Origin of the sequence: Micromonospora palythoicola (genome assembly GCF_036689795.1) — a bacterium.
In the GTDB taxonomy this organism is placed as follows: Bacteria; Actinomycetota; Actinomycetes; order Mycobacteriales; family Micromonosporaceae; genus Micromonospora; species Micromonospora palythoicola.
Genome location: NZ_JBAGKI010000053.1, coordinates 1 through 41,605, shown reverse-complemented (window position 1 = coordinate 41,605; position 41,605 = coordinate 1). Strand labels below are relative to the sequence as shown.

Below are 41,605 nucleotides of genomic sequence, written 5' to 3'. Positions count from 1 at the left end.
CACTCCCCCGCACTCAACCCCACCACCCCCACAAACCCCCCCCCCGGGGTCCCCACCCCCCCCCGGCCCCCCCCCCCCGGGGGGCCCCCCCGGCGGGGTCTGCGGAGATTACCGGCTCATACTGTGGCGGCGGTCACGTCAGGGGTAGGAAGAAGCGGAGCGGGTAACCTGTTGACTCGGGTGTCGGTGTGTCAAGTGTCCCCGGGCCTCACCTAAATTGCCGTCGCGGAATACCGTTCGGCTGGAGCCGCGTCGCGCCACTCGCCGAGAGGCGACCTGCACACCGGCACCTTCGTCGCCCCCGGCCCTTCTCGGGCCGGGGGCGATGTCGTGTGTGGTTCCGGTAGGCGGGTCGCCGATCCCGGCCCGCTGTCCTAAGGTCGAGACCGGAGGTGTCGAGCGTGGGGCTGCGGGACAGGTTGCTGGGCTGGCCGGTCTACCGGCAGCTCACCGGCACTGACCCGTTGGGTCGGGGTGCCGCGGCGTGTTCGAGCCGCAGTGCCGAGTTGACCGCCCGCACGCAGGACGCCGACCGGATCGCCCGTTCCGTCTGCCCGTACTGTGCCGTCGGCTGCGGGCAGCGCGTCTTCGTCACCGACGAGCGGATCACGCAGATCGAGGGTGACCCGGACAGTCCCATCTCCCGGGGCCGGCTCTGCCCGAAGGGTGCCGCCAGCCGGAGCCTGGTCACCAGCCCGCTGCGCCAGACCACGGTGCGCTACCGGCGGCCGTACGGCACCGAGTGGGAGGACCTGGACCTCGACACCGCGCTCGACATGATCGCCGATCGGGTTCTCGCGGCGCGCGCCGACACGTGGGAGGACGTCGACGCCGAGGGTCGGCCGCTGAACCGCACGCTGGGGATCGCCAGTCTGGGCGGGGCCACCCTGGACAACGAGGAGAACTACCTCATCAAGAAGCTGTTCACCGCGATGGGGGCGCTTCAGATCGAGAACCAGGCCCGGATTTGACACTCCGCCACCGTCCCCGGTCTGGGGGCCAGCTTCGGTCGCGGTGGCGCGACGGATTTTCAGCAGGACGTGGCGAACGCCGACGTCATCGTCATCCAGGGTTCCAACATGGCCGAGGCCCATCCGGTGGGCTTCCAGTGGGTGATGGAGGCGAAACGGCGCGGGGCCAAGGTCTTCCACGTCGATCCGCGGTTCACCCGGACCAGTGCGGTCGCCGACGTGTACCTGCCGATCCGGGCGGGCACCGACATCGCGTTGCTGGGTGCGGTGGTGAACCACATCCTCAGCAACGAGTTGGATTTCCGGGAGTACGTGCTGGCGTACACCAACGCGGCGACGATCGTCAGTGACGACTTCGTCGACGCCGAGGACGCCGACGGGCTCTTCTCGGGATTCGACCCGGCGACCGCCAGCTACGTGCAGGACAGCTGGCAGTACGCGGGCCACGAGCGGGACTCCGGCAGCGGCCACACGGCCCGGGAGCGGGACACTGCGGCCGGGCTGCGTCACGAGTCGCACGGCGCTCCGGTCGCCCGGCAGGTGCAGCGGGACGAGACGCTGCAACACCCGCGCTGCGTGTACCAGATCCTCAAGCGGCACTTCGCCCGCTACACCCCGGAGATGGTGGAGCGGGTCTGTGGCGTACCTCGGGAGAAGTTCCTGGAGCTGGCCCGGGCCTGGACGGAGAACTCCGGGCGGGAGCGCACCGGCTGCCTGATCTACTCGGTCGGCTGGACCCAGCACACGGTCGGCGTGCAGTACATCCGCACCGGGGCGATCATCCAGCTGCTGCTGGGCAACGTGGGTCGGCCCGGCGGTGGGGTGCTGGCGCTGCGCGGGCATGCCAGCATCCAGGGATCCACCGACATCCCGACCCTGTTCAACCTGCTGCCGGGGTATCTGCCGATGCCGCATCACGCCCGGCATCCCGATTTCGACGCCTGGACGGACAGCATCCGGCACCCGGGTCAGAAGGGTTTCTGGGGCGGCGCCCGCGCCTACGCCGCGAGCCTGCTCAAGGCGTACTGGGGGGACGCGGCCACTGCGGAGAACGACTTCTGCTACGGGTACCTGCCCCGGTTGAGCGGTGATCACGGCACCTACCAGCAGGTGCTCAACATGATCGACGGCAAGGTGAAGGGCTACTTCCTGCTCGGCCAGAACCCGGCGGTCGGTTCGGCGCACGGTCGGGCCCAGCGGCTGGGCATGGCGAACCTGGACTGGCTCGTCGTCCGTGACCTGTTCATGATCGAGAGCGCGACGTTCTGGCAGCGCGGCCCGGAGGTCGCCACCGGTGAGATCGTGCCGGAGCAGTGCGGCACCGAGGTGTTCTTCCTGCCGGCCGCCTCGCACGTGGAGAAGGAGGGCACGTTCACCCAGACCCAGCGGCTGCTGCAGTGGCGGGAGAAGGCCGTCGACCCGCCCGGCGACGCCCGCTCCGAGCTGTGGTTCTTCTACCACCTGGGGCAGCGGATCCGGGCGAAGCTGGCCGGGTCGGCCCTGCCACGCGACCGGGCGCTGCTCGATCTGACCTGGGACTATCCCACCCACGGCCGGCACGCCGAGCCGGACGCCGAGGCGGTGCTGCGGGAGATCAACGGGTACGACACGGCGACCGGCCGTCCGCTGTCGGCGTTCACGCAGGCCCGTGCGGACGGGACGACCGCGATCGGCTGCTGGATCTACACCGGCGTGTACGCCGACGGGGTCAACCAGGCGGCCCGCCGCCGGCCGGGACACGAACAGGACTGGGTGGCCGCCGAGTGGGGGTGGGCGTGGCCGGCGAACCGCCGGCTGCTCTACAACCGGGCCTCCGCCGACCCGCAGGGCCGCCCGTGGAGCGAGCGGAAGCGGTACGTGTGGTGGGACGCCGAGGCCGGCCGGTGGACCGGCCGCGACGTGCCGGACTTCGAGGTGACGAAACCGCCGTCGTACCGGCCGCCGGAGGGCGCCACGGGATCGGCGGCGCTGGCCGGTGACGATCCGTTCATCATGCAGTCCGACGGTAAGGGCTGGCTGTACGCGCCCAGCGGGGTGCTGGACGGGCCGCTGCCGACGCACTACGAGCCGGCCGAGTCGCCGGTGCGCAACCCGCTCTACGGCCAGCAGGCCAACCCGACGCGCAAGCGGTACGCCCATCCGGTGAACTCGACGAACCCGAGTCCACCGCAGCAGCACGACCAGGTCTTCCCGTACGTGTTCACGGTCAGCCGGCTCACCGAGCACCACACGGCCGGTGGGATGAGCCGGACCGTCGCGCCGCTGGCGGAACTGCAGCCGGAGATGTTCGTGGAGGTCTCCCCGGAGTTGGCGGCGTTGGCCGGGCTGACCCATCTCGGCTGGGCGCACCTGATCACCGCCCGCGCGGCGATCGAGGCCCGGGTGCTGGTCACCGATCGGCTGGTGCCGCTGGCCGTCGACGGCCGGGTGATCCACCAGCTGTGGCTGCCGTACCACTTCGGCTTCGAGGGGCTGGTCACCGGGGATTCGGCCAACGACCTGTTCGGCATCACCCTGGACCCGAACGTGCTGATCCAGGAGAGCAAGATCGGCACCTGTGACGTGCGGCCGGGGCGTCGGCCCACCGGGGCGGCGCTGCGGGAGCTGGTGCAGGATTACCGCGCCAGGGCCGGCATCGTGCCGGGTGCCGCACCGCCGGCGGTCACCCCCGGCGTGCCGGTCGAGCCGCGCGGGCCCACCGGCGACGGAGAGGGGAACCACTGATGGCCGATCCGCCGCACCGGCCCGCCGGACCGCCACGGTCGCCGCTGCCGGCCGCCGATCCGGCGACCGCGGCCGGCTGGGTCGACGCGCCACCGCGGATGGGTTTCTTCACCGACACCAGCGTCTGCATCGGCTGCAAGGCCTGCGAGGTGGCCTGCAAGGAGTGGAACGGGGTACCGACCTCCGGGCTGGACCTGCTCGGCATGTCCTACGACAACACCGGCGCGCTGACGGCGAATTCGTGGCGGCACGTGGCCTTCGTCGAACAGCCCCGGCCCGCCGGTCACGGCACCGCGTCGTTCGCCGGGTGCCCGACGAGCGACGCGGCCAGTGCCACCTCCGCCGCCCGGTCGGCCGGCACCGCCACCCCCACCGGCACCGAGCCAGGTGTGCTGCCCGGTCAACCGCCGGCCGCCGCCCGGATGACCGAGTTCCTCGGCATGCCGGCGGCCGGGCCACCCGGGCGTACCGGCAGCGCCCAGGGGCGCAGCGACTTCCGCTGGCTGATGATGTCGGACGTGTGCAAGCACTGCACCCGGGCCGGCTGCCTCGACGTCTGCCCGACCGGGGCGTTGTTCCGCACCGAGTTCGGCACCGTGGTGGTGCAGGAGGACATCTGCAACGGCTGCGGCTACTGCGTGTCGGCCTGCCCGTACGGGGTGATCGACCGGCGGGTGGACGACGGTCGGGTGTGGAAGTGCACGCTCTGCTACGACCGGATCGGCGCGGGCCTGACCCCGGCCTGCGCGCAGGCCTGCCCGACCGAGTCCATCCAGTACGGTCCCCTCGACGAGTTGCGGGAACGGGCCGCCGCGCGGGTCGTCACGCTGCGGGAGCGGGGGGAGACGCAGGCACGGCTCTACGGCCACGACCCGGACGACGGAGTCGGCGGCGACGGCGCGTTCTTCCTGCTGCTCGACGAGCCGGAGGTGTACGGCCTGCCGCCGGATCCGCAGGTCACCACCCGGGACCTGCCGGCGATGTGGCGTCGGGCGGGGCTGGCCGCGCTGGCCATGACGGCGGCGGCCGTCGGCGCGTTCCTCGGCGGTCGACGGTGAACCCGCGCCGGCCGGCGGTCGGTGACACGTTCCGCCGTTTCCGGGCCGGCCGTCGCGGGGGTGAGGAACTGGCCGTGCCGCCGGCGGAGTTCACCTCCTACTACGGCCGGCCGATCCTGAAACCACCGGTGTGGACGTGGGAGATCGCCGCCTACCTGTTCACCGGTGGGCTGGCCGCCGGCTCGTCGCTGCTCGCGGCGGGTGGGCAGCTGACCGGGCGCGCCGAGCTGCGCCGGGCCGGCCGGTTCGCCGCGCTGGCCGCCGTCACCGCCAGCGCCGGCCTGCTGGTCAAGGACCTGGGCCGGCCGGATCGGTTCCACCACATGCTGCGGGTGGCGAAGCCGACCTCACCGATGTCGGTGGGCACCTGGATCCTCACCGGGTACGGTCCGGCCGCCGGACTCGCCGCGGTCGCCGAGGTGGCGCCGCTGCTGCCCGCCCGGGGTCCGCTTGGGTTGGTCCGGCGGGCGTTGCCGCCGGTCGGGCGGGTCGCCGGGCTGGCCGCCGCGGTGACCGCGCCGGCCCTGGGCACGTACACGGCGGTCCTGCTGGCCGACACGGCGGTGCCGTCCTGGCACGAGGCGTACCCGGACCTGCCGTTCGTCTTCGCGGGCAGCGCGTTGGCCAGCGGCGCGGGAGTGGGTCTGCTGGCCGTGCCGCCGGCGCAGGCCGGTCCGGCGCGACGGCTGGCGGTGGCCGGCGCCGGACTGGAACTGTTCGGCGCGCACCGGGTGGAGAATCGCCTCGGCCTGCTGGGGGAGCCGTACCGGACGGGTCGGGCCGGTCGGCTGCTGCGCGCCGGTCGGGCACTGACCGTCGCCGGGGTGGCCGGGGCGGTGCTGGGCCGCCGTAGCCGACTGGTCTCGGCCGTCTCCGGTGCCGCGCTGCTGGCCGCGTCGGTGGCCACCCGCTTCGGGGTGTTCCACGCCGGAGTCGCCTCGGCCCGCGATCCGAAGTACACGGTCCTGCCGCAGCGGGCTCGGCTCGATCGGCGGGCGGTCGAACCCGACCGGTAGCGTGGTGTCGGCGCGGCCGCACACCCGCCGCCGCGCTGTGATCCAATGGCCGGGTGGAGGCGTTCAGGCGGCTGGTGCCCCTCCCGGTCTTCAAAACCGGTGTGGTCCGGGATCCGGGCCAGGCGGGTTCGATTCCCGTCCGTCTCCGCCAGGCTGCGAGGGGATGAACCGATGAGCGACGGCGGCGCCGACCCGCGGCGCCGGGTGCCGCGTACCGACGTGTTGCTGGCCGAGCCGTCGCTGGTCGCGGCCGCCGTCGCGGTCGGCCGCGACCGGGTGCGCAGCGCGGTGCGGCAGGCCCAGGAGCGGGCCCGCCGGGGGGAGATCGACCCGACCGGGGTACGCGACGCCGCGTTGGCCGCGTTGCCGCCGCCGGTGCCCCGGGTCGTGCTCAACGCCACCGGGGTGGTGCTGCACACCAATCTCGGGCGGGCCGCTCTCTCCGAGGCCGCGCTGGCCGCGGTGACCGCCGCCGCCGGGTACACCGACGTGGAGTTGGACCTGGGCACCGGGCGGCGCGCCCGCCGGGGCCGGGACGCGTTGGCCGCGCTCGCCGCCGCCGTACCCGCCGCCGAGGCGGTGCACGTGGTCAACAACGGTGCCGCCGCGCTGGTGCTGGCGGCCACCGCGCTCGCCGCCGACGCCGAGATCGTGGTCAGCCGGGGCGAACTGGTGGAGATCGGCGACGGCTTCCGGCTGCCCGACCTGCTGACCAGCACCGGCGCCCGGCTGCGGGAGGTGGGCACCACCAACCGGACCACCCTCGCCGACTACGCCGCCGCCGTCGGGCCGCGTACCGGCTTCGTGTTGAAGGTGCACCCGTCCAATTTCCGGGTCACCGGTTTCACCTCGGCCGTGCCGGTACGGCGGCTGGCCGGGCTCGGTGTGCCGGTGGTCGCCGACATCGGCTCCGGGCTGCTGGTGCCCGACCCGCTGCTGCCGGACGAACCGGATGCCGCGAGCACCCTGCGGGCCGGGGCGGCGTTGGTCACCGCCAGCGGTGACAAGCTGCTGGGTGGTCCGCAGGCCGGGCTGCTGCTCGGCGCCGCCGACCTGGTCGAGCGGCTGCGCCGGCACCCCCTGGCACGGGCGGTGCGGGTGGACAAGCTGACCCTGGCCGCGCTCGCGGGCACCCTCGGTGACCCGGCCACCCCCACCCGCCGGGCGCTGCACGCCGACCCGGTGGCGCTGCCTCAGCGGACCGAACGGCTCCGCGACACGCTCGCCGCCGACGGCCGCACGGCGGAGGTGGTGCCGTCGGTGGCGGTGGTCGGCGGCGGCGGCGCACCCGGCGTCGAGCTGGACTCGTGGGCGCTCAGCCTGCCGGAGCGGTACGCGGCCCCGCTGCGGGTCGGCGACCCACCGGTGCTGGGTCGGGTGGTCCGTGGCCGGCTGCTGCTCGACCTGCGGTGCGTGCCCGAACGGGCCGACGGGTCGCTGCGCGCGGCGGTGCTGGCCGTGTCGGGAGACGACTGACCATGCTGGTGGTGGCCACCGCCGGGCACGTCGACCACGGCAAGTCGACGCTGGTGCGGGCGCTGACCGGAATGGAACCGGACCGCTGGGCGGAGGAACGCCGCCGGGGCATGACCATCGACCTCGGGTTCGCCTGGACGGCGCTGCCGTCGGGTCGTACCGTCGCGTTCGTCGACGTGCCGGGGCACGAGCGGTTCGTGCCGAACATGCTGGCCGGGGTGGGGCCGGTGCCGGCCGCCGTGGTGGTGGTCGCGGCCGACGAGGGTTGGATGCCGCAGTCCGCCGAGCACCTGGCCGCCCTGGACGCGCTCGGCGTCGGGTACGGCCTGCTGGTGGTGACCCGGGTGGACCTGGCCGATCCGGCGGCGGCCCTGGCCCGGGCCCGGTCGGAGCTGGCGGGGACCTCGCTCGCCGGGGTCGAGGCGGTGCCGGTCAGTGCCGTGACCGGCACCGGCCTGCCCGCGCTGCGGGCCGCGCTGGACCGGTTGGCCGACCGGATGCCGGCCCCGGTGCCCGACGGCCCGGTCCGGCTCTGGGTGGACCGCTGTTTCACGGTGCGGGGCAGCGGCACCGTGGTGACCGGAACCCTGGGCGCCGGGCGGCTGCGCGTCGGCGACCGACTGGAGTTGGCCGGCAGCGGCGAACCGGTGCGGATCCGGGGCCTGCACCGGCTCGGTGCCGCCTGCGACGAGGCGGTGCCGGTGGCCCGGGTGGCGGTGAACCTGCGGGGGGTGGCCCGCGACCGGATCAGCCGCGGCGACGCGCTGCTCACCCCAGGTCGGTTCCGCCCCACCGACCTGGTCGACGTACGCCTGGCCGGTGTCGCGGTGACCGAGCTGCCGGTGACGCTGACGCTGCACGTCGGTTCGGCCGCGGTGCCGGTGCGGATCCGTCCGCTGGGGTCGGACACGGCCCGGTTGCGGCTGAGTCGCCCGCTGCCGCTGCTGGTGGGGGACCGGGCGTTGCTGCGTGATCCGGGCCGCCGGTACGTCGCCGGCGCGGTCACCGTGCTCGACGTGCTACCGCCGCCGTTGGCGCGTCGGGGTGCCGCGGCGGCCCGGGCGGTGGTGCTGGCCACCCTGGACGGCCGTCCCGATCTTGCCGGTGAGCTGGGCCGCCGCGGCCTGGCCCGGGTCGGCGACCTGGTCCGGGCGGGGGTGCCGGTGACCCGGACGCCGGTGGCGGGCGACTGGCTGGCCGATCCGGTTCACTGGCGGCGGTTGGGCGATCGGCTCGCCGCGGCCGTGGCCGAGCACGCCACCGCGCATCCGCTGGCGGCGGGTGCGCCGGTCGAGCAGTTACGCCGGCAGCTCGACCTGCCCGACCGGTTGCTTGTCGAAGCGCTGGTCCGGCCGCCGCTGCGGCTGGTCGCCGGCCGGGTGGTGGCACCCGGCACGGCGGCGCTGCCCGAGCCGGTGGCCCGCGCGTTGGCCCTGGTGAGCGAGGACTACGCGGCCCACCCGTTTCGCGCCCCCGACGCCGCGCGACTCACCGCCGTCGGGTTGGGCGCCCGGGAGATCGGTGCGGCGGTGCGGGCCGGGGCGCTGCTGCGGCTGACCGGTAACGTGCTGCTGCCGCCCGGCGCGCCGCAGCAGGCGGTGCGGGTACTGACCGGGCTGCCGCAGCCGTTCACCCTCAGCGCCGCCCGGCAGGCGCTCGACACGACCCGCCGGGTGGCGGTGCCGTTGCTGGAGTTGCTGGACCGGCGGGGGCTGACCCGGCGACTGCCTGACGACGCCCGGGTGGTGGTGGATTGAGCGCATCGTCGCCCCGGGACCGGGGCCGGGCACCTACCGTGGCGGCATGGACCCCTCCGCGGTCTGGCGGGATCGGCAGCATCGGTGGCGGATCGAGGCGTACCGGGCGCCGGACCTGCGGTTCGCCGTCTACGCGACGAACGGCACCACCGAGTCCGCGCCGCTGTGGCTGTTCGGCATGTCGGCGCTGGCCCGGTGGTTGATGAGCCACAAGATCTCCCTCGACGATCTGGAGGTCGACTGAACGCTCCCTCCTCAGGGGGACATATAGCGCCAAAACGCCCGATCGCGTCTGGTGGCGCGTACGGTGCCGACTGTGAAGGACCGAGGCATCCGGAAGTTCCTCGCGGTGCTCGCCGGCCTCGCCGTGATCTACTTCGGCACCACCGGCCGGTCGCCGGAGGAGGGGCGTGGCCTCTCCGGCGGGTTGGTGGTGCTGGCGTTGCTGGCGTCGCTGCTGGTGTGGTACCTGACCAGGCCCGGCGGCGACGCGGCGAAGTGACGACGCTCAGCGGGTGGCGGCGGTGCGGGTAATCTGCCCGGCCGACTCCTCACCGAGGGCGACCCGGACCAGTGCCGAGGCGAGCCGACCGAAGTCGACGTCGTCGACGAGCCGGGCCAACCGGTCCGTGGTGGCCGGCAGACCGAGCCGTCGCGCCCCGGCCACCGCCCGCCGGTCGGCGTACGGGCGCAGCTCCGGCCAGACCGACTGCACCTCGCGCAGGAAGATGTCCGCCCCGGTGGGTCCGATGCCGGGGAACTCGGTGAGCAGCCGGCGAAGCTGCCTCGGCTCGCCGGCCGCCTCCCGGTGCAACCGCCGCAGGTCGCCGTGCCAGCGGTCCAGACAGAGCCGGGCGCCGGAGCCGAGCATCGTGGCGGTCCGCTCGTCGTAGCGGCGGTAGTGGCCGCGACCCAGTGCGTCGACCCGTTGCTGCCAGCCGGCGGCCTCCATGGCCTGCGGGGTGCGGTAGCCGGCCGCGAAGAGTTCCCGGGCCGCCGCCACCCCCACCTGCGCCCGGATCCGGGTGCTCAGCAGCGTGACCAGCACCAGCAGCTGGTACAGCGGCGCCGGTCGGTCGGCCAGCGCGATGCCGGCCTCCTCGGCGTACGTACGGCGGGTCAGCAGGGTCCGCGCCAGCGCCCGTTGGTCGCCCATCCGCGGGGTGTACCCACCGGCGGCGCGGTTAGCCCTCGCCGGGCTGACCGCGCCGGAATGCCACCGACGGGGACGGGTAAGCCGCGGGTGGACGCGGCAGCGCGCCGCGTACGGCGAAGGGAGAGCACCGTGACGAACCCGCAGCAGCAGGAACTGCGGCGCAACGCCCTCGGTGACACCAGCCAGGACAACAAGGGCCCCGATCCGGTGGGCCATCCCCGTAACCGTGGCTCGTCGCCGGGCGACACCGGCCGCAAGGTGCCGCACGGCCAGGTGTCGCCGTACGGTCCGAGCGGTCGACCCGTCGCCGAGGACGACAGCGACCACTAGCCGGCAAGTTCTACCTCGACGGCCGCAGCCGGTTCCAGGTGGCTGCGGCCGTCAGCCCGAAGGCGAGGTGCGGGCCGAGGTCGGCGAGCCAGTCGACGCGGCGCCAGGTGCGCGGATCGGTGACGCCGAGCAGGGTCAGCGAGCCGTCCGTCAGTGTCATCACGCCTCCGCCGAGCAGGACGGCAGCCCGCAGCAGCGGCTGTCGGCGCCCCCGGGTCAGCACGGCGAAGCCGGTGGCGGCGGCGGCACCGACGGCGTAGCCCATCAGCGCACCGAGGCCGCTGCGCCGGTTGTCCGCCTGTTGCGGTGAGCCCAGGGACAGATGGGTGAGGCGGGCGACCTTTCCGGCGCTGCGCTCCGGTGTCTGGCTGGCCGGCCGGGCCCGGGCCGTCATGTCCAGGTAGGTCGCGATGTTGAGCGCGGTGGTGCCGACGGCCCCGGCGATGAGGCCGTCGGTCAGGTCGGCCGCCCTCACTTCTTCGGATCTCCGGGCTCGCGGTTGCCCTTGGGCCCGTAGGTCCGCTCGCCCCGCACGACGCCGCGCCGGCCCCGGTCCTCCCGCAGGATCCGGTTCGCCGCCTCGTCGGCCTTCTGGTCCGGGGTGTGTCGGCCCGAGCCGTCGATGGCGTTGCGGAGGCGGGCACGCTGCTTGTCGTAGGCGTTGCTGCCGGGTCGCGGTCCGGGCATGACTGTCTCCTTTGTTCGGCGCCTCGTCGTCACGGCCTCGGTAGACCCCTTGGGTCGTGGCCGTGGCGTCGGCTCGCCGCCGGTGGCGGACGCGGCCCGTCTACCCGCCTGAACCGCCGTCAACCGTGCCGGCCGGTCATCGGGGCGGGCGTACCACCGCGACCGGACAGTGACTGTGGTGCAGCAGTGACTGGCTCACCGAACCCAGCAGCAGCCCGGTCACCTCACCCCGCCCCTGTCCACCGACCACCATCAGTTGCGCCTGGCGGGAGGCGTCGGTGAGGACCCGTGCGGCGCGACCCCGCACCGAGCTGCGGGTGATCCGCACCTCGGGGTACCGCTCGGTCAGCCCGGCGATGGACTCGGCCACCGCGCGGTCCTCGTCGGCCCGCAACTCGGACTCGTCGTACACCAGCGGCTGCATGTCACCCGGACCGGTGGACACCGGGTGCCGGTAGGCGTGCAGCGCGAGCACCGCGGCGCCGCGCAGCGCGGCCTCCTGGACGGCGAACTCCACGGCCCGGCGGGACAGCTCCGAACCGTCCACCCCGACCACGACGGCACCGTCGGCGTGGGAGGTCCCGCGCGCCACCAGCACCGGACAGTCGGCGTACGCGGCCAGCTTCACCGCGACCGAGCCGACCACCAGCGCCGCGAACCCACCGCCGCCGCGGTCACCGACCACCACCATCGTCGCGGTGGACGCCTCGGCCAGCAGCACGGCGGTGGCCTCGCCGTCGACCAGCTCGCCGGTGACCCGGAGCCCGGGAACGGTCGCCTCGGCCTCGTCGACGGCGGCGGCGACCAGTTGCTCCGCCCGGGCTCGCAGACCGCCGTCGGGGGCGCTCTGCGTGGCCGGACGGACGGGGGAGTGCAGCGTCGGCCAGATGAAGGCGTGCACCACCCGCAGCGGTCGGCCGCGGTGGGCGGCAGCCGTGGCGGCAAGCCGGAGCGCGGCGCGGGCGGACTCGGAGCCGTCCACACCGACCACCACCGCCGCGCCGCTGTCCGGGGTCACGTCGCCTCCCGTGCTCGGTCGTCATCGGGACCGGTCCCGGTCAGTATCGCCGTCTCCCGGTGGCCAGCGGGGCGATACCGCCGAGGCGGTCGGCCGGGTGACCATGCGTGGATCCACCTCCGTATGATGCTTGCCCCAGAGCAAGTATTTTCGGAGGATGGTCATGGCGGATGCGCCCACAGGGATCTCCCGCGCCCTGCGCGAGGCCCCGCCCGATCGCGTGGTCGAAGCCGCCGACCTGGCCATCCGGGCGGCGCTCGGCGCGTCGGGCACCGCCGTCTACATCGCCGACTACCGGATCAGCGGGTTGTGGCCGGTGCTCGACTCGCGCCAGGACGGCGCGGCCGGCCCGGGCGTCCAGGGTACGGTGCGGCGCTGCTTCAGCAGCCAGCAGCCGGTCCGGGAGTCCGGTGAGGACGGACGGTGCCGCATCCACCTGCCGCTGACGGTGTGGGGCGAGCGGCTCGGGGTGCTCATGGTCGAGCTGACCGGCGAACCGACGGAGACGGTGGTGCGCGCGGCGGTCGACATGGCCGGGGAGCTGGCCATGTCGCTGCGGGCGGCCGACCGGGAGACCGACCGCTACCGGCGGGTCCGGCGGCGGGAGCGGCTGAGCATGGCGGCGGAGCTGCAGTGGGAACTGCTGCCAGGGCGCAGCGTCAGCCACGACTCCTTCCACCTGGCGGGTCAGCTCGAACCGGCCTACACGGTGGGTGGTGACCACTTCGACTGGTCCCTGGACGAGGGGCGGCTCACCGTCACCGTGCTCAACGGCGACGGTATCGGCCTCGCCGCCGCGCTGTTGACGGCGGTGACGGTGAATGCGATGCGCAACGCCCGCCGCTCCGGTGGCGGCCTGGTGGAACAGGCCGAGCTGGCCTCCGACACGGTCTACTACCAGCATCGGGGCGATCGGCACGTGGCCACGCTGCTGCTCGAACTGGACTGTGCCAGCGGACGGGTACGGGCGGTGGACGCCGGCTCGCCGCATCTGGTGCGGGTGCGGGGCGGTGCGGTGTCCCGGGTCGCCCTGGAACAGCAGCTACCACTGGGCATGTTCGGCGAGACCCGGTACGACCTCCAGGAGTTCGACCTCGATCCCGGGGACCGGTTGTTCGTCGTCTCCGACGGGGTGTGGGCGGCGGATCCGAGCGGCCGGGAGACGTACGGCGAGCGGGCGATGGCCCGGGCGATGCGGGCCACACGGTTGCAGCCGCCGACCGAGGCGGTCGGTACGGTGATGCGCGAGTTGCAGAGTTTCCACGCGGACGCCGATCTACGGGACGACGCGGTTGTCGTCTGTCTGGACTGGCGTGGCTCGGCCGGCCGGGATCAGGGTTGACCTACCGTGAGGCGGGTCGGTGTGGACAGCGGAACATCGCAGGGGACATCGGGTGGAGCGACCGGATCTCAGCGCGGCGATGGACACGGCCGCCGAGGCGCTGGTGGGTGTGCTCGACTCGGCCGTGCACCGGCACCGGCTCGCGGTGTCGCCGACCCAGCTACGGGTGCTGTCCCTGCTCAGCGTCCGCCCGGAGACGAACGTGAACGGGCTGGCCGAGCTGCTGCACGTGGTGCCCTCCTCGGCCAGCCGGCTCTGTGACCGGCTGGAGGCGATCGGGCTGGTGCGCCGCACCGTCGACCCGCGGGATCGTCGGGAGGTGCGCCTCGCCCCGACCGCCGCCGCCGAAATGCTGCTGGCGGAGGTGCGCTCACGCCGGCACGAGGCGGTGCGAGCCGTCCTCGAACGGATGCCGGTCCGGGGACGGCAGGAGCTGCTGTGGGCGCTTGTGGCCTTCGGGCAGGCGGCGACGGCGCAGCGCGCGGCCACCCGCGGCACCTGACCCCAGTATCCTAGGACGCTTTACGCATGGTGACCCCGGTCACACCAGTATCGATCAGCGACCGGCACGGCACCGCTGGGCAGCGGAAGCATCACGACAGCCCGCTATAGTGGCAGCGCATCCGACCGGCCGGTGATCATCGACGATGGACGGCCGGGGCAGGAATCACAGGGGGCGCCGGCAGCAGCCGGCTGGATACGCGTACGACGCCGCGCGGCGGACCAGGGCCGCGGTGCCCGAGCGCGTCGCGGAGGAGGTTCGGTGTCGGGTCGGGCGGAGCGACCGCAGGCCCGCGGCGGCGATGGCCGGACACCCGACGACCGGGTGCTCACCTGGCCGAACCTGATCAGCTTCGTCCGCCTGCTGGGTGTGCCCCTGTTTCTCTTCCTGTTCCTGGTGGCTCGCGCCGACGTCGCCGCCATCGTGGTGCTGGCCGTCGGCGGCACCAGCGACTGGGTGGACGGCTGGATCGCCCGGCGGCTGGGACAGGTCAGCCGGCTCGGCGAACTGCTCGACCCGCTCGCCGACCGGCTCTACATCCTCGCCACCCTCATCGCGTTCACCGCCCGTGAGGTGGTGCCGTGGCAGTTCACCGCCGCGCTGCTGGCGCGGGAACTGCTGCTGCTGGGCTCGCTCGGCGTGCTGCGGCGGCACGGCTACGGGCCGCCGCCGGTGCACTACGTCGGTAAGACGGCCACCTTCCTGTTGCTGGCCGCCTTTCCGATCCTGCTGCTGGCTGCGGTGGTTCCGGCGGCCGCGGCGACCGCCGGCGCGATCGGCTGGGCGCTGGCGTGGTGGGGTCTGGTGCTCTACTGGATCGCCGGTGCGTTGTACGTGATCCAGGCCCGGCAGTTGGTGCGGGCGGTACGCGATCGGCAGGAAACGGTCGCATGAGCGCGCGGCGGCGAGGGGACGATCGACCCGGCGCCCTGCTGCCGCACGGGGGAGGGCCGTCATGAGCGACGATCCCGGTCAGAGCCGGCGTGGGCCGAGGGGCTTCACCCCGGACTTTCTCACCGAGTTGTTCCGTAATCCGTTGGATCCGGGCTACGCCGACGCGGCGGCCCGACGGGCGAAGACCGGCCGTCCGGCCCGGTCGGGCTGGTCGGTGGGGCCGATCGGCCTGGTGGTGGTCGTGCTGCTCGGGTTCCTGTTCGCGGTGGCCTACCGGCAGACGGTGGCCGAGGAGCCGGGTCGTGCGCGGGCCCGCTCCGGCCTGGTGGAGCAGATCAAGCAGCGGCAGGGCGAGACCGACGCGCTGTCGACGCGAGCCGAGGAGCTGCGCGAGGAGGTCAGCCGGCAGCGGGAGGCTGCGTTGGGTGGTTCCCGCGCGGCCCGGTTGCGGGAGCTGGAGGCGAGCACCGGCCTGGGGCGGGTGCGCGGTGACGGTGTGGTGGTCGAGTTGGCGGACGCGCCGGCTGGTCAGGACGCGATCAGCGGCACCGACGCCGGTCCGGCCCAGGTGATCTACCTGGATCTGCAGAGCGTGGCGAACGACCTGTGGGGGGCCGGTGCCGAGGCGATCGCGATCAACGGGCAGCGGTTGACGTCGACGTCGACGATCCGTTCCGCGGGTCAGGCGATCCTTGTCGACTTCCGTCCGGTGACCGGGCCGTACGAGGTGAGCGCGATCGGACCGGACGGCATGCGTGAGCGGTACGAGGCCAGCGGCAGCGCGTTGACGATGCGCCAGGTGGCGAAGGTGACGGGGGTCTCCTTCGCGGTGCGCGACGCCGACGACCTCACGCTGCCCGCTGCTCCGGAGCCGCGGCTACGCTACGCGGAGCCCGCGACGAGTCCGAGTGTGTCGTCGTCGGGTGCAGACGAGTCGTCCGGCTCGGGTACGTCCCCCAGTCCCTCCGGAGGTGGTCGATGATCGCGGTGCTGGCCCTGTTGGCCGGTGTGCTGCTCGGGCTGTGGCTTGATCCCACGGTGCCGGCGGCGTTGCAGCCGTACCTGCCGATCGCGGTGGTGGCCGCGTTGGACGCGGTGTTCGGTGGGGTTCGGGCGAAGCTTGACCGCATCTTCGACGACAAGCAGTTCGTGGTGTCGTTCATCTCGAACGTGCTGGTGGCCGCGCTGATCGTGTATCTGGGTGACCAGTTGGGGGTGGGCGGTCAGTTGTCCACCGGTGTGGTGGTCGTGTTGGGGGTTCGAATCTTCGGCAACGTGGCGGCGATCCGTCGGCACCTGTTCCGGGCGTAGGTTTGTGGCGTGAGTGACGAGCACACGCAGACGGGTACGGGGTGGCCGCAGCCGGCGGAGCCGGCGCGGCCGGACGGCCCGGCGGGGGAGCCGGATCCGCGTCCGGAGGCGCCGGATCCGGACGAGTTGAGTCCGTTGTCGCCGCAGGGTCACCCGGCGGGGGACGAGGAGCCGTCGGCCGCGCCGGACGGGTCGGTGTCGGCGGAGCCGGCCGACCCGGCCGCGGTGGTGCCGCCGTGGCGGCGGTTGAGTTCCGCCGCGGTGATGATCGTGGTGCTGCTGGGGCTGCTGGGGTTCACCCTGGCCGTGCAGTTGAAGATGACGACGACGGATTCGTCGTTGGCGGCGGCGCGGCAGGAGGACCTGGTCCGGATCCTGTACGACCTGGAGGCGCGGGAGATCCGGTTGCGGCAGGACATCGCCAAGTTGGAGGAGAGCCAGCGGCAGTTGCGTTCGGGTGAGCAGGGGCGTCAGGCCGCGTTGGAGGAGGCGACCCGGCGGGCGGACGAGTTGGGCATTCTGGCGGGCACGTTGCCGGCGCGGGGTCCGGGTCTGACGGTGCGGTTCCGGGCGGGGGCGAAACCGATCTCTGCGGCGCGGGTGCTGGACGCCGTGCAGGAGTTGCGGGGTGCCGGTGCGGAGGCGATGCAGATCTCCGGTGGTGACCGGGCGACGGTGCGGATCGTGGCGTCGACGTATTTCCTGAACGGGGAGGGCGGGTCGTTGATCGTGGACGGGCGTCCGTTGACGGGGCCGTTCACGATCACGGTGCTGGGTGACCCGGCGACGATGCGTACGGCGCTCAACATTCCTGGTGGGGTGGTCGCGTCGGTGGCCGGTGACGGCGGTAACGTGATCGTTGAGGAGCGTGAGGTTGCCGAGGTCTCGGCACTGCACGATCCCCGCCCGCTGGAACATGCCCGTCCGGTCTCCTGAAGATCGGCGGCCGGCACCGGTTGGTCCGGTGTCGCGATGGATGAGGACGCTGCTGGTGATTCCTGAGGATCTGCGTTACACCGCCGAGCACGAGTGGGTGGCTGCCGCGGACGGTGGGGCCGTTCGGGTGGGCATCACCCATTTCGCGCAGGATGCTCTTGGCGACATCGTGTATGTGCAGTTGCCGGAGGCGGGGGCGGCGGTGGCGGCCGGTCAGTCGTTGGGTGAGATCGAGTCGACCAAGAGTGTGTCGGAGCTCTACGCCCCGGTGGCTGGGACGGTGTCGGCGCGCAACGAGGCGTTGGTCGACACGCCCGAGGTGATCAACAGTGATCCGTACGGCGCGGGCTGGTTGGTGGAGATCGCGGTGTCGGATCCGGCGGCGGTGGACGCGCTGTTGAGCGCGGACGCGTATCGCGAGTTGACGGAGAGCTGAGCTTTTCTTGCTGTGCGGGCGGGGCGGTGTCTGCCGCGCGTCCGGTTGCCCTGTTTTTCGGCGCTGGCTAGGCTCGCCCAGTCGACCGAGAACCCATTAGTCGAGCGTCGCGGACAGCCTTTCGGGGCACGGAGAGCCAGCCGCCGGGTGGATGAGAGCCCGGCGGCCAGACCCGCCGTCTCCCGACGCCGACCGAAACAGATTCCGTGAGGTGGTCCCCATGACTCGCCCAGGCGACGAGTTCCCCCCGCTCGACGTCACGTCGACGCTCAATCTCGGTTCGCTCGAGGAAGCGCTGGAGGGGCCGGACACCGATGTGGTGCCGAGCCGGATGTCCGGTTCGCTGCCGCCGGGGATGGCACTGCTGGTGGTCCGGCGGGGGCCGAACGCGGGTGCCCGGTTCCTGTTGGACCATGACGTGACGACCAGTGGGCGGCATCCGGACAGTGACATCTTTCTCGACGACGTGACGGTGTCGCGTCGGCACGCGGAGTTCCACCGGGATGGTGGGACGTTCACGGTGCGGGACGTGGGCAGTTTGAACGGCACGTACGTGAACCGGGAGCGGGTCGAGGCGGCGACCTTGAGCAACGGTGACGAGGTGCAGATCGGCAAGTTCCGGGTGGTGTTCATCGCCGGTCCGCGCCCGGAGGGTGAGGCCGGCCGGGGGTGAACGAGCCTGCGGCCTCCAGGCCGTCCGGGGTGGGTGGCGCCCCGCCGTTGATGAGTATCGGCGAGGTGCTGGCCCAGTTGCGGGCGGATTTTCCGGACGTGACGATTTCGAAGTTGCGGTTTCTTGAGGCTGAGGGCCTGGTGGAGCCGCAGCGTACGGCGGCGGGTTACCGGAAGTACGGCTGGGACGATGTGGCGCGGTTGCGGTTCGTGTTGACCGCGCAGCGGGATCAGTATCTGCCGTTGCGGGTGATCCGTGAGCAGTTGGCGCGCTGGGACACCGACGGTGAGGTGCCGGAGGGTTCGCGTCCGGCGTTGGTGGCGGTGGGGCCTGACGGTGCGGTGCCGGGTCGTGGTGCGGCGTCGGCGGTCGAGTCGGCGCAGGTCCGGTTGGATCGTGCCGAGTTGGTGGCGCGTAGTGGGCTGGACGAGTCGACGTTGGGTGAGTTGGAGCGGCTCGGCCTGGTGGTGTCGGATCCGCCGGGGTGGTACGACGGCGATGCGTTGATCATCGCGCGGGCGGTGGCGGGTCTGGCCGCGTACGGGTTCCAGCCGCGGCATCTGCGGGGTTATCGGACGGCGGCCGATCGTGAGGTCGGTTTGTTCGCGCAGTTGGTGGCGCCGTTGGTGCGGCAGAGTGATCCGGCGGCGCGGGCACGGGCGGCGGAGACGGCGCGGGAGCTGGTGGCGTTGTCGCAGCAGTTGCATGCGGCGTTGGTGCGGGTGGGGTTGCGCTCGACGTTGGGGCGGTGAGGTGCGTGTGCGTGCTGATCGGCCGGTTCGTGAGTGGCGTAGGCTTGCGGGGGTAACCCCTCTTCTGGCGCGGGCGTGGGTGCGTGCAGCGCATCAGACGGCCGTGTCGCGGTCCGTGTACCGTGCAGGGAAGGGCGCGGTGCGGCGTAGGTGACAACGACACGGAGGCGGCGGTGCGCGAGCTGAGCGTGGTCGGGGTTCGGGTTGAGTTGCCCAGCAACCAGCCGATCGTCCTGCTCAGGGAGGTCGAGGGGGACCGCTATCTGCCGATCTGGATCGGCGCGGTCGAGGCGACGGCGATCGCTTACGAGCAGCAGGGTGTCAAGCCGGCGCGCCCGTTGACCCATGATCTTCTGCGGGATGTGTTGGCGGCGTTGAAGGCGCCGTTGCGGGCGGTGGAGATCACCGAGTTGAAGGAGAACGTGTTCTTCGCTGATCTGTTGATCGGTGATGGGGTGCGGGTCTCGGCTCGGCCGAGTGATTCGATCGCGTTGGCGTTGCGGGTGGGTGCGCCGATTCGTTGTGCCGAGCAGGTCCTCAGCGAGGCGGGGATCGTGATTCCCGACGAGCAGGAGGACGAGGTGGAGAAGTTCCGGGAGTTCCTGGATCAGGTGCGCCCGGAGGATTTCGCCGGTTGAGAGTTCGGCCCTGCCGGGTGTCGGTGGGAAGGCCGTGTGGGTGGTGACTGTCGGTTATGGTGATGGTCATCGCTGTCGATGCACGGCGTGTCGCGACGGTTTCTCCGTGGTAACTCCTGGCGGTCGCTATAGGGTTGCCGTGTCGAGGGGTGCGCGTCTCGGAAGCGGCGTGGCACCGCACTGACGGGGAGGTTGTCCGGATGTACGAGCCGCAGGATTCCGATCAGGGTGCGGTGTCGGGTGAGCCGGGTGGTGGGATGCCCGGGTCGGCAACTGACGGTGACGGTGCGGTGGGGTACCGGGGTGTGACGGCCTGCCACGCGGTGGGGATCAGTTACCGCCAGCTGGATTACTGGGCGCGTACGGCTCTGGTGGTGCCGAGTGTGCGCGACGCCTCGGGTTCCGGCACGCAGCGGTTGTACTCGTTCCGCGACCTGGTGGTGTTGAAGGTGGTGAAGCGGCTGCTGGACGCCGGGGTGTCGCTGCAGAACATCCGCAAGGCGATCGAGGCGTTGCGGTCGCGGGGCGTCGCGGATCTGGCCGGCATCACGTTGATCTCCGATGGGACGACGGTGTACGAGTGTCGTTCGCCGGAGGAGGTGGTCGACCTGTTGCAGGGCGGCCAGGGGGTGTTCGGCATCGCGATCGGTGGCGCGTTCAAGGAGATCCAGGGTTCGTTGTCGCACCTGCCGGCGGAGCCGGCGGCGGTCTCGGTGGAGCCGGGTCCGGCTGAGATTGCCGAGGGTGGCGCGGTGGGCGACGAGTTGGCCGCGCGGCGGGCCCGGCGGCGGGCGGGTTGAGTCGCTCCACTGTGGTGTCCCGCGGTCGCGCTGCCGCTGGTGACGCTGTCCCGTCGGTCCAGGTTGGGCACTCTCGGTAAGGACATCGGGTGATCCGGGTGACGACCCGGAGCGAGTTTTGTGACTCTTCGTGTCTGGTTGTTGTCGGGAATCCGATGGGTCGCCGGTGACGGGGCGGGCGGGGCACGCTATCGTCCGACACGGTCTGCCGGCTGTCGCCGCCGTGGGGTGGTGGAGACGTCGGCGGGTTGTCGTCGCGCGCTGACGCCGCGCGTCCCCTCACGACGGAAGGAACAACCGTGACGGTTACCGAAGAGACCGCTCCGGTCTCGCACTACGAGCGCATCGGCGGGGCGGCGGCGGTGAAGGCCGCTGTCGAGTTGTTCTACGACCGGGTGCTCGCCGATCCGGAGCTTGCCGGCTACTTCGCCGAGGTGGACATGGCGGGGCAGCGTCGGCACCTGGCGTTGATGCTGGCGGTGGTGCTCGGTGGTCCGAACGAGTACACCGGCCGGGACCTGGCGTCGGCGCACCAGCCGTTGAACATCCCGGTGGCGCACTACGTCAAGGTGGGTGAGCATCTGACGGCGACGTTGACGCAACTGGGTGTGCCGGGTGACATCATCGCCGACGTGCAGGCGGTGCTGGCGCAGGTGCAGGACCAGGTGGTGGCCGGCGGGGACCAGGCGGGCGCCTGAGCGTGGACGTGCCCCGGCTCAAGCAGAGCTGGTCGCTGGTCGCCGCGCACGGTGACCAGGTGCCGCTCTACTTCTATTCGACGCTGTTCCTGGCGTATCCGGAAACCCGGCAGATGTTCCCGACCAACATGGCGGGGCAGCGGGATCGGCTGGTGACCGCGCTCGGGCACATCGTGTCCCAGGTGGACCAGGTGGACCGGTTGGTGGGTTTCCTGCAGGATCTGGGCGTCGACCACCGTAAGTTCGCGGTGCGGGCGGAGCATTACCCGGCGGTGGGTGAGGCGTTGCTGGCGACGCTGCGGCACTTCCTCGCCGACCAGTGGACCGACGAGTTGGCGCAGGACTGGGCGGCGGCGTACGGACTGGTGGCGCAGGTGATGACCGAGGCGGCGCAGGCCGCTGAGGCGACGAGTCCACCGTGGTGGGCCGCGGAGGTGGTGGGGCACGAGCGGCGGGCGTTCGACGTGGCGGTGCTGACGTTGCGTCCGCAGTATCTGTTGCCGTTCACCGCGGGTCAGTCGATCGGGGTGTCGCATCCGGCGGTGCGGTCGTGGCGGTACTACTCCCCGGCGAACGCGCCACGTACGGACGGCACTGTCGAGTTGCATGTGCGGGCCGCGCCGGGCGGTGCGGTGTCGTCCCGGCTGGTGTACGGGTGTGCCGTGGGTGACCAGGTGCATCTGGCCGCTCCGGTGGGTGACGGGTTGACGTTGCGGGCGGCCGGTTCGGCGGATCTGCTGCTGTTGGCCGGTGGTACCGGTTGGGCGCCGTTGAAGGCGTTGGTGGAGCAGGTGGCCGCGGAGGGGTCCCGGCGTCGGGTCGACGTGTACGTGGGGGCACGGTCACGTAGTGAGTTCTACGACGGTGACGCGTTGGAGAAGTTGACCGCCTCGTACCCGTGGTTGTCGGTGACGCAGGTGGTCGGGTTGGACCTGAACCGGCCGGGGGAGTTCGTGTATCCGGTGGACCGGGCGCTGGCCGACGGTGACTGGCGGTCCCGGCATGTGTACGTGTGTGGTTCCGACGACATGGTGTCGCACACGGTGGCGATTCTGAACCGGTCCGGCTTTCATGCCGGGCAGGTGCATCACGAGGGTCTGGGTAGGCACTGGTACGGCCCCTCGTGGCGGACGGCGGTGGGAGGCCCCGCTGTCTCTGACGATTCCGGAGGTGCCCGGTGAGTGAGCCTCGTGGCCGCGAGTGGCGGGCCGGTGCGGTGAGTGGGGTCCCGGTCGGCAGGTACGACGGTGGGCAGGTCGCCACTGGTGCGCAGGTGCGGATGACCGCCGACCGGGTGCGCCGGTGGGAGTTCGGGTCGTCGTCGTTCGGGCGGCGTGGGTACGACCAGAACGACGTGGACCGGTTCCGGGTGCAGGTGGCCGATGAGTTGGATCTGCTGTCGACGCAGGTGGCGAACCTGCGGGCGGAGAACGAGCGGCTCAACGACCATGTGGAGCTGCATCGTCACGGGGTGATTCCGAGTTCGGAGCCGGCGTCGAAGGTGCCGGCGGCCAAGGAGGTGAATCTGCTCTCGGCGGCGCAGCGGGAGGCGGAGCAGATCATCGCGCAGGCGCACGACTACGCGCGGCGGGTCGCCGAGTATGCCCGTACCCAGTACGAGAGCTATGTGCGGGCGGCGGTGGAGGAGGCCCGTCAGGAGGCGGAGCGGGTGGTGCAGGACTACCACGTGGCGGCGGGACCGACGTTCGACGACGGGGTGGCCGCGCGGGAGGCACTGCGGATCTACGGCGAGATGATGATCTCGCATATGCAGGCGGCGGCGCGGCATCTGGACGACGGCAGTGAGCAATTGTCCCGGACCATGGAGCGCATCGGCGCGCAGCCGGCGGCGGCCGGTGCGGCGACGGCCCGGTCGTTGCCTCGGCATCAGCAGCGCTGACCTGAGACCGCTCGGCTCGCCGGGGTGCCACCGGTGGCGGTTCACCGCCGCCGCCGGTGGTGTTCGTCGCTGGCGGTGGTGCTGGGGCACGATGGGTGGGTGCAGGAGCTGATCGAGCCGTTGGCGGGTCTGGTGGCCGCCGGTGGGGTGGTGGTGCTCAGCGGCGCCGGGTTGTCCACCGAGTCGGGCATTCCCGACTATCGGGGGCCCAGTGGTGTCGCGCGCCGGCACACGCCGATGACGTACCAGACGTTTGTGGCCGATGCGGTGGCGCGTCGGCGGTACTGGGCGCGCAGTCACCTGGGGTGGCGGTTGATCGCCGGGGCCGAGCCCAACGACGGGCACCGGGCGGTGGCCCGCCTGCAGCGGGGTGGTCTGGTGACGGGGATCATCACGCAGAACGTCGACGGGTTGCACTCGGCGGCCGGTAGCCGTGACGTGACGGAGTTGCACGGACGGCTCGACGAGGTGATCTGTCTGGGGTGCCGGCGTCGTACGTCGCGGGCGGAGGTGGACGGGCGGCTGCGGGCGGCCAATCCCGGGTTCGTCGCCCACGCCGTCGAGGTCAACCCGGACGGTGACGTGGATCTCGCTGACGCGCAGGTGGCGGCGTTCCGTACGGTCGACTGCGTGGCCTGTGGTGGGTTGCTCAAGCCGGACGTGGTGTTCTTCGGTGAGACGGTGCCGGCGACGCGGGTGCAGTCGTGTTTCGCCCTGGTGGAGCAGGCCCGGCTGCTGCTGGTGCTGGGGTCGTCGTTGACGGTGATGTCGGGGCGCCGGTTCGTGATCCGGGCGGCGAAGCGCAACGTGCCGGTGGTGATCGTGAACCAGGGGCCGACCCGCGGCGACGGGTACGCGTGCCTGCGGGTTCCGGCGCCGTTGGGGCGGGTGTTGCCGGCGGTGGCCGACCGGCTGCTCGGCGCCGCACCGTCGACGGTGCCGGCGGTGCCGAGTCCGGTCGGCGGGTGAGCGGGGGCGGGTCAGGGGGTTCGGTGCGGGCCGTCGGGCACGCTGGTAGCGTTGATCGCGCCGGTAGCACCGACGTGGGAGAGACCGCCTGGCGATCATCGGGGCGGCGCCGAAGGGGCAAATCCTCCCCGGAACCTCTCAGGCAGAAGGACCACGTCGGGTCAGGCACTGTGGAGCGCCCGCGGGTGTGACAGAGGGGGAGGGCCGACCTGTCGACCCCCGCCCGCGCAGGAGCGCCCATGACCGCCGAGCAGTTCGCCGACCGTCACATCGGTCCCGGTCCCGACGACGAGCGCCGCATGTTGGACATCGTCGGGTACGCCTCGATCGACGAGTTGATGGACGCGGCGATCCCCGAGGTGATCCGCTGGCACGGCCGGCTGGACCTGCCGTCGCCGGCCAGCGAACCGGAGGCCGTGGCGGAGCTGCGGGCCCTGGCGGCCCGTAACACGGTCGCCGTGTCCATGATCGGGTTGGGGTATCACGGCACCCACACCCCGGCGGTGATCCGCCGCAACGTGTTGGAGAACCCGGCCTGGTACACGGCGTACACGCCGTATCAGCCGGAGATCAGCCAGGGTCGGCTGGAGGCGTTGCTGAACTTCCAGACCATGGTGTCGGATCTGACGGGTCTGGCGACGGCGAACGCGTCGATGCTCGACGAGGGCACCGCGGCGGCGGAGGCGATGACCCTGGCGCGGCGGGCGTCGAAGGCCGGCAGCCGGGTGTACGTGGTCGACGCCGACGCGCTGCCGCAGACCATCGCGGTGCTCGCCGGGCGGGCGGAGCCGCTCGGTATCGAGGTGCGGGTGCTGGACCTGGACGTCGAGCCGTTGCCGGCGGAGTTCTTCGGTCTGCACCTGCAGTACCCGGGAGCGTCCGGGGCGGTGCGTGACCACGCCCCGCTGGTGCAGGCCGCGCACGCGGCGGGTGCGCTGGTGACGGTCGCGGCGGACCTGTTGGCGTTGACGGTGCTGCGGCCGCCGGGGGAGATCGGCGCGGACATCGCCGCGGGCACCACGCAGCGGTTCGGGGTGCCGATGGGCTTCGGTGGGCCGCACGCCGGCTACCTGGCGGTGCGGGCCGGTCTGGAGCGGATGCTGCCGGGCCGGCTGGTCGGGGTGTCCCGGGACGCGGCCGGCGCGGCGGCGTACCGGTTGGCGTTGCAGACCCGTGAGCAGCACATCCGGCGGGAGAAGGCGACGAGCAACATCTGCACCGCGCAGGTGCTGTTGGCGGTGATGGCCGGCATGTACGCCGTCTACCACGGTCCGGACGGGCTGCGGGAGATCGCGGCCCGTACCCACCGGATGGCGGCCCGGCTGGCCGCCGGGCTGCGTGCCGGTGGCGTCGAGGTCGCCGAGGTGGCGTTCTTCGACACGGTCACCGCGCGGGTGCCGGGTCGGGCGGCGCAGGTGGTCGCCGAGGCGCGGCGGCGTGGGGTGAACCTGCGGCTGGTCGACGCCGACCGGGTCGGTGTCTCCTGCGACGAGACCACGACGGTGGAGCAGGTGGCCGTGGTGTGGGCGGCGTTCGGTGTCGACGGCGTCGACGGACAGGTGCCCGAGGGGCTGCCGGCGGCGCTGGCCCGCACCAGTGACTTCCTCACCCATCCGGTGTTCCGCACCCACCGGTCGGAGACGTCGATGCTGCGGTACCTGCGTCGACTGGCCGACTTCGACTACGCCCTGGACCGGGGCATGATCCCGTTGGGGTCGTGCACGATGAAGCTGAACGCCACCACCGAGATGGAGCCGGTGAGCTGGGCCGAGTTCGCGGACATCCACCCGTTGGCGCCGGCGGAGCAGACCGCCGGCTACCGGGAACTGGTCGGCCAGTTGGAGAGTTGGCTGGCGGAGGTGACCGGCTACGACGCGGTCAGTGTGCAGCCCAACGCCGGTTCGCAGGGCGAACTGGCGGGGCTGTTGGCGATCCGCGCGTGGCATCGCAGCCGGGGTGAGCGGCACCGCGACGTGTGCCTGATCCCGTCGTCGGCGCACGGCACCAACGCGGCCAGCGCGGTGATGGCGGGGATGCGGGTGGTCGTGGTCGGCTGCGACGCCGACGGCAACGTCGACCTGGTCGACCTGGACGCCAAGATCGACGCGCATCGGGACACCCTCGCGGCGATCATGGTGACGTACCCGTCGACGCACGGGGTGTACGAGACGGGTATCGCGCAGTTGTGCGCGAAGGTGCACGACGCCGGTGGGCAGGTGTACGTCGACGGGGCGAACCTCAACGCGCTTGTCGGGTTCGCCCGGCCGGGCCGGTTCGGGGCGGACGTGTCGCACCTGAACCTGCACAAGACGTTCTGCATTCCGCACGGTGGCGGTGGGCCGGGGGTGGGTCCGGTGGCGGTGCGGGCGCATCTGGCGCCGTTCCTGCCGGGTGATCCGGCCGGCGCGCCGGTGGACGGGCGGCCGGCGATCGCGGCGGCCCGCTACGGGTCGGCGGGGATCCTGCCGATCCCGTGGGCGTACCTGCGGATGATGGGCGCCGACGGCCTGGCCCGGGCGACCGGGGTGGCGGTGCTGGCGGCCAACTACGTGGCGGCGCGGCTGCGGGAGCACTTCCCGGTGCTGTACGCGGGCAACAAGGGCCTGGTCGCGCACGAGTGCGTCCTGGACCTGCGGCCGGTGACGAAGGCGACCGGGGTGAGCGTCGACGATGTGGCCAAGCGGCTCATCGACTACGGGTTCCACGCGCCGACGATGTCGTTCCCGGTGGCGGGGACGTTGATGGTGGAGCCGACCGAGAGCGAGGACCTGGCCGAGCTGGACCGGTTCTGCGACGCGATGATCGCCATCCGGGCGGAGATCGACAAGGTGGGTTCGGGTGAGTGGCCGGCCGGGGACAACCCCCTCGCCAACGCGCCGCACACGGCGGCGATGGTCGGCGGCGACGACTGGCCGCACCCGTACCCCAGGTCGGTTGGTGGGTGGCCGGCCGGGATGGACCGGGTGGGGAAGTACTGGCCGCCGGTGCGTCGGGTCGACGGCGGGTACGGCGACCGGAACCTGGTCTGCTCGTGCCCGTCACCGCAGGCCTACGAGAGTTGACCGGTCCGGTGCCGCGCCGACCTGGTCGTGGCGGTCCCTGACCGGGGGACTAGCCTGGGTCGGCGCGGGAAAGACGTCGTGACGGACCGTGACGGTGTCTCAGGCGGCGAGGGCGTGTCGGGCGGGGCCTCGGTGCGGTGCGATGCTGCTGCCGTCGGGCAGCAGCTCGCCGGTGTCCTCGAAGACGATGACTCCGTTGCAGAGCAGGCTCCAGCCCTGTTCACGGAAACAGGCGATGACCCTGGCGGCTTCCCGGTCGGTGGCTTCGGCGGAGGGACAGGTGGGTTGGTGCTGGCACATCGGGTTCTCCGGACTGTGGGGGCACTGTGTCATGGTTCACATGACCAGTGACGCACAGTACCAAGCGGAAGCGTGTCGCATCGACCGGATGTCCGCGTGGTGCGCGGGAAATCCGCTGAACGGATGAGCATGAACCGTCCAGACGTCGTGGAAGCGCTCCCACGGATGGTTGTCGATCCGCCCGCGGTGCCCGCCTCCTGCCGCGGCCGGCTCGTCGAACGGGCCCGCTGGCAGTGGCACCCCGCCGACGGCGGCGACCCGGCCGCGTACGCCGAACAGTTCCTCGCCGAGCACGGCCTGCACCTGCACGACCTGGCCCACCCGGCAGGCCACCACCACCGGCACGGCGTCTGCGGGGCCGCCCTCTACGTGTCCGCCGCCGCCGGAGCCCTGCTGGCCGGCGGCGCACCCGGCGCACCCAACCCCACCGACCTGCCCGAGGTGGCCGTCGTCGTCTACGGCCACACCGAGACGGCCCCGACGCGTCCCGACCCGCCGGCACCATGGTGGCGCGGCACCTGGACCGAGAGCTGGAGCGCACGCCAGCACGCCGAGGCGGTCACCGCGGTCCGCGACGCCATCGGCCGCGGCGAGGTCTACCAGGTCAACCTCGTCGGACACGCCAGCGCCCCCTACACCGGCGACCCGGTCCCCGCGCTGGCCCGCCTCGGCCGGCTGCCCGGAGCCCGCTACGGCGGCGTCCTCACCGGCCCCGGCTGGGCCATCGGCTGCGCCAGCCCGGAAACCCTCGTCGAGGTCCGCGGCGGCACCCTCACCACCCGACCCATCAAAGGCACCCGAGCGGCCACCACCGCCGGCCGCGCCGACCTGCTCGCCTCCGCCAAGGAACGCGCCGAACACATCATGATCGTCGACCTGGAACGCAACGACCTGGCCCGCGTCGCCCGCACCGGCAGCGTCCGCGTCGACGAACTGTTCGCCGTACGCCGCTGGTGCGACCTGTGGCAGGCCGAATCCACCGTCCGCGCCGAGGTCGCCGACGGACTCGGCCTGGCCGACCTGCTGCGCGCCGTCTGCCCCGGCGGCTCGGTCACCGGCGCACCGAAACTCGCCGCCCTCGACCACATCGCCGCCCTCGAACCCGTCGGCCGCGGCGCCGCCATGGGCGCCCTCGGCTGGATCGGGCCCGACCACATCGACCTCGGCCTGACCATCCGCACCGCCGCCGTCGACGGCACCACCGTGCACGTCTGGGCCGGCGGCGGCATCACCTGGGACAGCGACCCGGCCGCCGAGGTCGCCGAAGCCGCCGCCAAGACCGTCCCGGTACGCGCCGCCCTGAGGTGAACCCGCCCCTCACCCGCCGCCACCGCCAGATAACCTTGCCGACATGACGATGCGGGACATCCGAATCATCGGCGACCCGGTGCTCCGTACCCCCAGCGAACCGGTCACCAGCTTCGACACCGAACTACGTACGCTGGTCACCGACCTGATGGACACCCTGCTCGGCGCGCCCGGCCGCGCCGGCGTCGCCGCACCCCAGATCGGCGTCAACGTCCAGGTGTTCGTCTACGACGCCGACGGCCACCGCGGCCACATGGTCAACCCGACGCTGGAGCTGTCCGACGAACTCCACGACGACGACGAGGGCTGCCTGTCCATCCCCGGGCTGTACTTCCCGACCCCCCGCGCGCTGCACGCCACCGCCCACGGCTACGACCAGCACGGCGAACCCCTCACCATCGCCGGCAGCGGCTTCCTCGCCCGGGCCCTGCAACACGAGGCCGACCACCTCGCCGGCCGCCTCTACGTCGACACCCTGCGCGGCGAAACCCGCCGCCGCGCCCTACGGGAGATCCGCGCCGGCCGCTTCGACTCCTCCCGCCGGGGCTGAACCAGCCACCCGCGACCCGTCGCGCGCCACGAGCGTGAACTCGCCGTAGTCGGCCACCCGGGTGAACCCCAACCGCTCGTACAACCGCACCGCCACCGGATTGTCCGCCGCCACGTTCAACGTCACATGGTCGACCTCGGCGGCCAACAGCCCACACAGGCGAGCCACCACCGCCCCCGCCAACCCCCGACCCCGCCAGCCGGGCCGGGTCGTCACGTTACCCACCGCCGCCACCCGGTGCGCCGCGGAGACGACATGCACCCCCGCCACCGCCACCAGCAGCTCACCATCCCGAACACCCACGTACCGGCCGGTGTCCACCATCCGCGGATCGAACCAGTTACCCGGGTAGGCCGCCGCGTACAACTCGTGCAGCCGGGGCAGGTCCGCCCGACCCAGCACCTCACCGGCCGGCGTGACCGCCGCCAACCGCGCCCGGTCGGTCAACGCCATCTTCCGATGCGGCCCCGTCGCGGTGACCCGGAACGTGCCATCCAACACCGACTCCAGGCCGGGGGACAGGTGCGCGGACAACCGCGCCGGCAGCACCGGCGCCACCTCACCCAGCAACGCCGCCACCGCACCGACCCGCGCCGGCCGCGCGAACGCCAGCAGCGTCGGCGGCACCACACCGTGATACAGCAGCACCACCGAATCGCCACGCCGGAACCACGACGTGTACGGCCAGAAGAAGTCGTCCAGATCGCCCAACTGGTAAGCGTGCAACACCGGATCCCGGCTCAGCAGACCCGCCAGGACCGCCCGGTCGTGTTCCGCACGCACACCCACCCGCCGATGATCACACGCACCGCGCCGGCACCCTCACCCGGCCACCCACTGGTCGTAACCCAACCGCGCCACCAACGCCAGCACCACCACCAGCAGCACCACCCGCACGAACCCGGAACCACGCCGCAACGCCATCCGCGCGCCCACCGACGCCCCCACGATGTTGCACACCGCCATCGCCGCACCCATCAGCCACCACACATGCCCGGTCACCGCGAACACCGCCAGCGCACCGGCGTTCGTACCCGCGTTGACCACCTTCGCCATCGCCGAACCGTGCACGAAGTCCGCACCCACCAGCGCGGTGAACGCCAGCACCAGAAACGTGCCCGTACCCGGACCGATCAACCCGTCGTAGGCGGCGATGCCCACCCCGGCCACCAGCACCGCCACCACCACCCGCGCCCGGGTCCGCCGCTGCGGCACCGCCAGCACCCCCAGCGCGGGACGCAGCACCACGAACAGCGCCACCGACACCAGCACCACGAGCACCACCGGCCGGTACGCCGACGGCGGCACCGCCCCGGCCAACGCCGCGCCCAGGCCGGCACACACCACCGCCAGCGCCGCCGCCGGCCCCGCCACCACCCAGTCGATCTTCGTACGGCGGGCGTACGTCACCGCCGCCGTCGACGTGCCGGCGATCGCCGCCAACTTGTTCGTCCCCAACGCCGTCGCCGGCGGCAGCCCCGGAGCCGCCACCAGCAACGCCGGCAACAGCAGCAGCCCACCACCACCCACCACGGCGTCCACCCAGCCCGCCAGGGCGGCGGCGGTCAACAGCGTCACCACGGTCGCCGGGTCCACCTCCACGAGCCGACATTCTTCCCACTGCCGGCCCCACCACACCGCCGGCTGTGGCCAGCCTCACCGGCCCCGACGACGCCGCACCCAGATCCCCACCGCACCGATCGCGACGAACACCAGCACCGAACAGCACAACGCCCGCAGCATCGGGCAACTGTCCCACGCCGTCGCTAAGGTGACAGCGTGCGCCTGGCCACGTTCAACCTGCTGCACGGACGATCCCTCGCCGACGGACTGGTCGACCCGACCCGGCTGACCGCCGCCGTCGCCGCCCTCGACGCCGACGTCCTGGCCCTGCAGGAGGTCGACCGCGACCAGTCCCGCAGCGGCCACCTCGACCTCACCGCCATCGCCGCCCAGGCCATCGGCGCACCCGAACACCGCTTCGCCGCCGCCGTCGTCGGCACCCCCGGCCAGGCGTTCCGCCCCCTCACCCACGACGACGACGGCCACGGCGAACCCTGCTACGGCGTCGGCCTGATCTCCCGCCACCCGGTCAACAGCTGGCGGGTCACCCGACTGCACCCCGCCCCGGTACGCTCCCCGGTCTACGTGCCCGGCCCGGGCGGCGGCCTCATCCTGCTCCGCGACGAACCCCGCGTCGTGCTCGCCGCCGTGCTGGACACCCCACACGGCCCGCTCACCGTCGCCGCCACCCACCTGTCCTTCGTCGCCGGCTGGAACGTCCGCCAACTCCGCCAGGTCATCCGCGCCCTACGCGCCCTGCCCGCCCCCCGCATCCTGCTCGGCGACCTGAACCTGCCCGCCTGGGCCACCCGCGCCGTCTCCGGCTGGCACCTGCTGGCCCGCCGACCCACCTACCCGGCCGCACAACCCCGCGTCCAGCTCGACCACATCCTCGCCGACCGGCACGGCTTCGACCAGCTACCCCCGGTCGCGGCCGTACGCACCCCGCTGTCGACCATCTCCGACCACCGGCCCCTGGTCGTCGACCTCGGCTAGCGCCGCTAGAAACCCCCGCCGTCGAGAGGCAGCAACATCAGGGTTGTTGCGGTGTCCGGCGTCCCGGAGGGAGCAACATGCCTGTTGTTGCCGCCTGCAGGACACTGCGGGCACGGTCGCTGCGACCTGCGCCGCCGCCCTACGGGTGGCCCGCCAGATCAACCGCTGACCGGGCGGCCCGCAACGCGTTGCGGAACAACATCGCCACCGTCACCGGACCCACCCCACCGACCCTCGGCGTGATCGCCCCCGCCACCCGCGCACACGACTCATCCACATCCGGCAGCAACCGACGCACCGCAGCCAACGTCGGGGTCACCCCCGCCGTCCGCAACTCCGCCACACCCTCGGCCACCTGGGCCAGAATCGCCTCCGCCACCGGCGCACCCGGCAGCAACCGCGCGGTCATCGTCGTCGACATGACTCACCCTCGCCCGCGGCGGGCCCAGGCGGACGACCCCCACGACGAGCTTCCCGATGGTCGATCCCATCCCCGATGCCGCCAGTCGCGTCGCCGCCAGCCTCGCACACCACCACCGACGGTGCCGTCCACCTCCCACCGGTCAGTCAGCAGCCGGCAACAACCCGGCCAACGCCCGGTACGTACGGTTGGCCCGCACCGCCTCCCGCTGCTGGCCCGACGTCACCTCGATGTACGTCTGCGACGACGCCAACGACGCGTGCCCCAACAGCCGCATGATCTCGGCAGCCCCGGCACCGTCCTCGGCCAACCGGGTGGCGAACGTGTGCCGCAGCGCGTGCAACCGCGCGCCGCGCGGCACCCGGTCACCGATCCCGGCCCGCCGGTAACAGGACTCCACCAGATACTGCAGACCACCCCGACGCAGCGGCTCACCCTGCCGGTCGACCAGCAGCGGCGACACCTGGCGCAGGGTACGGGAGCCGAAGCGGCGGGCCCGGCTGTCGAGGTAGGTCGCCAGCACCGCGTCCAGGTCCGGCTCGACCGGCAGTACCCGGGGCCGCCCGCCCTTGCCGGTCACCTCGATCCGTCGCTCACCGGGACGACCGCCGAGCGAACCGACCCGCAACGCGAGCAACTCCGACAGCCGCAACCCCGCGCACAGGGCCAGCGCCAGCACCGCCACGTCCCGCTCCGGCCACGGATCCCGCTGCCGCCCCTCGGCCCGCGCCGCCGAGGCGAGCAGGTGTTCCGGTGTGTCCTCGCCGCGCAGCGGCTTGGGCGTCGGCAGGGGAGTTCGGGGACGTCCCACGGCCGGCATCGGATTGCCGGGCACCACCTGCTCGGCGACCAGGAAGGAGAAGAAGCCGTTCCAGGTCGACCAGGCCCGACCGACGGAGCTGGCCGCCCGGCCGGCGGCGAATCGGGCGAACGCGGCCCGCATCAGCCTGGGGGACAGCGCGTCGACCGGCAGGTCGGTCAGGGGGAGGGGAGGGGTGGACAGTTCGGCGGCGAGCGTGGCGACGGCTGTCAGATCCCGTCGGTAGGCCGCCTGGGTGTGGGGGGAGGGCTTGCGGGTGGCCCGGGCGGTCAGGAACTCCTCGATCAGTAGGGCTACCGATTTGTCCTGTTTGTCATGCATAAGGGATATTATGCATGATTCTCGCATTCCGCGCCCATGGGGAGGGGAGCGTTTCTGTCAGGGGTCGGGGCTACGGTGCGATCACCGAATTCACTGTCACCGGAGGCGTGCCATGACGACCCTGCCCGAGCGACCCAACACGGCCCTGCTCGTCATCGACGTGCAGAACGGGGTGGTGACGGGGGCCCACAACCGCGACGGCGTCATCGCCAACATCAACACTCTGCTGGGTAAGGCCCGCGCCGAGGGTGTGCCCGTCGTCTGGGTACAGCACTCCGACGACGGCCTCCCGCAGGGCAGCGAAGCCTGGCAGTACGTACCCGAGCTGGTCCGCGAGGACGGCGAGGCGCTTGTGCACAAGCGCTACGGCGACTCGTTCGAGGACACCGACCTGGAGACGGTGCTGGCCGAGCGCGGCGTGGGCCGGCTGATCGTCACGGGCGCGCAGACCGACGCGTGCATCCGGTCGACCCTGCACGGCGCGTTCGTCCGGGGGTACGACACGACGCTCGTGGGTGACGCGCACACCACCGAGGACCTGACGGCCTACGGCGCGCCGCCGCCGGAGCAGGTCGTCGCCCACACCAACCTCTACTGGGGCTTCCAGAAAGCACCCGGGCGTCGGGGCGGCACCGTCGAGACCGCGGAGGTCAGCTTCGGCCCGACCGACTGACGTCCGCGCCTCGCGGGGGCGACCCGGTGAGGCGACTCCCGCCAACTTTACATAATGTACATTATCGAATCGGGTCGTAGGCGTCGTCGCCGGGACAGGCGGGGTCACGGGGACGACGATCCCGGCAGGAGCGCTGTCGGGTGGGACGTGCTCGACCGGCGTGTCGAAGACGTCACCGCCGGGCCGGACTGATGCCCTCCAGCGCAAGTCGAAGCAGCCGCTCCGCCTCGGCCGCGCTGGCCGACTCCGCGGCGAGCGCGATCGCGTTGGCGAGGGCCACCAGGTCGGCCATCGCGACGTCCGAACGCACGGATCCCTCGTCGGCGGCCCGGCGCCGCAGCGGCTCGCCCGCCGCCACGAGCATCGCGGAGCAGGACGCACTCTCCGGCGGTGCCTTGAGCAGGGAGGTGACCAGGCCCCGGGTGGTGGTGCTGTACGCCGTCAGCTCGCCCAACCAGGTCATCAGTGCCTGGCGGGCGTCCGGCTCGGCCAACAACTGTCCGGCTCGGGCGCACAGCGCTTCGATCCGATCGTGGAAGACCGCCTCCAGTAGCGCCCATCGGGACGGGAAGTGTCGATGCAGGGTTGCCGATCCCACGCCGGCGACTCGGGCGATCTCCTCCAGCGACGCGTACGCGCCGTCTCGGGCGACCGCCTCGCTGGCCGCCTTGACTATCAGGGTGCGGTTGCGTTGTGCGTCAGCTCTCATCGTCTGCCGTTTGAAGAAGTGGGGTGGTCCCCCGTATCGTAGCCGACAGGAAGTGGGGTGACACCCCACTTATTCGAGGAGGAATCATGGCTGTCCTTGTCATCGGCGCTACCGGCAAGCAGGGCGGGGCCACCGCCCGGGCGCTGCTCGACCGAGGCGTCGCGGTACGCGCCCTGGTCCGCGACACCGGCACCGACGCCGCGTTGGCCCTGCGGGAACGGGGCGTCGAGCTGGTCCGAGGCGACCTGGACGACCCGGCCTCCCTGCTCGCGGCAGCCGACGGGGCAGACGGCGTCTTCTCCATCCCGTTCCCCGACATCACTGATTTGCGGGGCGACGCCGAGCTACGCCGCAGTCGCAACGTCGTCGAGGCCGCACGCAAGGCAGGAGTCTCGCACTTCGTGCACAGCAGCGTCTCCGGCGCCGGCGACTTCCACCGTAACCAGCCCGGTTGGGCCGAGGGACGCTGGGACCGGCACTACTGGGAGAGCAAGGCAGACATCGACGAACTTGTCCGGACCGGCGGTTTCGCGCACTGGACCGTGCTCAAGCCGGCGACCTTCATGGAAAACCTGCTCGGCTGGTCCTACCTGTTCGGCGACTGGTCCGACGGCACCATCGTCACGGGCTTCGCCAAGGACACCCGAATCGCCTGGATCGCGGTCGACGACATCGGCGAGACCGCAGCGACCGCCTTCACCGACCCGGGCAGGCTCGACGGCATGGATGTGGAACTCGCCGGTGACCTACTCACGATGACCGAGGTCGCCGCGATCCTCAGCGAGGTCACGGGTCGGACCATCACCGCTCCGGTCCGCACCCCGCAGGAGGCGGTCGAACACGGCATGCTGCCAGCCATGATCAATGCTGTCGAGCAGCTGAACGAGAACGGTGCCCCCGCACGTCCGGAGATCCCCCGCGCGCTCGGCCTGCCCACCACCGACTTCCGCACCTGGGCCCGACGGACGTTCTCCTGACAGGAGGTCGAGGCCGGCGCGCTCGTTCGCCATGTGGCGGGCGTACCAGTCCGGCCAGTCGGGGTCGGGGTGGCCGAGTTGCTGCTCGTGGCGGTCGTGCGCGGACGCCGCCCGGCGCAACGCCGCGGCAAGCTCGTCCACCGAGTCGTAGGTGGTCTGCATGTCGGCTCTCCTCCTGCGTCGAGTTGGCCGCCGGGCACCGTGAGCGCGGTGGCGGCCTTCGCGGGTCTACCCGCCGGGCCGGAGTGCATTCGGGCCTCGGTGATGAGTGCGTTGCCGGCGTGAGCAGGCCGGCGCCCGTGGATGTGGTGGGTCCGGGGCAGGTCACCCCGGGCGGTGCGTGGCGGGCGGATCGGTGCGCAGGCGGGCGTGGCGGTGGGTGTCGTGCCAGCCGTCGGCGTGGTGGCCTTCGCGGCGGGCGGTCCCCTCGGCCGGGTAGCCGGCACGTCGGGCGACGGCGCAGGAGGCGGGGTTGGCCGTCGAGTGGTTGAGTTCGAGACGGTGCAGTCCGGTGTCGAACGACCAGGTGGTGAGAGCCATGAGAGCGCGGCTCGCGACGTGCCGGCCACGGGCGTACGGCAGGACCCAGTAGGAGACCTCGGCGATGCCGCTGACCAGGTCGAGTCGGCGCAGGCTGATCTGGCCGAGGAGGCCGGTGCTGTCGGTGACGGCCCAGCCGGCTCCGCTCTCGGCCTGCCAACGTTTTGGCCAGGAGACGAGCCAGGCGTGGGCCTCCTCGTCGCTCATGGTGCGGCAGTGCCAGCGTTGAATGGCGGGGTCGGTGTAGCCGGCGAGGACGGCAGGTCGGTCGCCGGGTTGCCAGGGACGCAGACGCAGTCCGTCGCCGTCGATGGTGGGTTGCCGGTGGCGGTGCAGGCTGCCGGGCGGCAGGGCCGGTGGCACGAGCGCGGGCACTGTCAGAGGCCGCCGCCGACGCGGAGGATGGCGCCGGTGGTGTAGGAGGCGTCGGCGCTGAGCAGCCAGGCGATGGCGGCGGCGACCTCGTCGGGTTCGCCGGGGCGGCCGAGTGGGATGCGGCCGGCGGCGCGCTCGGGTCGGTCGGGTTGGCCGGACAGCGCGTGGATGTCGGTGCGGATGATGCCGGGGGCGACGGCGTTGACGCGGATGCCGCGGGGGGCGAGTTCCTTGGCCAGGCCGATGGTGAGGGCGTCGGTGGCGGCTTTGACGGCGGCGTAGTGGACGTACTCCCCTGGGCTGCCGAGGGTGGCGGCGGCGGAGGAGAGGTTGACGATGGCGGCGCCGTCGCCCATCCGGCGGGCGGCCTGTTGCGCGCAGAGGACGTAGCCGATGAGGTTGACGTCGACGACGCGGCGCAGGTCGTCGGGGTCGAGGTCGGTGAAGGGCCCGATCGGGCTGGTGATGCCGGCGTTGTTGACCAGGCCGGTGAGGGTGCCGAGGTCGGCTGCGGCGTCGAACAGGGCGGTGACCTGGTCGGGGTCGCGGGTGTCGGCGGGTACGGCGATGGCGCGTACGCCGGTGGCGCGCAGGTCGGCCGCGACGGTGTCGGCGGCGGTGTGGTCTCGGCGGTAGCCGAGGACGATGTGGTGGCCGGCGTGGGCGAGCCGGCGGGCGGTGGCGGCGCCGATGCCGCGGCTGCCGCCGGTGATGATGGTGACCTTGGTCAACGGACCTCTCCCCTGCCCCGAGCCGATGTCGGGGACGTTACCGGCGTGGTCGTGGTGGCGGGTAGCGCGGTGTGGCCGAGCGCACGGCCTGGCATACGCTCGCGGCGACGGTGTCGGTGGGGAGGGTATGTGGCGGGTGTGGGTGTCGGTGATCTGGTCGACGATTTCGAGTTGCCGGACGAGACGGGTCGGCCGCGGCGGTTGACGGAGTTCTTGGCGGCCGGGCCGGTGGTGCTGTTCTTCTATCCGGCGGCGATGACGCGGGGGTGCACGGCGGAGAGTTGTCACTTCCGGGATCTGGCGGCGGAGTTCGCGGCGGTGGGGGCGCAGCGGGTGGGCATCAGTCGGGATTCGGTGCGGCGTCAGGCGGAGTTCTCGCGGCTGCACGGGTTCGACTATCCGTTGTTGTCGGATCCGGACGGTGTGGTGGCGGATCGGTTCGGAGTGCGGCGGCGGCTGCCGTTGGGTCCGTTGAGTACGCGACGGATGACGTTCGTGATCGGGGTCGATCGGCGGGTCGTCGAGGTGGTGCACAGCGAGTTGGGCATGCACGAGCACGCCGATCGGGCGTTGCGGGCGCTGGGGGGCTGATCTTCGTGTTGTCGCTGGCGGCTGGTATCAAGGCAGGCGGCTGAACACGTGTACGAGGAATGAGGGTGGGCGATGGGTGCCGCTGGTCAGGGTTTGTCCGAGGACGAGGTGCGCGGCATCCGGGAGGCGTTGGCCGCGGGCCGCAAGCCGAAGGTGGTGTTCACGGCGGCGGCTGGTCAGATCGCCGGTCAGCTGGGTCAGGTGGTGGAGTTGACCGATCCGGCGGAGTCCGACGAGTTCGTGGTGGTGCGGTTCGGGCGCGACGAGTTGCCCTTCTCCCCCGCCGATGTGGCGGTGGCGCCGCGCGGTGCGGGTCGCCGGCCGGCGGAGTCGAAGGTGGAGTCGGCGCCGGTCGAGCCGGTGGCGGTGACGCCGGAGTTCGTGCTGGACCGGGTGCCGCAGCAGCGCCGGGAGGAGCAGCCGGGTCGGGAGGAGCAGTCGGGTCGGGAGGAGCCGAGGGTGGACGAGACGGTGGGGTCGAAGGTGGAGGCGAAGCCGGCTCGGCGGGCGGTGAAGGCGACGAAGCCGAAGGGGCCGGCGGGTCTGACGGTCACGTTGGCCTATGCCGAGGGCGAGTGGACGGTCGCGGCGCAGCAGGGCGGGAAGGTGTTGGCCAAGCCGTACGTGCTCAAGCCGGCGGAGGCGCTGCGGATGGTGGCGTTGGTGGACGTGCCGGGGGTGCACGAGGCGGTGGAGCAGATCCTGGCCGCGGAGCGGTCGGAGGCGGAGCGGCAGGCGGAGAAGTTGCGGGCGGAGTTGGCGGAGATCGAGGCCCGGTTGGCGGAGTTGCGCGAGGCGGGCTGAGGGTTTCGATCCGACCGGTGGCCCGGTCCGGCATCCCCTGCCGGGCCGGGCCACCGACGTCTGTCAGAAGTAGTCGACGAGGTGGGCGGTGGGTCCGGCGGCGAGCAGGTCCAGGGCGCTCGGGTCGGATGTGCTGTGGTGCAGCAGTCCGGTTTCGGCGAGGGTGCGGGCGGTGGCGGTGCCGGTGTAGAGGCGGGCGAAGCCGCGTACGGTCAGGTGCAGGTCGGCGTCGTCGGTGGTGCGGTGCATCTCGGCGTGGCCGTCGGCGACGGTGAGTCGCCAGGTGCCGGTGTTCCAGTCGGCGAGGTCGTCGGTGAGGGCGAAGGTGACCTGGCCGTGGGTGTGGGCGGGCCAGCCGCGGGTCTGTACGGCGCGGACGACGTCGACGGGTCGGTGCATCCAGGCGTCGCGTTCGTGTTCGCGGGCGCGTTCCAGGGGCAGGTGGGTGCTGATGGTGTCGCCGGGTAGCGGGGCCAGCCGCAGGGTCGGGGTGACGCTGTGCCAGCTGGCGAGGACGCCGACGAGGGCGCGGGCGGCGTCGGCGGTGGTGGCGAGGATGTCTTCGACGGTGAGGACGGCGTCGGGGCCGTAGCCGCGGCCACGGTCCCAGCCGGCGTACCCGAGCAGGTGTCCGTCGTGTTCGACGAGGGTGAGCCCGTCGTAGGGCAGCTCGTCGGTGGCGGTGAACCGGGGGTGGGTGCGGGTGAGCAGGCCGTTGCGGTGGTGGGCGACGCGTCGGTAGAGCTCGGCGGTGGCGGGCACGTCGGCGGTGGTGCCGGCGCGGACGGTCAGCCGTGGATCGGGGCGGTGTCGGGGCAGGGTGGCGGTGGGCAGGTCGAGGGTGCGGAGCTGTCCGGTGATCTCCCAGCCGCAGGCGCGGTAGGGGGCGGCGGTGGTGGGGAACAGCGTGCTGACGGCGGCGCCACGGTCGCGGGCGTTGCGGAGCAGGGTTTTCAGCAGCGCTCGGCCTACTCCGGTGCCGCGTGCCTCGGGGGTGACGGCGACGCCGGCTACGTCGGCGGCGGGTACGGCGTGTCCGGTCCACCACTGGTCGTCGTGCAGGTCGACGGCCTTGCCGATGAGTGTGCCGGTGGGGTCGAAGGCGCCGTAGAGGGTGCGGCCGGTGGGGTTCGGTGGTGGGGGTGGTTGCGGGTCGGAGCCGAAGGCGAGCCGGCCGAGCTGCCAGGCGTCGGTCAGGTCGTCGGGGGTGAGTTCACGCACGTCGGGCACCGGCCGACGATAGCGGTCGCGGCGGTGCGGTCGACCGCATTTTCCGGTGGGTTCAGGTGGTGGTGACGGGCTCGTGGCGGACCGGGAAGTTGACCGAGTTGGCGATGAAGCAGGTGTGGTGGGCGTCGTCGTGCAGGGCGGTGGCGATGTCGGTGGTGGCGGGGTCGGCGACGGTGACCCGGGGTCGCAGGGTGACCTCGGTGAAGTGGCCGTTGCCGGTGTTGTCGGTGGTCATGGTGCCGGTGGCGTGGTCGACGTAGTCGGTGACGACGACGCCCTTGTCGGCGCACAGGTGCAGGTAGGCGAGCATGTGGCACTGGGAAAGGGCGGCCAGGAGGAGTTGCTCGGGGTTCCAGCGGGTCCGGTCGCCGTGGAAGGTGGGGTCGGAGCTGCCGGGGATGGGTGGCCGGCCGTCGGTGGTGATGTCGTGGTCGCGTCGGTAGTCGCGGTAGCCGCTGGTGCCGGTGCCGAGGTTGCCGGTCCAGGTGACGGTGGTGGCGTAGTGGTGGGTGCGGGCCATGGTCAGCCTTTCGGTTCTTGGTGGTGGGCGAGCAGGAGGTCGAGGAGGCGGACGAGTTCGTGGCGGTCGGTGGGATTCAGTGGGGCGAGCAGGGTGTCCTGGGCGGTGTCGAGGACGTGTTGCAGGTGGGTGAGTTCGCGTTGGCCGGCGGGGGTGATGTGGACGATGTTGCGGCGTCGGTCGGTGGGGTCGGGTTGGCGGCGTACGAGGTGGCGGTCGGCGAGGTCGTTGACGGTGGCGACGATGTCGCTGCGGTCGATGCCGCTGCGTCGGCCGAGGTCGGCCTGGCTGGCGGGGCCGGTTTCGGCGAGGGTCGCCAGTAGTCGGTAGTGGTAGCCGCGGGCGTGGCGGCTGCCGAGCGCGGTGGTGACGAGGCGTGCGGCGTGGGCGGCGGTCTGGGTGAGCAGCCAGCTTGGGGTGGTGCGTAGTCGGCCGGGTGGGTGGGCGCTGGGCTGCTCCATGGGGGTGACTGTACGGCACTTCGTTGGTGGCACCCACGACCTGTGGTACGTTGGCTCGACCAATGTTGGCTGGGCCAATGAATAGGGGTTGACATGACCTTCACGCTCAACGGGCAGATCCTCGGTCGGACCCACTACGCCACCCGAGCCGTGCTGGAGCGGGAGTTGGGCCGCCTCGGGTTGACCTTCGTGCAGGCGTTGCTGCTCAACGCGCTGGCCGCCGCCGATGCCCCGCTCCCCCGCGCCGAGGCCGCTCGTCGGCTGGTCGAGGCGGTGAAGGTGCCCACCGCGACGGCACACGCCACGCTGGCCGAGCTGATCGCGGCGACGCTGGCGGCGCCGCTGTCCACCGACGTCTCCCGGGTGGCGCTGACCCCGACCGGACGACACACGCAGCAGTTGGTCGCCGCGGCTTCCGCCGAGATCGGAGCCCGGCTGTGGGCCGACCTTTCCGCCGAGGACCTGGCAGTGGCGGCGCGGGTGCTGGAGGTGGTGCGCCGCCGCGCCGAGCAGACCCTGACGGCGGGGTGACGGGCGGGCGGGGGCGGCTGGGGGCGGCCGGCCCCGCGGCGGGGGGGGGGGGCCCGCGGGGGGGGGCGGCCCGGGGGG

The 41,605-nt window shown here is 72.4% G+C and carries 46 protein-coding genes, 1 tRNA gene, 1 pseudogene and 2 riboswitches; of the genes and pseudogenes, 33 read left to right on the top strand and 15 right to left on the bottom strand.

The window, feature by feature from the left end:
- Positions 1-401 precede the first annotated feature (401 nt).
- From fdh to V5O40_RS20970, 8 genes are all read left to right on the top strand, one after another.
- Complete coding sequence (fdh, locus tag V5O40_RS21005; protein ID WP_332907048.1) at positions 402-3,695, top strand: formate dehydrogenase; 3,294 nt, start codon at positions 402-404, stop codon at positions 3,693-3,695.
- Positions 3,695-4,753, top strand: coding sequence for a 4Fe-4S dicluster domain-containing protein (locus tag V5O40_RS21000; RefSeq protein ID WP_332907047.1), 1,059 nt, complete (start codon positions 3,695-3,697; stop codon positions 4,751-4,753). Before fdh ends, V5O40_RS21000 begins: the two co-directional genes overlap by 1 nt.
- Complete coding sequence (nrfD, locus tag V5O40_RS20995) at positions 4,750-5,769, top strand: NrfD/PsrC family molybdoenzyme membrane anchor subunit (protein ID WP_332907046.1); 1,020 nt, start codon at positions 4,750-4,752, stop codon at positions 5,767-5,769. The genes V5O40_RS21000 and nrfD overlap by 4 nt, the downstream gene beginning before the upstream one ends.
- A gap of 55 nt (positions 5,770-5,824) precedes the next feature.
- Positions 5,825-5,920: transfer RNA gene (locus tag V5O40_RS20990), tRNA-Sec, on the top strand.
- A gap of 20 nt (positions 5,921-5,940) precedes the next feature.
- The gene (gene selA, locus V5O40_RS20985; RefSeq protein ID WP_332907045.1) at positions 5,941-7,245 is read left to right on the top strand and encodes an L-seryl-tRNA(Sec) selenium transferase; all 1,305 of its coding nucleotides are present in this window, start codon (positions 5,941-5,943) and stop codon (positions 7,243-7,245) included.
- Between the two features lie 2 nt (positions 7,246-7,247).
- Entirely contained in the window at positions 7,248-9,002 is a 1,755-nt protein-coding gene (selB, locus tag V5O40_RS20980) for a selenocysteine-specific translation elongation factor (RefSeq protein WP_332907044.1), read from the top strand.
- A gap of 46 nt (positions 9,003-9,048) precedes the next feature.
- Complete coding sequence (locus V5O40_RS20975; RefSeq protein ID WP_093402430.1) at positions 9,049-9,246, top strand: hypothetical protein; 198 nt, start codon at positions 9,049-9,051, stop codon at positions 9,244-9,246.
- A gap of 72 nt (positions 9,247-9,318) precedes the next feature.
- Positions 9,319-9,504: a hypothetical protein gene (locus V5O40_RS20970; RefSeq protein ID WP_164449908.1), complete on the top strand. Its 186-nt coding sequence runs from the start codon at positions 9,319-9,321 to the stop codon at positions 9,502-9,504.
- A gap of 6 nt (positions 9,505-9,510) precedes the next feature.
- Here V5O40_RS20970 and V5O40_RS20965 read toward each other — a convergent pair whose 3' ends face one another.
- Positions 9,511-10,158: a hypothetical protein gene (locus V5O40_RS20965; protein WP_332907043.1), complete on the bottom strand. Its 648-nt coding sequence runs from the start codon at positions 10,156-10,158 to the stop codon at positions 9,511-9,513.
- A gap of 129 nt (positions 10,159-10,287) precedes the next feature.
- On the opposite strand from V5O40_RS20965, the gene V5O40_RS20960 reads away from it, so the two are divergent.
- Positions 10,288-10,488, top strand: coding sequence for a hypothetical protein (locus tag V5O40_RS20960; protein WP_332907042.1), 201 nt, complete (start codon positions 10,288-10,290; stop codon positions 10,486-10,488).
- A 10-nt stretch (positions 10,489-10,498) separates the two neighbouring features.
- Here V5O40_RS20960 and V5O40_RS20955 read toward each other — a convergent pair whose 3' ends face one another.
- The 3 genes from V5O40_RS20955 to V5O40_RS20945 form a co-directional block, all read right to left on the bottom strand.
- Positions 10,499-10,963 (bottom strand): hypothetical protein, encoded by a 465-nt coding sequence (locus V5O40_RS20955; RefSeq protein WP_332907041.1) that lies wholly within the window; start codon positions 10,961-10,963, stop codon positions 10,499-10,501.
- The gene (locus tag V5O40_RS20950; protein WP_269741697.1) at positions 10,960-11,175 is read right to left on the bottom strand and encodes a phosphatidylethanolamine-binding protein; all 216 of its coding nucleotides are present in this window, start codon (positions 11,173-11,175) and stop codon (positions 10,960-10,962) included. Before V5O40_RS20950 ends, V5O40_RS20955 begins: the two co-directional genes overlap by 4 nt.
- A 136-nt stretch (positions 11,176-11,311) precedes the next feature.
- Positions 11,312-12,193 (bottom strand): universal stress protein, encoded by an 882-nt coding sequence (locus tag V5O40_RS20945; RefSeq protein WP_332907040.1) that lies wholly within the window; start codon positions 12,191-12,193, stop codon positions 11,312-11,314.
- 163 nt (positions 12,194-12,356) lie between these two features.
- Between V5O40_RS20945 and V5O40_RS20940 the strand changes: the two genes are divergently transcribed.
- From V5O40_RS20940 to gcvP, 16 genes are all read left to right on the top strand, one after another.
- Positions 12,357-13,535 (top strand): PP2C family protein-serine/threonine phosphatase, encoded by a 1,179-nt coding sequence (locus tag V5O40_RS20940; RefSeq protein WP_332907039.1) that lies wholly within the window; start codon positions 12,357-12,359, stop codon positions 13,533-13,535.
- A 52-nt stretch (positions 13,536-13,587) separates the two neighbouring features.
- On the top strand, positions 13,588-14,037 hold the full coding sequence (locus V5O40_RS20935; RefSeq protein ID WP_332907038.1) for a MarR family winged helix-turn-helix transcriptional regulator: 450 nt from the start codon (positions 13,588-13,590) through the stop codon (positions 14,035-14,037).
- A 261-nt stretch (positions 14,038-14,298) separates the two neighbouring features.
- Positions 14,299-14,931: a CDP-alcohol phosphatidyltransferase family protein gene (locus tag V5O40_RS20930; protein ID WP_408631916.1), complete on the top strand. Its 633-nt coding sequence runs from the start codon at positions 14,299-14,301 to the stop codon at positions 14,929-14,931.
- 61 nt (positions 14,932-14,992) lie between these two features.
- Positions 14,993-15,913 (top strand): DUF881 domain-containing protein, encoded by a 921-nt coding sequence (locus V5O40_RS20925; protein WP_332907037.1) that lies wholly within the window; start codon positions 14,993-14,995, stop codon positions 15,911-15,913.
- Positions 15,910-16,242, top strand: a complete 333-nt coding sequence (locus V5O40_RS20920) for a small basic family protein (protein WP_093402419.1) — start codon at positions 15,910-15,912, stop codon at positions 16,240-16,242. The genes V5O40_RS20925 and V5O40_RS20920 overlap by 4 nt, the downstream gene beginning before the upstream one ends.
- A 9-nt stretch (positions 16,243-16,251) precedes the next feature.
- Positions 16,252-17,178, top strand: coding sequence for a DUF881 domain-containing protein (locus V5O40_RS20915; RefSeq protein ID WP_332907036.1), 927 nt, complete (start codon positions 16,252-16,254; stop codon positions 17,176-17,178).
- A 55-nt stretch (positions 17,179-17,233) separates the two neighbouring features.
- Positions 17,234-17,614, top strand: coding sequence for a glycine cleavage system protein GcvH (gene gcvH, locus V5O40_RS20910; RefSeq protein WP_332907035.1), 381 nt, complete (start codon positions 17,234-17,236; stop codon positions 17,612-17,614).
- Between the two features lie 220 nt (positions 17,615-17,834).
- Complete coding sequence (odhI, locus tag V5O40_RS20905; RefSeq protein WP_093402417.1) at positions 17,835-18,287, top strand: oxoglutarate dehydrogenase inhibitor Odhl; 453 nt, start codon at positions 17,835-17,837, stop codon at positions 18,285-18,287.
- Positions 18,288-18,337: 50 nt separating this feature from the next.
- Positions 18,338-19,039 (top strand): transcriptional regulator FtsR, encoded by a 702-nt coding sequence (ftsR, locus tag V5O40_RS20900; RefSeq protein WP_269741703.1) that lies wholly within the window; start codon positions 18,338-18,340, stop codon positions 19,037-19,039.
- A 173-nt stretch (positions 19,040-19,212) separates the two neighbouring features.
- On the top strand, positions 19,213-19,677 hold the full coding sequence (locus V5O40_RS20895; RefSeq protein ID WP_269741704.1) for a bifunctional nuclease family protein: 465 nt from the start codon (positions 19,213-19,215) through the stop codon (positions 19,675-19,677).
- Between the two features lie 200 nt (positions 19,678-19,877).
- A complete protein-coding gene (locus tag V5O40_RS20890) occupies positions 19,878-20,477 on the top strand; it encodes a MerR family transcriptional regulator (RefSeq protein ID WP_332907034.1) in 600 nt (199 codons plus the stop codon).
- Between the two features lie 299 nt (positions 20,478-20,776).
- Complete coding sequence (locus V5O40_RS20885; protein WP_164449893.1) at positions 20,777-21,175, top strand: group I truncated hemoglobin; 399 nt, start codon at positions 20,777-20,779, stop codon at positions 21,173-21,175.
- A gap of 2 nt (positions 21,176-21,177) precedes the next feature.
- Positions 21,178-22,356: a globin domain-containing protein gene (locus V5O40_RS20880; RefSeq protein WP_332907033.1), complete on the top strand. Its 1,179-nt coding sequence runs from the start codon at positions 21,178-21,180 to the stop codon at positions 22,354-22,356.
- Complete coding sequence (locus V5O40_RS20875; RefSeq protein ID WP_332907032.1) at positions 22,353-23,075, top strand: DivIVA domain-containing protein; 723 nt, start codon at positions 22,353-22,355, stop codon at positions 23,073-23,075. The genes V5O40_RS20880 and V5O40_RS20875 overlap by 4 nt, the downstream gene beginning before the upstream one ends.
- An 81-nt stretch (positions 23,076-23,156) precedes the next feature.
- A complete protein-coding gene (locus tag V5O40_RS20870; protein WP_408631917.1) occupies positions 23,157-24,044 on the top strand; it encodes an NAD-dependent protein deacetylase in 888 nt (295 codons plus the stop codon).
- Between the two features lie 65 nt (positions 24,045-24,109).
- A riboswitch (glycine riboswitch) is annotated at positions 24,110-24,208 on the top strand.
- Between the two features lie 75 nt (positions 24,209-24,283).
- A complete protein-coding gene (gcvP, locus tag V5O40_RS20865) occupies positions 24,284-27,106 on the top strand; it encodes an aminomethyl-transferring glycine dehydrogenase (protein WP_332907031.1) in 2,823 nt (940 codons plus the stop codon).
- 99 nt (positions 27,107-27,205) lie between these two features.
- Here gcvP and V5O40_RS20860 read toward each other — a convergent pair whose 3' ends face one another.
- Positions 27,206-27,406 (bottom strand): DUF5999 family protein, encoded by a 201-nt coding sequence (locus V5O40_RS20860; RefSeq protein WP_093402410.1) that lies wholly within the window; start codon positions 27,404-27,406, stop codon positions 27,206-27,208.
- A gap of 96 nt (positions 27,407-27,502) precedes the next feature.
- On the opposite strand from V5O40_RS20860, the gene V5O40_RS20855 reads away from it, so the two are divergent.
- Positions 27,503-28,714, top strand: a complete 1,212-nt coding sequence (locus V5O40_RS20855) for a chorismate-binding protein (RefSeq protein ID WP_332907049.1) — start codon at positions 27,503-27,505, stop codon at positions 28,712-28,714.
- Between the two features lie 43 nt (positions 28,715-28,757).
- Positions 28,758-29,264 carry a peptide deformylase gene (def, locus tag V5O40_RS20850; RefSeq protein ID WP_332907030.1) on the top strand — a complete coding sequence of 169 codons (507 nt, stop codon included), beginning with the start codon at positions 28,758-28,760 and terminating at the stop codon, positions 29,262-29,264.
- Here def and V5O40_RS20845 read toward each other — a convergent pair.
- Positions 29,217-30,053 carry a GNAT family N-acetyltransferase gene (locus V5O40_RS20845; RefSeq protein ID WP_332907029.1) on the bottom strand — a complete coding sequence of 279 codons (837 nt, stop codon included), beginning with the start codon at positions 30,051-30,053 and terminating at the stop codon, positions 29,217-29,219. The two genes, def and V5O40_RS20845, sit on opposite strands and share 48 nt — an antisense overlap.
- Positions 30,054-30,086: 33 nt before the next feature.
- On the bottom strand, positions 30,087-30,866 hold the full coding sequence (locus V5O40_RS20840) for a TSUP family transporter (protein WP_332907028.1): 780 nt from the start codon (positions 30,864-30,866) through the stop codon (positions 30,087-30,089).
- A gap of 177 nt (positions 30,867-31,043) precedes the next feature.
- Between V5O40_RS20840 and V5O40_RS20835 the strand changes: the two genes are divergently transcribed.
- Positions 31,044-31,823: an endonuclease/exonuclease/phosphatase family protein gene (locus V5O40_RS20835; protein ID WP_332907027.1), complete on the top strand. Its 780-nt coding sequence runs from the start codon at positions 31,044-31,046 to the stop codon at positions 31,821-31,823.
- Positions 31,824-31,962: 139 nt separating this feature from the next.
- On the opposite strand, the pseudogene V5O40_RS20830 reads toward V5O40_RS20835, so the two are convergent.
- Positions 31,963-32,124, bottom strand: a pseudogene (locus V5O40_RS20830) (bifunctional 5,10-methylenetetrahydrofolate dehydrogenase/5,10-methenyltetrahydrofolate cyclohydrolase); the annotation flags it as partial.
- A gap of 135 nt (positions 32,125-32,259) precedes the next feature.
- Positions 32,260-32,343: riboswitch (ZMP/ZTP riboswitch) on the bottom strand.
- 43 nt (positions 32,344-32,386) lie between these two features.
- A complete protein-coding gene (locus V5O40_RS20825) occupies positions 32,387-33,385 on the bottom strand; it encodes a tyrosine-type recombinase/integrase (RefSeq protein WP_332907026.1) in 999 nt (332 codons plus the stop codon).
- Between the two features lie 112 nt (positions 33,386-33,497).
- Here V5O40_RS20825 and V5O40_RS20820 point away from each other — a divergent pair, with 112 nt between their 5' ends.
- Positions 33,498-34,058 carry a cysteine hydrolase family protein gene (locus tag V5O40_RS20820; protein ID WP_332907025.1) on the top strand — a complete coding sequence of 187 codons (561 nt, stop codon included), beginning with the start codon at positions 33,498-33,500 and terminating at the stop codon, positions 34,056-34,058.
- Between the two features lie 172 nt (positions 34,059-34,230).
- Here V5O40_RS20820 and V5O40_RS20815 read toward each other — a convergent pair whose 3' ends face one another.
- Positions 34,231-34,767: a TetR/AcrR family transcriptional regulator gene (locus tag V5O40_RS20815; RefSeq protein WP_332907024.1), complete on the bottom strand. Its 537-nt coding sequence runs from the start codon at positions 34,765-34,767 to the stop codon at positions 34,231-34,233.
- An 86-nt stretch (positions 34,768-34,853) separates the two neighbouring features.
- Between V5O40_RS20815 and V5O40_RS20810 the strand changes: the two genes are divergently transcribed.
- Complete coding sequence (locus tag V5O40_RS20810) at positions 34,854-35,744, top strand: NmrA/HSCARG family protein (RefSeq protein WP_332907023.1); 891 nt, start codon at positions 34,854-34,856, stop codon at positions 35,742-35,744.
- A gap of 324 nt (positions 35,745-36,068) precedes the next feature.
- Here V5O40_RS20810 and V5O40_RS20805 read toward each other — a convergent pair whose 3' ends face one another.
- Together V5O40_RS20805 and V5O40_RS20800 are read right to left on the bottom strand one after the other, a co-directional pair.
- On the bottom strand, positions 36,069-36,659 hold the full coding sequence (locus tag V5O40_RS20805; protein WP_332907022.1) for a GNAT family N-acetyltransferase: 591 nt from the start codon (positions 36,657-36,659) through the stop codon (positions 36,069-36,071).
- Between the two features lie 2 nt (positions 36,660-36,661).
- Entirely contained in the window at positions 36,662-37,390 is a 729-nt protein-coding gene (locus tag V5O40_RS20800) for an SDR family oxidoreductase (protein WP_332907021.1), read from the bottom strand.
- A 129-nt stretch (positions 37,391-37,519) separates the two neighbouring features.
- On the opposite strand from V5O40_RS20800, the gene V5O40_RS20795 reads away from it, so the two are divergent.
- Positions 37,520-37,981 carry a peroxiredoxin gene (locus tag V5O40_RS20795; protein ID WP_269741722.1) on the top strand — a complete coding sequence of 154 codons (462 nt, stop codon included), beginning with the start codon at positions 37,520-37,522 and terminating at the stop codon, positions 37,979-37,981.
- Positions 37,982-38,053: 72 nt separating this feature from the next.
- Positions 38,054-38,785: a hypothetical protein gene (locus tag V5O40_RS20790; protein ID WP_332907020.1), complete on the top strand. Its 732-nt coding sequence runs from the start codon at positions 38,054-38,056 to the stop codon at positions 38,783-38,785.
- A 63-nt stretch (positions 38,786-38,848) separates the two neighbouring features.
- On the opposite strand, the gene V5O40_RS20785 is transcribed toward V5O40_RS20790, so the two are convergent.
- From V5O40_RS20785 to V5O40_RS20775, 3 genes are read right to left on the bottom strand one after another with little or no spacing between them, the layout of a single operon-like run.
- On the bottom strand, positions 38,849-40,015 hold the full coding sequence (locus tag V5O40_RS20785) for a GNAT family N-acetyltransferase (RefSeq protein WP_332907019.1): 1,167 nt from the start codon (positions 40,013-40,015) through the stop codon (positions 38,849-38,851).
- A 52-nt stretch (positions 40,016-40,067) separates the two neighbouring features.
- A complete protein-coding gene (locus V5O40_RS20780) occupies positions 40,068-40,535 on the bottom strand; it encodes an OsmC family protein (protein ID WP_332907018.1) in 468 nt (155 codons plus the stop codon).
- Positions 40,536-40,537: 2 nt separating this feature from the next.
- On the bottom strand, positions 40,538-40,996 hold the full coding sequence (locus V5O40_RS20775) for a MarR family winged helix-turn-helix transcriptional regulator (protein ID WP_332907017.1): 459 nt from the start codon (positions 40,994-40,996) through the stop codon (positions 40,538-40,540).
- Between the two features lie 93 nt (positions 40,997-41,089).
- On the opposite strand from V5O40_RS20775, the gene V5O40_RS20770 reads away from it, so the two are divergent.
- The gene (locus V5O40_RS20770; protein ID WP_332907016.1) at positions 41,090-41,527 is read left to right on the top strand and encodes a hypothetical protein; all 438 of its coding nucleotides are present in this window, start codon (positions 41,090-41,092) and stop codon (positions 41,525-41,527) included.
- Positions 41,528-41,605 lie beyond the last annotated feature (78 nt).

Coding starts and splice junctions, on each gene's coding strand:
- gcvP (WP_332907031.1), top strand. CDS start 24,284: ATGACCGCCGAGCAGTTCGCCGACCGTCACATCGGTCCCGGTCCCGAC.
- selA (WP_332907045.1), top strand. CDS start 5,941: ATGAGCGACGGCGGCGCCGACCCGCGGCGCCGGGTGCCGCGTACCGAC.
- selB (WP_332907044.1), top strand. CDS start 7,248: ATGCTGGTGGTGGCCACCGCCGGGCACGTCGACCACGGCAAGTCGACG.
- V5O40_RS20790 (WP_332907020.1), top strand. CDS start 38,054: ATGGGTGCCGCTGGTCAGGGTTTGTCCGAGGACGAGGTGCGCGGCATC.
- ftsR (WP_269741703.1), top strand. CDS start 18,338: ATGAGTATCGGCGAGGTGCTGGCCCAGTTGCGGGCGGATTTTCCGGAC.
- V5O40_RS21000 (WP_332907047.1), top strand. CDS start 3,695: ATGGCCGATCCGCCGCACCGGCCCGCCGGACCGCCACGGTCGCCGCTG.
- V5O40_RS20815 (WP_332907024.1), bottom strand. CDS start 34,767: ATGAGAGCTGACGCACAACGCAACCGCACCCTGATAGTCAAGGCGGCC.
- odhI (WP_093402417.1), top strand. CDS start 17,835: ATGACTCGCCCAGGCGACGAGTTCCCCCCGCTCGACGTCACGTCGACG.
- V5O40_RS20965 (WP_332907043.1), bottom strand. CDS start 10,158: ATGGGCGACCAACGGGCGCTGGCGCGGACCCTGCTGACCCGCCGTACG.
- V5O40_RS20780 (WP_332907018.1), bottom strand. CDS start 40,535: ATGGCCCGCACCCACCACTACGCCACCACCGTCACCTGGACCGGCAAC.
- V5O40_RS20925 (WP_332907037.1), top strand. CDS start 14,993: ATGAGCGACGATCCCGGTCAGAGCCGGCGTGGGCCGAGGGGCTTCACC.
- V5O40_RS20975 (WP_093402430.1), top strand. CDS start 9,049: ATGGACCCCTCCGCGGTCTGGCGGGATCGGCAGCATCGGTGGCGGATC.
- V5O40_RS20820 (WP_332907025.1), top strand. CDS start 33,498: ATGACGACCCTGCCCGAGCGACCCAACACGGCCCTGCTCGTCATCGAC.
- V5O40_RS20825 (WP_332907026.1), bottom strand. CDS start 33,385: ATGCATGACAAACAGGACAAATCGGTAGCCCTACTGATCGAGGAGTTC.
- V5O40_RS20860 (WP_093402410.1), bottom strand. CDS start 27,406: ATGTGCCAGCACCAACCCACCTGTCCCTCCGCCGAAGCCACCGACCGG.
- V5O40_RS20810 (WP_332907023.1), top strand. CDS start 34,854: ATGGCTGTCCTTGTCATCGGCGCTACCGGCAAGCAGGGCGGGGCCACC.
- def (WP_332907030.1), top strand. CDS start 28,758: ATGACGATGCGGGACATCCGAATCATCGGCGACCCGGTGCTCCGTACC.
- V5O40_RS20920 (WP_093402419.1), top strand. CDS start 15,910: ATGATCGCGGTGCTGGCCCTGTTGGCCGGTGTGCTGCTCGGGCTGTGG.
- V5O40_RS20890 (WP_332907034.1), top strand. CDS start 19,878: ATGTACGAGCCGCAGGATTCCGATCAGGGTGCGGTGTCGGGTGAGCCG.
- V5O40_RS20775 (WP_332907017.1), bottom strand. CDS start 40,996: ATGGAGCAGCCCAGCGCCCACCCACCCGGCCGACTACGCACCACCCCA.
- V5O40_RS20770 (WP_332907016.1), top strand. CDS start 41,090: ATGACCTTCACGCTCAACGGGCAGATCCTCGGTCGGACCCACTACGCC.
- V5O40_RS20940 (WP_332907039.1), top strand. CDS start 12,357: ATGGCGGATGCGCCCACAGGGATCTCCCGCGCCCTGCGCGAGGCCCCG.
- V5O40_RS20950 (WP_269741697.1), bottom strand. CDS start 11,175: ATGCCCGGACCGCGACCCGGCAGCAACGCCTACGACAAGCAGCGTGCC.